The 57,671-nt window shown below is 44.3% G+C and carries 49 protein-coding genes and 1 riboswitch (1 of these 50 cut by a window edge); of the genes, 44 read left to right on the forward strand and 5 right to left on the reverse strand.

Going from position 1 to position 57,671, the window contains the following annotated elements; translation table 11 throughout:
- Positions 1–361: 361 nt before the first annotated feature.
- The gene (locus ACFQWC_RS19265) at positions 362–547 is read right to left on the reverse strand and encodes a 2-hydroxymuconate tautomerase (protein ID WP_034765056.1); all 186 of its coding nucleotides are present in this window, start codon (positions 545–547) and stop codon (positions 362–364) included.
- A gap of 277 nt (positions 548–824) precedes the next feature.
- On the opposite strand from ACFQWC_RS19265, the gene ACFQWC_RS19270 reads away from it, so the two are divergent.
- Both ACFQWC_RS19270 and ACFQWC_RS19275 read left to right on the forward strand, forming a co-directional pair.
- Positions 825–1,430, forward strand: a complete 606-nt coding sequence (locus tag ACFQWC_RS19270) for a site-2 protease family protein (RefSeq protein ID WP_149154984.1) — start codon at positions 825–827, stop codon at positions 1,428–1,430.
- Between the two features lie 29 nt (positions 1,431–1,459).
- Positions 1,460–1,963 (forward strand): YwhD family protein, encoded by a 504-nt coding sequence (locus ACFQWC_RS19275; RefSeq protein WP_299746566.1) that lies wholly within the window; start codon positions 1,460–1,462, stop codon positions 1,961–1,963.
- Positions 1,964–2,334: 371 nt separating this feature from the next.
- On the opposite strand, the gene ACFQWC_RS19280 is transcribed toward ACFQWC_RS19275, so the two are convergent.
- Positions 2,335–4,401, reverse strand: a complete 2,067-nt coding sequence (locus tag ACFQWC_RS19280; RefSeq protein WP_377108850.1) for a transglycosylase domain-containing protein — start codon at positions 4,399–4,401, stop codon at positions 2,335–2,337.
- A gap of 423 nt (positions 4,402–4,824) precedes the next feature.
- On the opposite strand from ACFQWC_RS19280, the gene speE reads away from it, so the two are divergent.
- From speE to ACFQWC_RS19305, 5 genes are all read left to right on the forward strand, one after another.
- Entirely contained in the window at positions 4,825–5,655 is an 831-nt protein-coding gene (gene speE, locus ACFQWC_RS19285) for a spermidine synthase (protein ID WP_148996313.1), read from the forward strand.
- 123 nt (positions 5,656–5,778) lie between these two features.
- On the forward strand, positions 5,779–6,651 hold the full coding sequence (speB, locus tag ACFQWC_RS19290) for an agmatinase (protein ID WP_299746557.1): 873 nt from the start codon (positions 5,779–5,781) through the stop codon (positions 6,649–6,651).
- A gap of 208 nt (positions 6,652–6,859) precedes the next feature.
- Positions 6,860–7,297 (forward strand): YwiB family protein, encoded by a 438-nt coding sequence (locus tag ACFQWC_RS19295; protein ID WP_282138385.1) that lies wholly within the window; start codon positions 6,860–6,862, stop codon positions 7,295–7,297.
- 4 nt (positions 7,298–7,301) lie between these two features.
- A complete protein-coding gene (gene argS / locus ACFQWC_RS19300; RefSeq protein ID WP_299746552.1) occupies positions 7,302–8,972 on the forward strand; it encodes an arginine--tRNA ligase in 1,671 nt (556 codons plus the stop codon).
- 103 nt (positions 8,973–9,075) lie between these two features.
- Positions 9,076–9,255: a XapX domain-containing protein gene (locus ACFQWC_RS19305; protein WP_148970668.1), complete on the forward strand. Its 180-nt coding sequence runs from the start codon at positions 9,076–9,078 to the stop codon at positions 9,253–9,255.
- 112 nt (positions 9,256–9,367) lie between these two features.
- Here the strand turns inward: ACFQWC_RS19305 and uvsE are convergent, their stop codons facing one another.
- Complete coding sequence (gene uvsE, locus ACFQWC_RS19310) at positions 9,368–10,321, reverse strand: UV DNA damage repair endonuclease UvsE (protein WP_299746548.1); 954 nt, start codon at positions 10,319–10,321, stop codon at positions 9,368–9,370.
- Between the two features lie 12 nt (positions 10,322–10,333).
- Positions 10,334–11,539, reverse strand: a complete 1,206-nt coding sequence (gene cls, locus ACFQWC_RS19315; protein WP_341357184.1) for a cardiolipin synthase — start codon at positions 11,537–11,539, stop codon at positions 10,334–10,336.
- A gap of 305 nt (positions 11,540–11,844) precedes the next feature.
- Here cls and ACFQWC_RS19320 point away from each other — a divergent pair, with 305 nt between their 5' ends.
- From ACFQWC_RS19320 to ACFQWC_RS19380, 13 genes are all read left to right on the forward strand, one after another.
- Entirely contained in the window at positions 11,845–13,962 is a 2,118-nt protein-coding gene (locus ACFQWC_RS19320; protein WP_299746542.1) for a 4Fe-4S dicluster domain-containing protein, read from the forward strand.
- Between the two features lie 341 nt (positions 13,963–14,303).
- A complete protein-coding gene (locus ACFQWC_RS19325) occupies positions 14,304–15,491 on the forward strand; it encodes an acetyl-CoA C-acetyltransferase (RefSeq protein WP_341357183.1) in 1,188 nt (395 codons plus the stop codon).
- 118 nt (positions 15,492–15,609) lie between these two features.
- Complete coding sequence (locus ACFQWC_RS19330) at positions 15,610–16,461, forward strand: 3-hydroxybutyryl-CoA dehydrogenase (protein WP_299746536.1); 852 nt, start codon at positions 15,610–15,612, stop codon at positions 16,459–16,461.
- A 29-nt stretch (positions 16,462–16,490) separates the two neighbouring features.
- Positions 16,491–17,627 carry an acyl-CoA dehydrogenase gene (locus ACFQWC_RS19335; protein WP_299746533.1) on the forward strand — a complete coding sequence of 379 codons (1,137 nt, stop codon included), beginning with the start codon at positions 16,491–16,493 and terminating at the stop codon, positions 17,625–17,627.
- A gap of 170 nt (positions 17,628–17,797) precedes the next feature.
- The gene (locus tag ACFQWC_RS19340; protein ID WP_377108851.1) at positions 17,798–18,937 is read left to right on the forward strand and encodes an acyl-CoA dehydrogenase; all 1,140 of its coding nucleotides are present in this window, start codon (positions 17,798–17,800) and stop codon (positions 18,935–18,937) included.
- 252 nt (positions 18,938–19,189) lie between these two features.
- On the forward strand, positions 19,190–19,843 hold the full coding sequence (locus tag ACFQWC_RS19345; protein ID WP_299746528.1) for a TetR/AcrR family transcriptional regulator: 654 nt from the start codon (positions 19,190–19,192) through the stop codon (positions 19,841–19,843).
- Positions 19,840–23,106 carry a fused isobutyryl-CoA mutase/GTPase IcmF gene (gene icmF, locus ACFQWC_RS19350; RefSeq protein WP_299746525.1) on the forward strand — a complete coding sequence of 1,089 codons (3,267 nt, stop codon included), beginning with the start codon at positions 19,840–19,842 and terminating at the stop codon, positions 23,104–23,106. The genes ACFQWC_RS19345 and icmF overlap by 4 nt, the downstream gene beginning before the upstream one ends.
- A 265-nt stretch (positions 23,107–23,371) precedes the next feature.
- Entirely contained in the window at positions 23,372–23,554 is a 183-nt protein-coding gene (locus tag ACFQWC_RS19355) for a hypothetical protein (RefSeq protein WP_299746522.1), read from the forward strand.
- Positions 23,555–23,706: 152 nt separating this feature from the next.
- Positions 23,707–24,285 (forward strand): DNA-directed RNA polymerase subunit delta, encoded by a 579-nt coding sequence (gene rpoE / locus ACFQWC_RS19360; protein ID WP_483880590.1) that lies wholly within the window; start codon positions 23,707–23,709, stop codon positions 24,283–24,285.
- A 461-nt stretch (positions 24,286–24,746) separates the two neighbouring features.
- Positions 24,747–26,351 carry a CTP synthase gene (locus tag ACFQWC_RS19365; protein WP_044340571.1) on the forward strand — a complete coding sequence of 535 codons (1,605 nt, stop codon included), beginning with the start codon at positions 24,747–24,749 and terminating at the stop codon, positions 26,349–26,351.
- Positions 26,352–26,586: 235 nt separating this feature from the next.
- A riboswitch (SAM riboswitch) is annotated at positions 26,587–26,693 on the forward strand.
- A 445-nt stretch (positions 26,694–27,138) separates the two neighbouring features.
- Positions 27,139–28,224, forward strand: coding sequence for a sugar ABC transporter substrate-binding protein (locus ACFQWC_RS19370; protein WP_377108853.1), 1,086 nt, complete (start codon positions 27,139–27,141; stop codon positions 28,222–28,224).
- A 16-nt stretch (positions 28,225–28,240) separates the two neighbouring features.
- The gene (locus ACFQWC_RS19375) at positions 28,241–29,776 is read left to right on the forward strand and encodes a sugar ABC transporter ATP-binding protein (RefSeq protein ID WP_377108854.1); all 1,536 of its coding nucleotides are present in this window, start codon (positions 28,241–28,243) and stop codon (positions 29,774–29,776) included.
- Positions 29,745–30,734, forward strand: coding sequence for an ABC transporter permease (locus ACFQWC_RS19380; protein ID WP_299746505.1), 990 nt, complete (start codon positions 29,745–29,747; stop codon positions 30,732–30,734). Before ACFQWC_RS19375 ends, ACFQWC_RS19380 begins: the two co-directional genes overlap by 32 nt.
- A 53-nt stretch (positions 30,735–30,787) precedes the next feature.
- Here the strand turns inward: ACFQWC_RS19380 and ACFQWC_RS19385 are convergent, their stop codons facing one another.
- Positions 30,788–31,312 carry a DUF2529 domain-containing protein gene (locus ACFQWC_RS19385; RefSeq protein ID WP_299746503.1) on the reverse strand — a complete coding sequence of 175 codons (525 nt, stop codon included), beginning with the start codon at positions 31,310–31,312 and terminating at the stop codon, positions 30,788–30,790.
- Positions 31,313–31,517: 205 nt separating this feature from the next.
- Here ACFQWC_RS19385 and ACFQWC_RS19390 point away from each other — a divergent pair, with 205 nt between their 5' ends.
- The 24 genes from ACFQWC_RS19390 to ACFQWC_RS19505 all read left to right on the forward strand — a co-directional run.
- Complete coding sequence (locus tag ACFQWC_RS19390; RefSeq protein ID WP_148971206.1) at positions 31,518–31,880, forward strand: response regulator; 363 nt, start codon at positions 31,518–31,520, stop codon at positions 31,878–31,880.
- Positions 31,881–32,060: 180 nt separating this feature from the next.
- Positions 32,061–32,918, forward strand: a complete 858-nt coding sequence (fdaB, locus tag ACFQWC_RS19395; RefSeq protein WP_299746498.1) for a class IIb fructose-bisphosphate aldolase FdaB — start codon at positions 32,061–32,063, stop codon at positions 32,916–32,918.
- A 179-nt stretch (positions 32,919–33,097) separates the two neighbouring features.
- Positions 33,098–33,739, forward strand: coding sequence for a fructose-6-phosphate aldolase (gene fsa, locus ACFQWC_RS19400; protein ID WP_299746496.1), 642 nt, complete (start codon positions 33,098–33,100; stop codon positions 33,737–33,739).
- Positions 33,740–33,929: 190 nt separating this feature from the next.
- Positions 33,930–35,213 (forward strand): UDP-N-acetylglucosamine 1-carboxyvinyltransferase, encoded by a 1,284-nt coding sequence (locus tag ACFQWC_RS19405; protein ID WP_098351489.1) that lies wholly within the window; start codon positions 33,930–33,932, stop codon positions 35,211–35,213.
- Positions 35,214–35,590: 377 nt separating this feature from the next.
- Positions 35,591–36,553: a class II fructose-bisphosphatase gene (gene glpX / locus ACFQWC_RS19410; protein WP_299746491.1), complete on the forward strand. Its 963-nt coding sequence runs from the start codon at positions 35,591–35,593 to the stop codon at positions 36,551–36,553.
- A gap of 331 nt (positions 36,554–36,884) precedes the next feature.
- Complete coding sequence (gene rho / locus ACFQWC_RS19415) at positions 36,885–38,147, forward strand: transcription termination factor Rho (protein ID WP_044340561.1); 1,263 nt, start codon at positions 36,885–36,887, stop codon at positions 38,145–38,147.
- A gap of 213 nt (positions 38,148–38,360) precedes the next feature.
- The gene (gene rpmE, locus ACFQWC_RS19420; RefSeq protein WP_034765123.1) at positions 38,361–38,573 is read left to right on the forward strand and encodes a 50S ribosomal protein L31; all 213 of its coding nucleotides are present in this window, start codon (positions 38,361–38,363) and stop codon (positions 38,571–38,573) included.
- A gap of 309 nt (positions 38,574–38,882) precedes the next feature.
- The gene (locus tag ACFQWC_RS19425; RefSeq protein WP_341357176.1) at positions 38,883–39,494 is read left to right on the forward strand and encodes a thymidine kinase; all 612 of its coding nucleotides are present in this window, start codon (positions 38,883–38,885) and stop codon (positions 39,492–39,494) included.
- A 147-nt stretch (positions 39,495–39,641) separates the two neighbouring features.
- A complete protein-coding gene (locus ACFQWC_RS19430) occupies positions 39,642–40,094 on the forward strand; it encodes a hypothetical protein (protein WP_377108855.1) in 453 nt (150 codons plus the stop codon).
- 151 nt (positions 40,095–40,245) lie between these two features.
- Entirely contained in the window at positions 40,246–41,316 is a 1,071-nt protein-coding gene (gene prfA, locus ACFQWC_RS19435; RefSeq protein WP_377108856.1) for a peptide chain release factor 1, read from the forward strand.
- Between the two features lie 2 nt (positions 41,317–41,318).
- Positions 41,319–42,185: a peptide chain release factor N(5)-glutamine methyltransferase gene (prmC, locus tag ACFQWC_RS19440; protein ID WP_341357175.1), complete on the forward strand. Its 867-nt coding sequence runs from the start codon at positions 41,319–41,321 to the stop codon at positions 42,183–42,185.
- Positions 42,186–42,463: 278 nt separating this feature from the next.
- Positions 42,464–43,330 (forward strand): stage II sporulation protein R, encoded by an 867-nt coding sequence (gene spoIIR, locus ACFQWC_RS19445; protein WP_299746474.1) that lies wholly within the window; start codon positions 42,464–42,466, stop codon positions 43,328–43,330.
- A 135-nt stretch (positions 43,331–43,465) separates the two neighbouring features.
- The gene (locus ACFQWC_RS19450; RefSeq protein ID WP_377108857.1) at positions 43,466–43,906 is read left to right on the forward strand and encodes a GNAT family N-acetyltransferase; all 441 of its coding nucleotides are present in this window, start codon (positions 43,466–43,468) and stop codon (positions 43,904–43,906) included.
- A gap of 353 nt (positions 43,907–44,259) precedes the next feature.
- Entirely contained in the window at positions 44,260–45,300 is a 1,041-nt protein-coding gene (locus ACFQWC_RS19455) for an L-threonylcarbamoyladenylate synthase (protein ID WP_377108858.1), read from the forward strand.
- Positions 45,301–45,476: 176 nt separating this feature from the next.
- Positions 45,477–46,031, forward strand: a complete 555-nt coding sequence (locus ACFQWC_RS19460; RefSeq protein ID WP_299746469.1) for a manganese efflux pump MntP — start codon at positions 45,477–45,479, stop codon at positions 46,029–46,031.
- 186 nt (positions 46,032–46,217) lie between these two features.
- Positions 46,218–46,655, forward strand: a complete 438-nt coding sequence (locus ACFQWC_RS19465; protein ID WP_377108859.1) for a low molecular weight protein arginine phosphatase — start codon at positions 46,218–46,220, stop codon at positions 46,653–46,655.
- A 24-nt stretch (positions 46,656–46,679) separates the two neighbouring features.
- Positions 46,680–47,969: a methyl-accepting chemotaxis protein gene (locus ACFQWC_RS19470; RefSeq protein WP_299746464.1), complete on the forward strand. Its 1,290-nt coding sequence runs from the start codon at positions 46,680–46,682 to the stop codon at positions 47,967–47,969.
- A gap of 338 nt (positions 47,970–48,307) precedes the next feature.
- Positions 48,308–52,393 (forward strand): S8 family serine peptidase, encoded by a 4,086-nt coding sequence (locus ACFQWC_RS19475; RefSeq protein ID WP_377108860.1) that lies wholly within the window; start codon positions 48,308–48,310, stop codon positions 52,391–52,393.
- A 161-nt stretch (positions 52,394–52,554) separates the two neighbouring features.
- Positions 52,555–52,998, forward strand: coding sequence for a ribose 5-phosphate isomerase B (rpiB, locus tag ACFQWC_RS19480; RefSeq protein WP_044340552.1), 444 nt, complete (start codon positions 52,555–52,557; stop codon positions 52,996–52,998).
- A 12-nt stretch (positions 52,999–53,010) separates the two neighbouring features.
- Positions 53,011–53,553: a TIGR01440 family protein gene (locus ACFQWC_RS19485; RefSeq protein ID WP_377108861.1), complete on the forward strand. Its 543-nt coding sequence runs from the start codon at positions 53,011–53,013 to the stop codon at positions 53,551–53,553.
- Positions 53,554–53,966: 413 nt separating this feature from the next.
- Entirely contained in the window at positions 53,967–55,208 is a 1,242-nt protein-coding gene (locus ACFQWC_RS19490) for a serine hydroxymethyltransferase (RefSeq protein ID WP_377108862.1), read from the forward strand.
- Positions 55,209–55,643: 435 nt separating this feature from the next.
- Positions 55,644–56,273, forward strand: a complete 630-nt coding sequence (gene upp, locus ACFQWC_RS19495; protein ID WP_044339995.1) for a uracil phosphoribosyltransferase — start codon at positions 55,644–55,646, stop codon at positions 56,271–56,273.
- 881 nt (positions 56,274–57,154) lie between these two features.
- Positions 57,155–57,376, forward strand: a complete 222-nt coding sequence (locus tag ACFQWC_RS19500) for an AtpZ/AtpI family protein (protein ID WP_044339993.1) — start codon at positions 57,155–57,157, stop codon at positions 57,374–57,376.
- Positions 57,377–57,381: 5 nt separating this feature from the next.
- Positions 57,382–57,671 carry the 5' portion of an ATP synthase subunit I gene (locus ACFQWC_RS19505; RefSeq protein ID WP_299744059.1) on the forward strand. It continues 85 nt past the right edge of the window, so the window shows 290 of its 375 coding nt (coding positions 1–290); it begins with the start codon at positions 57,382–57,384; the stop codon falls past the right edge of the window.

Here is a 57,671-nt window from a genome sequence, read left to right on the forward strand (position 1 = left end):
GGGGCTTGGGGCTCGAGGTCATAAGCCAAGTAACCCAAAAAGGCAAAGAACGCCTTTCCGGGTTACTCGTCTTATGCTTGTCGCCCCAGAGCAAGCCCCTTCTGCTTTTCTACATGTCCAGCTCCAGGGGCTTGGGGCTCGAGGTCATAAGCCAAGTAACCCAAAAAGGCAAAGAACGCCTTTCCGGGTTACTCGTCTTATGCTTGTCGCCCCAGAGCAAGCCCCTTCTGCTTTTCTACATGTCCAGCTCCAGGGCTTAGAGGCTCGAGGTCATAAGCCAAATCCACAAAAAAGGCAAAGAGCGCCTTTTGTGCGGATTCGTCTTATGCTTGTCGCCTCTGGGCAAAGCCCTTCCGCTTTTCTATTGATCACTTAAACGTTTTCCACCTACCGCATAGTGACCTTTCGTCATTTCTTCAATGAAGACAACGATTTTTTCTTCAGGTGCCCCTGTTGTTTCACTTACGGCTTCGGTTACTTTTTCGACGAGGGCGCGTTTTTGTTCTTCTGAACGGCCTTCAAGCATTTTTACTGTGATATAAGGCATTATGATTCGCTCCTTGCTTTTTGTTTTGGTACAATCGGTGGTAGGCATGTTCATTCTGCCTCCCTATTAAATGTAATGGGTAGGGGATGTGAGAGCAAGTTTGTTATGATGAGAAATAGGAATTGTCATGAATGCAGGAATTTTTCTGTATACTATTGAATAAGAAAGTAAACCATTTTTTAAAGGAGTACATACTTTGGATACATTTAGCTCTATTTTTGAGTCATTTTCCGTTTTTCGGTTGGAAGAGCTTCCGTTTGTGGTGATCGCCCTGGTCATGGCCTTTACAGTTCATGAGTTTGCCCATGCGTTTGTGGCATACAAATTTGGTGATACGACAGCGAAAGATCAAGGACGACTCACATTAAATCCGATTCAACATCTGGATCCACTTGGAACCATTTTAATATTAATTGCGGGGTTTGGCTGGGCGCGTCCTGTGCCGGTCATGAGATCCCGGTTTAAAAATCCCCGTTTGGCAGGGGTATTAGTTTCAGTGGCAGGTCCCCTGAGTAATTTCTTACTTGCATTCATTGCATTTGGATTTTTTTATTTTTTTGTAGGAGTAACTGGTGGAGTAGGGGTTCCTCCTTTTGTCATCGATCTTTTGCAGATGATTGTGTATCTGAATGTGTTGTTATTTGTGTTTAACTTACTGCCGTTCCCTCCGCTGGATGGATACCGGATCATAGAGGACCTGTCACCGAATCATATCAGGGCAAAATTGACTCAGTATGAACAGTATGGAGTCGTTTTATTCCTGATCATCGTGATTACACCTCTTGACGAGTATACAATCTGGCCGTTGCTACAAGGTGGGATGACAGCAACAAACCAGGCTTTCAGTGCGATTTTTACGACTGTTTTTTCAGTCTTTAGCTAGGTATGTCGACTTTGAAGGAGTGAAGATACATGGAAAAGAAAAAGAACATTGGATTTAATATCATCAAAAGTGACCCAACGGACGGTCACGGTGGCTATGGTGTAGGCTCATTAAGTCTAGATAATGTTTCCCCTGTAATGATTGATGTCGAAGAAGGGGAAGCCACGATTGAAATCGGAGCGATGCATGCGAGGAGCCCGATCGAAAAAGGGATAAAATTCACGAATAACCGTGAGGACTCAGCAGGCGGTAAGCCGTATTGGTTGATCTGGGTGACCATTGACCGTATGGAAAACGGTCCTTATTATGCGGGGGTTACGGCTTGTGAAATGGTTGTGAACCGTGAGAAGCGTAGAGGCTACAAGTCCATGCCGGAGCATGTGAATAATATGGATAAATCGATTAAAAGGAAAATTGTCCTCGATCAATTGGACGACAAGTCGAAAGGGATTCTTTCCGAATTCTTGAAGAAGCATGATGAGGGTATGTGGGAACGCTCAAAAGATGAATTAAAGGAAGCGTTAAAAGTTTAAAAAGATAGAAAAAATTTCTTTTGTGAACAAACTATGACATTTTTTTGAATATGTCGTTCACATCTTGCCCTTACGCTTGAAAAAAAGTACACTTAAATCACAGTTTGCACATAAACTAGGACATGAAAAACCACGGGTTCGCACAAACCCGTGGTTTTTCGTTTTTTTATAGAGATTTGGCGTGATTTGTAGGCGTGAATTGGATTTGTTGCGGCGCATTCGGACGAACTTGCGGCACTTTTAGGGTTTGCTGGGGCACATTCGAATGAACTTGTGCCACTTTCCGGTTTTGTTGTGCCACATTCGAACTTTGTTGCGCCAAATTGTGAACACCGACTTTTCTGCCTGCCCAAGCCGCCTCCGCTTTTCGGTTAAAAAATCCAATCCTTCACCTTTTCATACCATGGCTTTTCTTCTTTTTTCGCTGGCGCTTTCTCTTTCGGTGTTTCATTATCACCCAGATGTTCGTGGCAGTATTCGGTTGGTTCTGTTCCTTTTACAAAGTACGTGAAGCGCTGCACGGGACAGTCTTCTGTAGCAAGTAATCCGTTATGGGGATTCACAGCTACACCGACCACACCCTTTGTTGGTTTGAAGTTTTTGACGGGTTCATCTTTCAGGGCTTCCTCCATGAAATTCACCCATAGTTTCTTGGCTAAATATTTATCGTCCACCAGGGAGATTTCTTTTTCTTTATCATATCCTGTCCATACTCCTGCCGTAAGCTGAGGTGAGTAGCCGATCATCCAGTTGTCTGTGTTGGTTGTACCAGATTTTCCTGCATAGGGACGGGTGGCGTCTTTCCGGATCTGGATCCCCGTCACCGTTGAGTAATCATTGAGCTTTGGATCAAATATTCCACTCAGCATATGTGTCATGACATACGCTTGATCAGGGTCCAAAACTTGTTCTTTCTCGGATGTATTTTCGTAAATGACGTTACCGGACCAGTCTTCCACACGCGTGATGAATACCGGTTTCACCTTATAGCCGCCGTTTGCAAAGATATTGTAGGCGTTGACCATATCGATGACTCTTGCCCCTGATGTACCGAGTGCCGAGGAAGGGTACCTTTTTACCTTTGTCGTTAATCCGAATTTCTCTTGGGCTGTTTTCGTTAAGGTATCCTGACCAATGAAAAGGTGGGTCTTCACTGCATAAACATTATCTGAAAGAGCAATGGCCTGAGCGAGGGTAATGTCATCACCTGCATATTTGTTATTGTAGTTATGAGGTGTATATTTCTCTTTTCCGTCATCAAATGTAAATGAAGTTAACTCACTCTTCATGGTCGTTGAAGGAGTGAAGCCTTGCTCCAGGGCAGAATAGTAAAGGAGAGGCTTAATCGTTGATCCAGGCTGCCGGATGGCCTGCACCGCACGATTAAACGGGCTTTCCTCGTAGCTTCTTCCACCAACAAGCGCTGTAACAAATCCATTCTTAGGATCCATGGATACAAAGCCCAGTTGAATATCAGACTCATCAGGGATTTGTTCCTTCACTACTTTTTCGGCTACTTGTTGATGGTCGGATTTGAGGGTTGTGTAAACTTTTAATCCGCCCATTTCGATGGTTCGCTCTTCGATGCCTAAGTCAGAGCGTAGAATACTTTTTACAACGTCCTGAAAATATGGCGCCGTTTCTGCCTTTTGATGGGCGTGCTCGCCAGTAATGGTAATCGGAGCCGCTTTGGAAACTGTCTGCTGCTCTTCTGTAATGAAGCCGTCCTCGGTCATGGACTTAAGGATAAGCTCCTGACGCTTCTTGGCATTCTCCATATTGGCGACGGGTGAATAGTAAGTTGGCGCTTTGGGGATTCCTGCCAGCATTGCAGCTTCGCCAACGGTCAATTGATTGGCATCCTTACCAAAATAGTAAAGACTTGCTGCCTCAACTCCGTAAGCGCCATGTCCATAATAGATGGTATTTAAATAGCCTTCTAGAATTTCTTTCTTCGAATAGTTCATTTCGATTCGAATCGTGTAGAGGGCTTCTGAGATCTTTCTTTTCCATGTTTTGTCATGAGATAAAAATAGATTACGAGCATACTGCTGGGAAATGGTACTGGCTCCTTGCACCTTTGCCATGGCTTTCAGGTCGGCAAGTGCTGCTCCCGCCATACGTTTGATGTCGAAACCATAGTGCTGATAGAAGCTTTTGTCCTCGATCGAAATGGTAGCTTCGATGAGTGCCGGCGAAATTTCCTTCAGACCCACCCAATAGCGTTTCTCTCCTGTATTGGTTTCCCCTATAACCTTTCCATCCTCGCTGTAGAGCAAAGTGGACTGGGGCACGGCAAGAGGCGGGGGTCCCTGGATTTTAGCGTACGTTAAAACTCCGATCAGCCCTGCCAGAAAGAGGATCATAACCAATAAAGCCCCGACGACTGCCGCTCTGGCATATTTTTTTGTTTTCTCCATTCCAGCAATAAGTTCCATACCTCTCCCTGCTTTCTCTACCTGAGGTCCGTCCCTCACTAGGGACGGGCCACGGATTTTATATAGTGGACTTGGATAGAAATCCTCATTATGTTTAGCGTGTAGTATTAGTATGAAAAGTTTTACGAGTTTTTAAACGTCAAAGTTTTAGAAAAAATTTCACTTGAAATTTTGCTAGATTCCACTATACTTTTTCTCATGTTTGTATTTATCATGATAGGGAAGGATAAAACTGACGTCTGCTTTGGACGTTTTTACAATATAGAAGGAAAAGCCCGTTATTTCAGGCTTTGGCTTGATTGAGTGATCTATTTTGTCCTTAAGATGAACGTGTGAAAACTCAAACTAGTGGTATATGATTTTTACAGCGAAGAACGGAAATTGCGGAAAGATCGATAAAAAACAAGAAGGGAAGTTGAAACAATGAGTGGACTTTGGTACACAGAAAAACAAACAGAAAACTTCGGAATCACGATGAAAATCAAGAAGACTTTACATACAGAGCAAACGGATTTTCAATATCTTGAAATGGCAGAGACAGAAGAGTGGGGTAACATGCTATTCTTGGATGGAATGGTGATGACAAGCCAAAAAGACGAGTTCGTCTATCATGAAATGGTAGCTCACGTTCCGTTATTCACACACCCTAATCCTGAGAAGGTATTAGTTGTCGGTGGCGGAGACGGTGGCGTAATCCGTGAAGTATTAAAGCACCCAAGCGTGAAGAAAGCGGTACTTGTTGAAATCGACGGAAAAGTGATCGAGTACTCTAAGAAGTATCTGCCGGAGATTGCCGGAGAATTGGAAAACGAGCGCGTTGACGTACAAGTGGACGATGGCTTCATGCACATCGCGAAAAGTGAAAACGAATATGACGTCATCATGGTAGACTCAACTGAGCCGGTTGGGCCAGCTGTAAACCTATTCACAAAAGGTTTCTATGCAGGGATTTCGAAAGCATTGAAAGAAGACGGAATCTTTGTCGCTCAATGTGATAATCCTTGGTTCAAAGCGGATCTGATCCGCCAAGTACAAAGTGATGTAAAAGAGATCTTCCCGATTACACGTTTGTACACTGCAAATATCCCGACATACCCAAGCGGACTATGGGCATTCACGATCGGTTCGAAAAAGCACGATCCAATTGAAGTGCCGGAAGATCGTTTCCATGATATCGAAACAAAATACTACACACCAGAACTGCACAAAGCAGCATTCGCCCTTCCTAAATTCGTTAAAGACCTGACGAAATAAAGAAAATTTGAGGGACGGACCTCAAATTTCAATGAAAATAGTACAAATTCAATAGGGACGGGCCTCAGGAGGTGCTATGCACCTCCTAGAGGTCCGTCCCTCTAAAAAGAGAGGTTGAAGAATATGCGTTTTGATGAGGCTTATTCAGGTAATGTGTTTATTAAAAGTCATCCTTCTTATAAAGACAGCCAGGTCGTTCTTTACGGTATGCCGATGGATTGGACGGTTAGCTACCGTCCCGGTTCCCGTTTTGGTCCGGCCCGTATTCGTGAAGTGTCGATCGGTTTGGAGGAGTACAGTGCGTATCTCGACCGCGAGCTTGAAGAAGTGAAATTCTTTGATGCCGGGGATATTCCATTGCCATTCGGTAACCCGCAGCGAAGCATCGATATGATTGAAGACTATATCGACGGTCTTCTTGGAGACGGAAAAATCCCGTTCGGAATGGGTGGGGAGCACTTGGTATCATGGCCGGTCATGAAAGCAGTCGCTAAGAAATATCCGGACCTTGCGATCATTCATATGGACGCTCATACCGATCTTCGTGAAGAGTATGAAGGAGAGCCATTATCCCACTCCACTCCGATCCGCAAGATCGCCGAGCATATCGGGCCGAAAAATGTCTATTCATTCGGAATCCGTTCCGGGATGAAAGAGGAATTCCAATGGGCGAAAGAAAACGGTATGCATATCTCGAAATTTGAAGTACTTGAGCCGTTGAAGGAAATTCTTCCGCAGCTTGCAGGGCGTCCTGTGTACGTGACGATCGATATCGATGTACTAGACCCTGCCCATGCTCCTGGAACAGGAACCGTGGATTGCGGTGGGATTACGTCTAAAGAATTACTGGCATCGATCCATGCCATCGCTCACTCTGACGTAAATGTGGTAGGAGCAGACCTTGTGGAAGTTGCCCCGATCTATGATCCATCAGAGCAAACAGCCAATACAGCAAGTAAGCTGATTCGTGAAATGCTCCTTGGTTGGGTAAAATAAACAGCACAGCCTCTTCTGATTGTCGGAAGGGGCTCTTCTTTTACCATAAATCCGCTTACATCCACTCCGCAATATGAAAACTCCCAGTGTTCCATTGCAATTTCCCACAATACTTCTTATACTTAATTAGTTAGAAGGAAGGGACGTCTAAAAGAGGGACGGACCTATCACTTGATCGGACCCTAATATAGAAAAGGATGTGAGTGGTTTGACGGCAAAAACGGATTACACCCCTGTCAAAGTTCACTTGAAAACCAAAATCACAATAGGAGAGGAAAGTGACTCTTTTGAACTGGTATCATTTGGTCGATACTATGAAAAAGGAGATGCCGTTTTCCTGAAGTACGATGAGGTGCAAGAGGAAGGAACCACCCATACGATCGTTAAAGTCTCGGATCAACAAGCTCTCATTCTCAGAAGCGGTGCAGTGAAAATGAGAATGGCCTTTAACGAACGGGAGGAACAAAATGGTTCTTATGAAAGCCAGATGGGTACTCTCTTACTTACAACCAAAACAAAAAAACTTTCACATACACAAAGTGACTCTAAACTGGAAGGGGATTTCAACCTTTCTTACGAGTTAAAAATGCAAGACAGTCCAGTAGGGGATTATGTTATGTCCATTCACTATAAGGAGGAAGCATAGACGCATGAATATTGTCGAAAAAGTACAAGAAAACCTGAAATCCGAAATCAAAGCAGCAGTTCTGAAAGCGGGACTCGCAACAGAGGATCAGATTCCTGATGTTATCCTAGAAATCCCGAAAGAAAAATCCCATGGTGATTACTCTACCAATATGGCGATGCAGCTTGCACGCGTAGCAAAAAAGGCACCGCGCATGATTGCAGAGGACATTATGGCGAACTTCGACCAGTCCAAAGCATCCATTGAAAAAATGGAGATCGCAGGACCTGGGTTCATTAACTTCTACATGAACAATGAATACCTGACCGATTTGATTCCATTGATTCTTGATCAAGACCAGGAATATGGTCAATCAAATGCGGGGAATGGCGAGAGAGTGAACGTGGAGTTTGTATCTGCCAACCCGACAGGTGACCTTCACCTTGGACATGCCCGTGGAGCGGCTGTAGGTGATTCCCTATGTAACGTTCTTGAAAAAGCAGGCTATAAAGTAACGCGTGAATACTACATCAATGATGCAGGAAACCAAATCCATAACCTGGCTGTTTCCGTCGAGGCCCGTTATTTCCAAGCTCTTGGAGAAGACAAAGCGATGCCTGAAGATGGATATCACGGGGCGGACATCATCGGAATCGGGAAGAAACTAGCGGAAGAATTCGGTTCGAAATATGCGGAAGTAAGCGACGAAGAGCGCTACAAGTTCTTCCGTGAGTACGGACTGAAGATCGAAATGGCGAAGCTTCAAAAGGACCTGGAAATGTTCCGTGTGCCATTCAACGTGTGGTACTCTGAAACGTCACTCTACGAAAACGGTAAAATTGACGCTGCGCTAAAAACACTAAAAGACAATGGTCACGTTTATGAAGAAGACGGCGCGACCTGGTTCCGTTCGACTGAACTTGGGGATGACAAAGACCGTGTTCTGATCAAGAATGATGGGACGTACACGTACTTGACCCCGGATATTTCCTATCACCAGGACAAATTCGAACGCGGACACGATGTGCTGATCAATATCTGGGGTGCTGACCACCACGGATACATCCCTCGTATGAAAGCGGCGATTGAGGCACTTGGTTTTGACCGTGAGAAATTAGAAGTAGAAGTGATTCAACTTGTTCACCTTTATAAAAATGGTGAGAAGATGAAGATGAGTAAACGTACAGGTAAAGCAGTCACTTTACGTGAGCTTGTTGAAGAGGTCGGCCTTGATGCAGTCCGTTATTTCTTTGCCATGAGAAGTGCCGATACGCATATGGACTTTGATTTGGACTTAGCGGTTTCACAGTCTAATGAAAATCCAGTGTACTATGCTCAATATGCCCACGCGCGTATTTGCAGCATTCTTCGTCAAGCAGAGGAGCAAGGACTCTCTTCAGAAGACAAGATCGACTTAAAGCTGATCGGTACGGAAAAAGAAGTGGATTTACTGAAAAAATTAGGTGAATTCCCACAAATGGTTGCCGATGCTGCTGAGAAACGTACACCTCACCGAGTGGCGAACTACATTAACGACCTGGCATCAGCTTTCCATAGCTTCTACAATGCCAATAAGGTTCTGGATGAAGAAAACCGTGAACTTACAACGGCTCGTCTGGCTCTTGTAAAAGTGGTTCGAGTCACATTACAAAACGCTCTTGCATTAATCGGAGTTGCTGCTCCGGAAAAAATGTAATGACGATAGATGAAAAAGGTCCGTCCCTCGGGGTGGACCTTTTTCTTATATTTCTTCAGCTTTAACGTATAATAAAAGTAGACATATTGTTCAGGAGGATGTTATGAAAACAGTTATTTTAGCGATTGTGACCGGTTTCCTGGTTGGTTTTATTTTTGCCCTATTCAAGCTCCCCATTCCGGCACCACCAGCCTTGGCCGGGATTGCAGGAATCGTAGGCATTTATCTTGGGTTTAAAGCCTTCACAGCCATTCAGCCTTGGATCGAATCGGTCTTTAAATGAAATTTACATAGGAATCGATTCCATGTCCGGTAGCTTCCAACGACCATAAAAGTTACCGGATCTTAAAATAGACAAAACAAAAAAGACGAACAACAACGTGTTCATCTTTTCTCTACCATTCCAAAGCCCCGCCACTAATCCTTTTCACTCCCCGAATCGTCGATAGATCCTCTATCAGCTTCAACATGGCCAGATCTTTATGCTTTGCCTCAATCATAAAGTCAACGTCCTGATCGAACGTCTTGAGTGTTTTGAAAAATCCTTCTACAAAGCCTGCATCCACCAAATCAGCGTGAGAGCGGAATGCTTTGTCCGATTTCGGCGAGGAAATATGTATTTTTGGAACGAGATCTCTCTTTTCCCAGGTGGCAAAAATCGCTTCAAGATAATCTCCTAATGGCTTTTCACTAAGGTTGGCCTCGTGATGGTGGATATCAAGGACCATGGGGATGTTTTCTCTTTGACAAACACCTAATGTTTCTTCTACCGTATAGGTTTTGTCGTCGTTCTCCAGGGTCATGATTTCTTTCACATCAGTCGGGAGGCTTTTCAAATTCTCATAAAAGCGTACAAGCGTTTCTTCCTTATCACCATAGCTTCCACCGATATGAATGTTAATGACAGAGCTATCCTCAATCCCCATATATTCAAGCATGCGATAATGATAAACCATATCCTTTACGGCGTTGTCAGTGACATGCTGCTTGGGACTGGTGAATAAAGTGAATTGATTGGGGTGAAAGCTTGCCCTGATCCCAAACTTCTTGATTAGATCCCCAAGCTCTTTCCATTCGTCTTTAAAGGGGGTATAGAAGTCCCATTCTACTTCCGGATGAGTAGCTAACGGAACAAGTGAGCTTGATAGTCGGTACAGTTCAATTTCGTGAGCTGCACACAGATACAGAATACGTTTCGTATGTTCCAGGTTTAATTTTGTTACTTCCTTCAAACGATCCATTCGTTCCTCTTTCGGAAGCTCAGTATATCGTTTGAAGGTCATGGTTTTGGCAGGGCTCGCGTCCCACAAGGAGAGGGAGTTAGCAACAAATCCCAATCGGATTTTCATGTGATTTCCCCCCTAAAGTAAAATGGAAATGGATGAAGCGACACGTTCCTTTATACGAGTAAATATGGAAACAGAATCGAGGTCACTGACGCTTAGTATATCCGAAGCGTCCATATCCTTCGTCATCTCATTTTTCAATGTGTGAATGAACTCTTTGTCGAATATAAGGTTATTAATTTCAAGATTGATAAAAAAGCTTCTTTTATCAAAATTGGCCGTTCCTAAATCACAGAAATGATCGTCTACGATCATTACCTTCGCATGGTAAAACCCGTTCATAAATTGATACACCTTTGCCCCTCTAGCCAGTAAGGTTCTAAAATAAGGGAATGCGGCTTCCTTCACCAACATATGATCGGCATTATTTGGAATGATGATCCTTACAATGACGCCACGCTCCAATGCATCACATAATGCCCCCATTAAAATCGGGGTGGGGATGAAATAAGGACTCCCAATGATGACTTCCTCCTTGGCTTCATCGATGAACTTCTTGAAGAAATCCTCGATATTCACCCCTTCTGTCGGAAAAATCTGATGTGGGATGCTTCCTTTTTCGGCTGGAGGAAAGTATTTCGTTTCGTCTTTCAGATCCTTTTTCGTCGCTCTGAACCAATCGATGCAAAATTCTGTTTGTAAGTCGTGAACGCCTTCACCATCCAAACGGAGATGATAATCCCTCCAAGGAGACAGCTCGGGTTTGTCATTCTCATCAATATATTCTTTCCCGACGTTATAACCGCCCAAATATCCAAACTTGCCGTCAATCACCGTGATTTTCCGGTGATTCCGCTGTTGGGAGGAGAAAAATAAGAAAGGCAAACTGACTTTTTGGCAGAAGGCCACTTCCACACCAGCGTCACGTAGCATTCTCACTTTTGATTTAGGGACGTTATGACTCCCGATCTGATCCATTAACAAGCGGACCTCTACGCCTTCTTTTGCTTTATCCTTCAATAAATCCATAAACCGTAAAGCAAAATGGTCATCTTGGACGATATAGAATAAAACATGAATGGAAGATTTGGCTTCTTTCATTTCTTTAAACATTCGATCAAACAGCTCCGGACCTCTGGAAAATAATTCGATATCGCTGTTTCGTTTTTCATAATCTCTTCTTGTCCGTGTCCGGATGAAATGACTTCTACCCAGCTTAAAGTCGATCATTAACCAGCCTATGACAACAACTATTATTAACAGTAGGATGAACCACCACATATAATCACTCTCTCATCTGCATTAGCATTAGTATGTCCTTAAATCTTACCTACTTTGCACTCTTTCTTCTTTTACCTTAAATGATTCATATTGAAACCTATGGGGGGTACAAAAAGTCCTGGTTACTCCCGACGAATGAATGACCATTCATGTAAAGGTTTTCATTTTTCTTGGTAAAAACCATTGACTGAATGCTCATTCATAATATAATGGATATATGAACTATTCAGAATATTAATTTGGTTTGTAAAAGTTTGAACAAAGGGGAAGTTCGGGTCAAACCGAAGAAGGGGGAGTGTTTTTCAATGAATGGGTTACTCATTCTCAATTGGGTTGCATTTATTCTTGTGACCGTTTACGCACTTAGTCTGTTTGTGTATGTAGTAAAGACGAGAATTGAATATATTAAGCTCGGAAAGAAAGTGGAGTTCGACCAACGATTCAAGGAACGATTCCAGAAGATCGTGGTCAACGTCTTCGGCCAGAAGAAGCTCTTGAAGGATAAGAAGAGTGGAGTAATCCACGTCATGTTCTTCTACGGCTTCATTTTAGTCCAATTCGGAGCCATCGATTTCATCTGGAAAGGACTGGCGCCAGGAAGTCACTTGCCACTGGGACCTTTATATCCCGGATTCACGTTCTTCCAGGAGATTGTCACACTCATGATCCTGGTAGCGGTTGTTTGGGCCTTCCACCGCCGCTATGTGGAGAAGCTGGTTCGTTTGAAAAGAGGATTTAAATCAGGATTGGTTCTCTTATTCATCGGGGGACTAATGCTATCGGTTCTTGTAGGGAACGGGATGGGCCTTATCTGGCACGGTGAAGAGCTTGCCTGGACAGAGCCTGTAGCGTCACTCATTGCAGGAGCACTTGGAGCCATTGGAGAAACAGCTTCCATCGTCATTTTCTATGTGGCATGGTGGATCCATTTATTATTCTTACTGGCATTCCTTGTATATGTTCCACAATCCAAGCACGCTCATTTAATCGCTGGTCCTGCGAATGTCTACTTTAATCGATTAGACAACCCTGGAAAGCTTAAGCCCATCGACTTTGAAGACGAGTCAGCCGAAAGCTTCGGGGTAGGGAAAATTGAAGAGTTCACGCAACATCAAATGATCGATTTCTACGCTTGCGTGGAATGCGGTCGTTGTACGAATATGTGTCCTGCTACAGGAACAGGGAAAATGCTTTCCCCAATGGATTTAATCGTCAAACTGCGTGATAATCTGACGAATCACGGTGCCGTCGTTACGCAGAAAAAACCTTGGGTGCCTACATTTGCATTCAATGGCACCAAAGGAAATCAACTTGCGATGGCGAGTGCCACTCAAGCAGCAGAAGAAGCGGCTGCCGGTGCTGCGTACAGTCCAAGCCTGATCGGAGACGTCATCACAGAAGAAGAAATCTGGGCATGTACGACGTGCCGTAACTGTGAAGACCAATGTCCGGTCATGAACGAGCACGTAGATAAAATCATCGACCTTCGCCGTTACCTGGTCCTGACTGAAGGAAAGATGGACGCAGATGCACAGCGTGCGATGCAAAATATCGAACGTCAAGGGAATCCTTGGGGTCTGAACCGTAAAGAACGTGAAAACTGGCGTGAAGCGAGAGAAGACGTTCATATTCCTACAGTGAAAGAAATGAAAAAAGCGGGAGAAGACTTCGAATACTTATTCTGGGTTGGATCCATGGGTTCATTCGATAACCGCAGCCAAAAAATCGCGTTATCCTTTGCCAAGCTGCTGAATGAAGCAGGCGTTAAATTCGCGATCTTAGGAAACAAAGAGAAGAATTCCGGTGATACACCACGTCGACTCGGTAATGAGTTCCTATTCCAGGAGCTTGCAGGTCAAAACATCGCCGAATTCGAAAAGAATGAAATCAAGAAAATTATTACGATCGATCCGCATGCGTATAACATTTTCAAAAATGAGTATCCTGACTTCGGATTGGAAGCGGAAGTGTATCACCATACAGAGCTTCTATATGACTTGGTAAAAGAAGGGCGTCTGAAGCCGAAATACGAAGTGAATGAAACGATCACCTTCCACGACTCCTGTTACCTGGGACGTTACAACGAAGTATACGATCCACCACGCGAAATCCTGAAATCGATCTCTGGAGTGAAATTGGTTGAAATGGAACGTAACCGTGAAAAAGGTATGTGCTGTGGAGCAGGTGGAGGACTCATGTGGATGGAAGAAGACGCAGGTCACCGCGTGAACGTTTCGCGTACAGAGCAGGCACTTGAGGTCAGCCCATCGGTCATCAGCTCGGGTTGTCCATACTGCCTGACGATGCTATCTGATGGAACGAAAGCGAAGGAAGTAGAAGAAACCGTCTCTACTCAGGATGTGGCAGAAATCCTTGAAAAAGCGGTATGTGGCGATCAAAAAGATCAGCCGGCTGCTTCGTAAAAAGAATATTATCTGTTTAATAATGAAAAGTCCGTTTCTCAGTAGTTGAACATCTAGGAGTGAAACAAAAGCCTCTACCTGCGTTTCACTCCTATTATTTTTCTACAATAATGAATTTAATAGAAAAATAAAAACTTTCTAAAAAATCATTACGTTCTAAACGAATATGAAGTACAATAAAGGTATATAAGGGACAAAAACTGTCCCTTCTCTTTTGGGGACTGGTTGAGCGAGCGTTCAGTCGAATATCAGTAAGTTCTATTTTTTTGAGTGCTGTTGAAAGCGTATACAATTTGTTTTTGTCGAATCAAATCATTCAGATATAAAGGAGAGCGATTGAGATGGGAAAAACGGTTATTTTAGATGGAGCAAGAACGCCATTCGGTAAATTTGGTGGGAGCTTAAGCAGTTTTACAGCTTCAGAGCTTGGCGGTTTTGCCGTGAAGGAAGCCCTGAAACGATCAGGCATTAATGGAGAAGAGGTAGAGGAAGTGATCCTCGGTTCTGTTTTACAAGGGGGGCAGGGACAGATTCCTTCCCGACAAGCATCCCGTCATGCCGGATTACCGTGGAACGTCAAAACGGAAACCATCAACAAAGTATGTGCTTCAGGAATGCGCAGTGTGACAATGGGTGACCAAATCATCCGTGCAGGCGACGGTGAAGTCATCGTGGCAGGCGGAATGGAATCCATGTCAAATGCACCGTACATCCTTCCGAAAGCTCGCTGGGGCTTCAAAATGGGTGATTCCCAAGTGAAGGACTTAATGGTTCACGACGGATTGACGTGCAGCTTCAACAATGTCCACATGGGAACGTACGGAAATGAGACAGCGAAAGAGTTTGAACTATCAAGAGAAGAGCAGGATCAGTGGGCACTTAGAAGCCATGAACGTGCAGTGAAAGCGACAGAAGCAGGCGTTCTGGGAGAGGAAATTGTAGCGGTTGAAGTTCCACAACGCAAAGGCGACCCAGTTGTCGTCAATAAAGATGAAGCGCCACGAAAAGAAACGTCCATCGAGGCTTTGGCCAAATTAGGTCCGGTCTTCGGATCAGAAGGAACCATCACAGCAGGTAACGCACCGGGGGTCAACGATGGTGCGGCAGCCATGGTACTCATGAGTGAAGAAAGAGCCATAAAAGAAGGGAAGCAACCATTGGCCACCATCCTTGGCCACACGGCCATTGCCGTCGAAGCAAAGGACTTCCCGCAAACACCGGGACTCGTCATCAATGAGCTGCTGAAGAAAACAGGCAAATCACTTGAGGAAATCGACCTGTTTGAAATTAACGAAGCATTCGCAGCGGTGGCCCTGACAAGCGGGAAAATCGCTGGATTAGATCCTGAAAAAGTCAATGTAAACGGTGGAGCAGTCGCCCTCGGTCATCCGATCGGAGCAAGCGGAGCACGGATCATCCTGACGCTCGCATACGAGCTGAAGCGTCGCGGAGGCGGTGTAGGAATTGCATCGATCTGCAGCGGTGGCGGTCAAGGGGATGCGATTATGATCGAGGTGGCGAAGCAGTAGGGCGTAGGAGAGTGTTGTACCAGGTACGCAACAATGGTACGCATAATTATGATCAGCTACAACTTCAATTACAAACGAAACCAACCAGATAACTAGCTTTAACAAAGGGGAGAAAATAATGAACATCAAAAAAGTAATGGTCATCGGGGCAGGACAAATGGGATCAGGAATTGCTCAAGTGTGTGCACAAGCGGGATTCGACGTCTACCTGAACGATCTGAAAGCAGAATTTGTTCAAAAGGGAATCGGCGTGATCACAAAGAACCTGACGCGCTCGGTTGAAAAAGGAAGAATGTCTGAAGAAGATAAAACAGCTACCGTGAACCGTTTAACGGCATCAACCGATATTCACGACGCGAAGCAAGTAGACCTTGTCATCGAGGCAGCGGTTGAAAACATGAATATCAAAACAAAAATCTTTGCTCAACTGGATGAAATAACTCCGGAGCACACGATCCTTGCTTCTAACACTTCTTCACTGCCGATTACAGAAATCGCTGCAGCGACGAAGCGTCCCCAGCAAGTGATCGGAATGCATTTTATGAACCCGGTACCGGTCATGAAGTTGGTGGAAATCATTCGCGGACTTGCGACGACGGATGAAGTGTATCAAGTGATCGAAGACATGACGAAATCCCTCCACAAAGTTCCGGTTGAAGTCGAGGACTTTCCTGGATTCGTCTCCAATCGAATCCTGATGCCGATGATCAACGAAGCGATCTACACCCTGTATGAAGGGGTAGCGAGTAAAGAGGCGATTGATGAAGTGATGAAGCTCGGTATGAATCACCCAATGGGTCCTCTTACTCTGGCAGACTTCATCGGGCTTGATACATGCCTATACATCATGGAAACACTGCACGAAGGCTTCGGTGATGACAAATATCGCCCATGCCCGCTACTTAGAAAATATGTGAAAGCCGGCTGGTTGGGTAGAAAAACAGGCCGTGGTTTCTATTCATACGAGTAACAACGACGAACATCAGGGAGGAACCATTCATGGAGTTACGATTTACAGAAGAGCAACAGATGATGAGAAAGATGGTACGGGATTTTGCTGAAACAGAGATTCAGCCGTTTGTAGAGAAGATGGAAGAAGGACAATTCCCGAGAGAAATTTTAAATAAAATGGCTGAACTTGGCCTGATGGGAATCACGATCCCTGAGAAATATGGCGGCTCCGAGATGGATTTCACGTCGTATATAATTGCGATTCATGAGTTGTCAAAAGTAAGCGCAACCATCGGGGTCATTCTGTCTGTGCATACTTCGGTGGGCACGAACCCGATACTTTATTTCGGTAATGAAGAGCAAAAGCAAAAATACCTTCCAAAGCTAGCGACAGGTGAATACTTAGGGGCTTTCTGCTTAACGGAACCGAGTGCTGGGTCGGATGCGAAGAGCTTGAAAACGAAAGCCGAAAAACGTGACGATCACTATGTATTAAATGGCTCAAAAGTATTTATTACAAATGGTGGTGAAGCAGATACGTATATTGTCTTTGCCGCAACGGACCCGTCAAAAGGGAGTCGGGGAGTATCAGCCTTCATCGTAGAGAAAGATACACCGGGCCTTGTGATTGGAAAAGACGAACATAAAATGGGTCTCCACGGTTCGAGAACGGTTCAGTTGACGTTTGAAGATATGAAAGTCCCGGCTGAAAACCTTCTGGGTCAAGAAGGGGAAGGCTTCAAGATCGCCATGGCGAATCTGGATGTAGGCAGGATCGGGATTGCAGCCCAGGCATTGGGAATCGCTGAAGCGGCTTTCGACTATTCCACCGCTTATGCCAAAGAGCGTGTGCAATTCGGGAAGCCGATCGCAGCCCAACAGGGCATCGGATTCAAGCTTGCAGATATGGCGACGGCTGTTGAAGGTTCGAAGCTTCTGGTGTACCGTGCGGCGAATCTTCGCTCAAACAACATTTCCTGTGGAAAAGAAGCAAGCATGGCAAAGTTATTTGCTTCTAAAACAGCAGTGGAAGTCTCGACAGAAGCCATTCAGGTTTACGGAGGATATGGTTATACGAAGGAATATCCAGTTGAGCGTCTGTTCCGTGATGCGAAGGTGACGGAGATTTATGAGGGTACGAGTGAGATTCAGAGAATGGTGATTGGGAAGAATTTGTTGGTTTAGTGGGATGGGGTAGCTTGAAGTCTTGGTGGAGTATCTTTGGGCATGCATTCTAAAGCGCCTCAGGCACCCGATCTTGATAGTGATGTTTCGTGGTGTAAAGGGGTTTGTGGCATCGCCTGACTTGTAAGGGTGCCAGACCCGGTATATAGATGATAAGAGGAGGAATTGAGATGAATTTTAAATTATCGGAAGAGCATGAAATGATACGTAAAATGGTGCGTGATTTTGCGCGGAATGAGGTAGCGCCGACTGCTGCAGAGCGTGATGAGGAAGAGCGCTTTGATATGGACTTGTTTAAGAAGATGGCCGAGCTTGGATTGACGGGGATTCCTTGGCCGGAAGAGTACGGTGGAATCGGGAGTGACTACCTCGCATACTGCATCGCCGTTGAAGAGCTTTCAAGAGTGTGTGCTTCTACGGGGGTAACCCTTTCAGCTCATACGTCTTTAGCGGGATGGCCTGTATATAAATTCGGTACAGAAGAGCAAAAGCAGAAATATCTTCGCCCGATGGCCCAAGGTGAGAAGATCGGTGCTTACGGTCTGACTGAGCCGGGTTCAGGTTCAGACGCTGGTGGCATGAAAACGACGGCTCGTTTAGAAGGAGATTACTACGTATTGAACGGCTCGAAAATTTTCATCACTAACGGTGGGATCGCCGATACGTATATTGTATTTGCTTTGACAGATCCTTCTCAGCGCCAGCGTGGAACGAGTGCGTTCATCGTTGAGGCAGACTTCGAAGGGTTCTCTGTCGGAAAGAAAGAAAAGAAGCTCGGGATTCGTTCATCGCCAACGACTGAGATCGTATTCGAAGACTGCAAGGTACCTAAAGAAAACATGCTAGGAAACGAAGGCGACGGATTCAAAATTGCCATGATGACTCTTGATGGCGGCCGTAATGGAATCGCCGCTCAGGCAGTTGGGATTGCCCAAGGTGCCCTGGATGCGTCTGTCGAGTATGCAAAAGAGCGTGAGCAATTCGGGAAGCCGATTGCTGCAAACCAAGGGATTTCATTTAAGATTGCCGATATGGCAACGTCCATCGAAGCTTCCCGTCTATTAACCTATCAAGCTGCGTGGCTAGAGTCAGAAGGCCTTCCATACGGAAAAGAATCGGCGATGTCGAAGCTGATGGCCGGGGATACAGCGATGAAGGTGACAACGGAAGCGGTTCAAATCTTTGGTGGGTATGGTTATACGAAGGATTATCCGGTGGAGCGTTATATGCGTGATGCGAAGATTACGCAGATTTATGAGGGGACGCAGGAGATTCAGAGATTGGTTATTTCGCGGATGGTGACGAAGTAGGGATCTGGGTGTAATGGGATTTTTGTAGAGAATTTCTTAATCGTCCTGAAGCGTGTCAGGCACTTGATAGGTTCTACTATGCTTCGTGGTGTAAAGGGGTTCGTATCATTGCATGCGACTTTAGGGTGCCAGACCCGGTATGAGTGGATATAGTTAGAGAGATAGATGACCTTCTGCTTTGTTGGGGGATGAGGCAGGTGGTCTTGAAATGGGGTCAATGGGAGAATCGGATAGAAAAGGCGGTCGGTTGTTTTGAATAAGAAGAGGGAAGTTCATGCTTCGGTTAAGGATGAGCGTTTAGTAGAAAAGCGGCGTGATCAGATGATCCGTGGGGCCGTCTCTCTATTTAAACAAAAGGGGTTTCATCGCACCACGACAAGAGAGATCGCAAAGGCCGCCGGATTCAGTATCGGAACGCTATATGAATATATTCGGACAAAGGAAGATGTCTTGTATTTAGTGTGTGACAGCATTTATGAGCAGGTCCGGCTGGAGCTTGAGGAGCTGGATGTCGGAAAAGGAACTCTGGAGAGCTTAAGGCTTGGGATTACTCACTATTTTCAAGTGATGGACCGGATGCAGGATGAAGTCCTGGTCATGTATCAGGAGGCGAAATCTTTATCTAAGGACGCCCTTCCATATGTACTGCGTAAAGAACTTGAAATGGTGGGGATGGTGGAAGATCTCATCATAGGCTGTGTCAAGAGTGGAAAGCTTGAGCTTGATGAAGATCAAATCCATATGCTGGCTCAAAATGTATTCGTCCAGGGACAGATGTGGGGATTCCGTCGCTGGGCACTTCAGAAGCGTTTTACACTAGACGAATACATCAATCTTCAAATCGAACTCACTTTTGCAGGCGTCATAGGGTTTGAAAAACAAGGGAGAACAGGGGGAATAATATGAGTACGGTTGAGATTTATAAACCAAAGCACCATGTTCGTTTTGTCACGGCATCGAGTCTGTTTGACGGACATGATGCATCGATCAATATAATGCGTCGGATTATCCAGGCAAGTGGAGCGGAGGTTATCCATTTAGGGCATAATCGCTCCGTTGAGGAAGTCGTCAATGCTGCCATTCAGGAAGATGTACAGGGAATCGCGATTTCCTCTTATCAGGGTGGACACGTTGAATATTTCAAATACATGTACGATCTTTTGAAAGAAAGGGGAGCGTCTCATATCCGCATTTATGGCGGAGGCGGGGGCGTGATCATTCCACGTGAAATCAAGGAACTCCATGAATACGGCATTGCCCGCATCTTCTCACCTGAAGACGGTCGAAAGCATGGTCTTCAAGGAATGATCAACAACATGATCGAGGAATGTGATTTTCCAACGATTAAAGGAAGCGTGAATCAAGAGGTTGAAAAGCTTTCTTCTGGTAATGTAAACACGATCTCCAAGCTGATTTCACTCGCTGAATATCAAGTCGGAGCGAATGAAGAAGTGGCGGCGACGGCCCAAACCGTTTTTTCTGAAATAAAGAACTTAGCGAAAAAAGTTCCTGTTCTGGGAATCACAGGAACAGGTGGAGCAGGGAAGAGCTCCCTGACGGATGAACTGATCCGTCGTTTCATAAACGAGCTTCCTGAAAAGAAGATCGCGATACTATCCATCGATCCTACGAAACAAAAAACGGGCGGAGCCCTTCTAGGGGACCGTATCCGTATGAACGCGATCTTCAATCCTCGTGTCTATATGCGAAGCCTTGCAACCCGTGGATCCAAAACGGAGCTTTCACTGGCCATCAAAGATGCGATCAATGTGGTCAAAGCAGCAGGCTATGACTTGATCGTGGTCGAAACGAGCGGAATCGGGCAGGGGGATGCGGAAATCGCTGAAATCTGTGACATGTCCATGTACGTCATGACAAGTGAGTTCGGTGCTCCCTCACAGCTTGAGAAAATCGATATGATCGATTTTGCCGACCTCATCGTCATCAATAAATTTGAGCGCAAAGGCTCCGAGGATGCAAGACGTCAGGTGCAGAAACAGTATCAGCGCAGCCACTTACTTTTTGATAAAGACTTAGATGACATGCCGGTATACGGGACGATTGCCAGCCAGTTCAACGACCCAGGAACGAATGCACTATTTGCTGCGATCGTGGAAACCGTGAATAAGAAAATGGAGCTGGACTGGAAAACAAGCTTCTCCAAGGACGTCGATGTGGAAAAACAAAACGTCATCATCCCAAATAACCGTCGTTATTATCTGCGTGAAATCGCGGAAACCGTCCGTAACTATCACAAAAAAGCAGAAGAGCAAGTGAACCTTGCCCGCCGACTGTTCCAGCTTGAAGGGGCAATCGAAGCGGTCAACGAAAAAGAAACGAATGATGGAGTCGTCACTTCCCTTCAAACATTAAAAGAAGAAGTCGAAAATAAATTAACAGCTGAATCGAAACAGATTTTACAAAAATGGGATGGGTTAAAAGAAACCTACAGCAAAGATCAGTTCATCACGAAAGTCCGTGATAAAGAAATTGTCACTGAATTGAAGACAAAGAGCTTGTCGGGTCTCGATATTCCGAAAGTATCCCTTCCGAAATACAAGGACTATGGTCAAATTTTGGATTGGGTATACAAAGAAAATGTTCCAGGCTCATTCCCTTATACAGCAGGAGTATTTCCTTTTAAACGAAAAGGGGAAGATCCGAAGCGTCAGTTTGCCGGTGAAGGGACTCCTGAACGGACGAACCGCCGTTTCCACTATCTATCTAAAGATGATGACGCGAAACGCCTGAGTACAGCGTTTGATTCTGTAACGTTATATGGTGAAGATCCGGATCACCGTCCGGACATCTACGGAAAAGTAGGGGAGAGCGGCGTAAGCATTTGTACACTTGAGGATATGAAAAAGCTATATGCCGGCTTTGATTTATGTGCTCCTTCTACGTCCGTTTCCATGACGATCAATGGACCTGCCCCGATCATTCTGGCTATGTATATGAACACGGCGATCGATCAGCAGATCCGTATGAAAGAAGAAGAGCTTGGCCGTGTGCTGACGGTGGAAGAGTATATGGAAGTAAAGGAACAAACGCTGCAAGTCGTTCGTGGAACCGTGCAAGCCGATATATTAAAAGAGGATCAGGGACAAAACACGTGTATCTTCTCGACTGAATTTGCCCTTCGCATGATGGGTGACATTCAGCAGTACTTCATCGATCACAAAGTAAGAAACTATTACTCTGTATCGATTTCCGGCTATCATATCGCGGAAGCGGGAGCCAATCCGATTTCACAACTTGCCTTCACATTGGCGAACGGGTTCACGTACGTTGAATACTATTTAAGTCGCGGAATGGACATCAATGCGTTTGCACCAAATTTATCGTTCTTCTTCTCGAACGGACTCGATCCCGAGTATACAGTGATCGGACGTGTGGCCCGCCGCATTTGGTCAACGGTGATGCGGGATAAATATGGTGCCAATGAAAGAAGTCAAAAGTTGAAGTATCATATTCAAACATCAGGTCGCTCCCTTCATGCCCAGGAGATTGACTTCAACGATATCCGTACGACGCTTCAAGCCTTGATGGCCCTGCAGGATAACTGTAACTCCCTGCATACCAATGCTTATGATGAAGCCATCACGACACCTACAGAGGAATCGGTCCGTCGTGCCATGGCGATTCAGATGATCATCACGAAAGAACACGGACTTTCGAAAAATGAAAATCCGCTTCAAGGATCATTCATCGCAGAAGAGCTGACCGATCTAGTGGAGGAAATGGTTCTGACAGAATTTGATCGCCTGAATGATCGAGGCGGCGTACTTGGATCGATGGAAACCCAGTATCAACGGGGGAAAATCCAAGAGGAATCCATGTACTACGAAATGAAAAAGCATTCCGGGGAACTTCCGATCGTGGGAGTGAACACGTACCTGAATCCAACCCCGCCTTCAGAGGAACAAATGGACAGTATGGAACTTGCACGTGCAACGAAGGAAGAGAAAGAAACACAAATTCATAACCTGCGAGACTTCCAATCACAACACAAAGACAAATCCGAAGAAGCACTGACCCGCTTAAAACAAGCAGCAGTGAACGGAGGAAACATCTTTGAAGAACTCATGGAAACCGTGAAAGTAGCCAGTCTTGGCCAAATCACACGAGCCCTCTACGAAGTAGGCGGGCAATACCGTCGTAATATGTAACAACATAGAAGAAAAAGAGACTACTGTGGTGATGCAGTGGTCTCTTTTTCTAGGTGCCTCTATAGCAGGGGTATCAATAAACGTATTAACAACCTTGCACACATAACGAAATATGTTTAAAAAGTCCATAAACAGTCTATCCTTTAAACAAAATCAACCAATTTTTAACACGATCTTAATAGTAGTCGGGTATCATTTCCTTTATAATGAGAATTATCAGACAGGTGAATGGATAAGAACGATATATACGTTTGGATGTGAGACTGTGAAGACCATTTTTCGTTATATACTATTGACCATCATCATATTCGCAGCTGTATTTCTATATCAATTGCAATTAGGGGCGATTCCTTTTTTTCTACTCTCTTTCTATCTTTTCTATGAAGCGTTCCGTGTGATCCGAAACGGTGAAAAAGAAGAGGAGTGGGAAAGTGGGAGGCCATCCTGACCCCAGGTTGTGAAAAAAATGCGAGAAAAACTAGATAGCTATAGCATAAAGTCTTTTATATTGTTTATAATGATTAATATGGTTAGAATTGATAATGGAGAATTTTTGCCCTTTTTTACTCTACTTAGTAGAGTGTGAAATAGAGAAAGGAAGTGCGTAAATTGAGTCTTAAGCAGTTATCCAAAGAAGAATTACGTCAAACATCATTTATTGAGTTGGCACATGAAATTTTAGTAGAGAAAAAGCAAGCAATGGCATTCGAAGAAGTAGTCAAAGAAATTAAAGGTTTGCTTGAAATCTCTGATAAAGAGGTTCGCAGCCGTTTACTTCAATTCTATACGGACCTGAATATCGATGGACGCTTTATTGCCATGGGTGATAATCGTTGGGGATTAAGAGAATGGTATCCGGTTGATCAAATTGAGGAAGAAACCGTTCCAACAATGAAATCCAGCAAAAAGAAAAAAGCGAAGAAAAAAGAAGATGAAGATCTGGATCTGGATGATTTCGATGATCTGGACGATGAAGATCTTGATTACGATGACCTTGATGACACGGACGATGACGACGATCTGACGGATGACGACGACGATGTGGATGCCGTTGACGATGAAGACGAAGATCTGGACATCGATGAAGACGATGATGAACTCGAAATCGATGAATTTGATGAAGTAGATGATGATGAAGACGAAGAAGAAGAGTTAGAAGAAGATGAGGAAGAGAAGTAATCTCTTCGACTGGAATGGCTGCTCCCCAAAAGGTATTTTGCCTTCGGGGAGCTTTTTAATATGCTCAAAATGATTGAAAATTCTATTCTTATTCAGTGCTTGACTTCTTCCTCACAGGAAGGTAGTATTTTATTTGGGCTCCCTAAAAAGGGACGAATAACGTATATCACGCTCCCCTTACATGTTTGTAAGCGGGGCGTTTTTTATTTTTGTAAGAAGAAAGCTTTGACATAATAGGGTTTTACCTAAACCTTATGTGTGGAGGATCTATCTTTTCAAAACCCCTTACATTTTTATGTATATTGATAATAAGAGGCTGTCTTTTAGCGGTTTATGCAGATGAATTTATTTTATGAGAATGGACTTGTCCTTCTTTGAACAAGATAAATTCATGACATGAATACATAGGAGACACCCTCTACTTTTTTTGAACCAAACTTACTTTGAAGGGGGACATATACATGACTAAGTATATTTTCGTAACAGGCGGCGTAGTGTCGTCACTAGGGAAAGGGATCACAGCAGCGTCCCTTGGTAGACTATTGAAAAACCGTGGAGTGAGCGTCACGATCCAGAAGTTTGATCCATACATCAACGTGGATCCAGGAACGATGAGTCCATATCAGCACGGTGAAGTATTCGTAACCGATGATGGTGCAGAAACGGATCTTGACTTAGGTCACTACGAGCGTTTCGTTGATATAAACTTAACGAAATACAGCTCTGTGACAACGGGTAAAATCTATTCAACTGTACTGAAGAAAGAGCGTCGCGGTGATTATCTTGGTGGAACGGTACAAGTTATCCCACACATCACGAATGAAATCAAAGAGCGCGTATACCGTGCCGGACGCGAAACCAATTCAGATGTCGTGATCACGGAAATCGGCGGAACAGTAGGGGATATCGAATCTCTGCCATTCCTTGAAGCCATTCGCCAGATCAAGAGCGATGTAGGCCGTGACAATGTGATGTATATCCACTGTACACTTGTACCTTACATCAAAGCAGCTGGTGAAATGAAAACAAAACCGACTCAGCATAGCGTAAAAGAGCTTCGCAGTCTTGGTATACAGCCAAATGTCATCGTCGTGCGTACAGAAATGCCAATGACTCAAGACATGAAAGACAAAATCGCGTTATTCTGTGATATTGATAAAAATGCTGTAATCGAAGCAATGGACGCAGATACACTATACTCTGTACCACTTGCACTACAGGATCAAAAGCTTGATGAAATCACATGTCAGCACTTGAAGCTTAATTGCCACGAAGCAGACATGACCGAGTGGAATGAACTCGTTGATAGAGTGAAAAACCTGTCCCGTAAAACAAGAATCGCCCTGGTAGGGAAGTATGTTGAACTGCAGGATGCGTATATCTCAGTAGTGGAAGCCCTTCGTCACGCAGGCTACCATTTCGATAGCGACATCGAAGTAAGATGGTTGAACTCTGAGCTGATCGACAACGCAAATGTAGCAGAAAAACTGGCAGATGTAGATGGAATCCTTGTACCAGGTGGCTTCGGTGACCGTGGAGTAGAAGGGAAAATCGCTGCGACTCAATATGCCCGTGAAAACAAGGTACCTTTCCTCGGAATCTGCCTTGGTATGCAGCTGGCATCTGTAGAATACGCACGTAATGTTCTTGGATTGGAAGGAGCTCACTCTGCTGAGTTAAATCCTGAAACGCCATACCCTGTCATCGACCTTTTACCAGAACAAAAGGACATCGAAGATCTTGGTGGGACACTGCGTCTTGGACTATACCCATGTAAGCTGACAAAAGGTTCAAAAGCCTATGCGGCCTACGACGGAGAAGTGGTTTATGAGCGTCACCGCCACCGCTTCGAATTCAACAATCACTACCGTGAGCAAATGGAAAAAGCCGGCTTCATCTTCTCAGGCACAAGCCCTGATGGCCGTCTTGTGGAAATCATCGAGCTAAGCGATCACCCATGGTTCGTCGCATCTCAATTCCATCCTGAATTCACTTCACGCCCGACACGCCCGCAGCCTCTATTCAGAGACTTCGTGGAAGCGTCACTTGCGTATGGTGAGAAATAAGATTTGATTATGTAACTGCTCTCCCTGGTTTGGGAGGGCGGTTTTTTTTAGGGTGGGGGTGGCCGATTTTTAAGGGGAATCGGAATTTATCGACCATTCTACAAATAACGACAATTTTCACGAACTCCTCTTTAATCTCATCTATAAAATTTTCCAAAAAAGAATATTGACAATATTCCCGCATATCGTTAACATATCGTTTATAGCGCATGCGAACTATACCAAATTTCATAATCTCTTATAAAGAGTTGGCAGAGGGACTGGCCCGATGACGCCCGGCAACCTACCGTTTAGACGGAAAGGTGCTAAGACCTGCAGGAAGAATTTCCTGAGTGATAAGAGTACGTTTATTTATACATAAACCTCTTTTCTCTTGGGAAAAGGGGTTTTTTTATTTGCAAAGAATGTTTTGTGAACTTTGTTGCTTTTAAAGGGAAAGTGCTGATTGATTTCCGCTCCAGGTGTACGGAGGTCGATAATAGCTTTAAAGTAGGGATACTTTCCTTTAGATTGCTCTGTCAATACTGAGCTCTGTCACGGAAATCTCTTATAGATGGTGAGGGGAACTGCGTAGACTCCTGCGGAAAAACGGGCGTGCCGAGACCCCGGAAGCGAAGCTGAGGAGGCTCGGCCGTACGCTAGCTGCAAGCGGAGCGGTTCCCCTCACCATCCAGCCATACTGGTTGACAGAGCCTTTGCAGATCCCGGTTTTAAAACAACAAATATCTTTTATGAAAAGAATATTTTAAAAAATTGAGGCATATCACCTCGGGAGGAGAAAAGAAAGATGAAAAAAACGGCATCATTATTCGTATTACTCGCACTTATTTTCAGTTTAGTCGCTTGTCAGCCAAAGGTATCCCAGGAGGCGGACGCAGACAGTGGAGAGAAGAAGGAAGCAACATCTGATCATCCATTGGCCAATAAAAAGATCGCCCTTATTATGCAAATCAATTTAGGGACATTTTCCGCTCAATACATAGAAGGTGTCAAAGAGCAGGTAGAGAAGTTTGGGGGCAAGGTTCAAGTATTTACGTCTGAAGGGGACCTGGCAAAAATGTCTTCTAACCTGGATGCGGCCATCAATCAAAAGTTTGATGGGATCCTCATCGATCATGGAACGAAAGAAGCACTGCAATCAGGGGTGGAAAAAGCGAAGGAACAAAACATTCCGGTTGTCGTATTCGATGCGGATGTTGCTTCAGAAGAGGTGACGGTCCTCGAACAGGGTGATCAGCAAATGGCTGAACAAACCTTGACGAAGCTTTCAGATGAGATTGGCGGTAAGGGTGAGATCGTGAAAATTTGGGTTGCAGGCTTTGCCCCGATGGAAAGACGCCAAGTAGCCTATCAGGAGTTTTTAGAAAAAAATCCTGATATTAAAGAGGTGGCGGCATTTGGAGCGGCTACTCAGAATACAGCACTGGATACACAGGCTCAAATGGAGGCCATATTGAAACAGTATCCGAACAAAGGTGACATCGATGCTGTTTGGGCTGCTTGGGATGAATTTGCAAAAGGCGCCGTTCGGGCAATCGAAGCGGCAGGGAGAGATGAAATCAAAGTATATGGAATCGACATGAGTGATGAAGACCTGCAAATCATTCAAAAAGATGGAAGCCCGTGGGTGGCATCGGCAGCCGTTGATCCGAAAGATATCGGACGCGTGCAGGTCCGGTTTTTATATCAAAAGCTAAATGGCGAGGAAACGCCTGAGAAAGTAAAGCTTGAGCCGGTATTTATTGAAAAAGAAGCATTGCCTGGAGAAACGATTACCACAGATCAATTACACGAGCATGTAGATGGCTGGGGAGCAAGTGAGCAAGGCTATACAGATGAATTAAAAACGCTTGAAGAATCGTTCAAAGAGTAGAAAGGAGTTAAAAGAGATGACGTCTCCACTGTTAGAAATGATCGATATCAATAAAACCTTCTCAGGAGTGAAAGCCCTAAAGAATGCAAGCTTCGATGTGAAAGAGGGGGAGGTCCATGCCCTCTTGGGGGCGAATGGTGCAGGGAAAAGTACGCTGATGAAGATTTTATCAGGAGCCTATGTGCAGGACAGCGGAGACATCATCCTTCACTCTGAAAAAAGAGACTATCAATCTCCGAAAAAAGCGAAGGAGCATGGCATCCATTGCGTGTACCAGGAAGTGGACACGGCCATTGTCCCTGGACTTTCTGTAGCGGAAAATATCGTCCTTGATCAGTTCTCACAAAAAGGTTCCTTCTTTATTACTAAAAAGTCATTAAAGAAAGAAGCGTCGGAGGCGCTTAGACGCATCGGGGCAGAAACCATTCCCCTCGGTCAGCCTGCGTCACACTTAAGTCTCGCTGAAAAGCAGCTGGTGCTCATTGCCAGAAGCCTGCTTCAACAAGCGAAAGTATTGATTTTGGATGAACCAACGGCACCTTTAAGTTCTTCTGAGACGGAAAAGTTATTCCGAGTCATAGAAGATTTAAAGAAAGAGAGAGTAGGGGTCATTTTCATCTCTCACAGGCTCCCGGAAGTATTTCAGCTTTCCGATCGCATCACGGTCATGAGAGACGGAGAGACCATTGGAACGTTTGGAACACAACAAACAACCTCTCACAAGATCATTGAAGCCATGCTTGGAGGAACATATAGAGAAGAGTTTCAGAAAAGAACGCTGCCGATCGGTGAAACGCTTTACGAAGTGAGGGGGCTCGAAGACGGACAAAAGGTGAAGGATATCCATTTATCCGTTAAGGCAGGAGAAGTAGTCGGAGTGGTCGGGCTTGTGGGAGCGGGAAAAACCGAGCTTGCCAAAGCCTTATTCGGAGCCTCTCAGGTAGAATCGGGTGACTATTTTCTGGGAGGAAAGAAGCTGAGGATTCACTCTCCCCGGGATGCGGTTCAAAATGGTCTGGCACTTGTTCCGGAAGAAAGACGAAAAGAAGGGTTGTTCATTCATGAAACCGTTCAGCACAACCTTAGCTTTCCTTCTTTAAGAAAAGTCTCCAACTGGTTATGGATCAACGGTCGCAAAGAACGTGAGCTGGCCCGTGAAAAAATCCGATCCCTTGGAATTAAAACCGCTCATGAAAGAATCCAGGCCAACTTTTTAAGCGGAGGAAACCAGCAGAAGGTTTCAATAGGGAAATGGCTGTCCGATGAAGCTTCGGTGTTTTTATTTGATGAACCGACGAAGGGCGTGGACGTGGGAGCGAAGAAAGAGATATTTTCCCTGATTCAATCCCTTGCAGAAAAAGAGAAGGGTATTCTCTACTTTTCCTGTGAAATACAAGAAATCCTGGCGATTTCGGACCGGATACTCGTCATGTATGATGGCCGGATCGTCAAAGAACTGACAAAAGAAGAAGCAACTCAAGAACTCATATTGTATTATGCTTCAGGAGGGATCCAAGCGCATGAAAGGCAAGATACTCGACTTACTATTTAAATACGGGGCCATCGTGTTGATGGCCGCGATTCTACTATTTTTCAGCTTATATAATCCATTTTTCTTCACCTATGGAAATCTATCAGACATTCTCCGCTCGATTTCCATCGTCACATTAGTGGCATTAGGGGTAACCTTTACTCTCGTCGTCGATGGCTTTGACCTTTCAGTGGGATCGACGGTTTCCCTGTCTACCGTTGTGACGGCTTCATTGATGGTCTGGTATGAAGCGCCGTTGTGGATCGTGCTCCTTGTTCCATTGTTGGTGGGAGCGGGAGTCGGGTTATTCAATTCGCTGTTGATCGTTAAATTTGGAATTCCGGATTTGCTTGCTACATTAGGGGCCATGTATATCATTTCAGGTGTTCATCGGACGTATACGGAAGGGTACTCGATCTACAATCATATGCCGATGACAACTGGCGGGACAGCCCCGGGGGAATTTTCAGAAGCGTTCCTCTGGATCGGCCAGGGAAAGTGGCTCGGATTGCCGGTACCGGTATGGATCATGCTCGTGTTGGTCGGAATCGTCTATGTGATCATGCATTTCACGAGATGGGGGCGCATTTTGTATATGACAGGGGGTAACGCAGAAGCGTCACGCTTATCAGGTGTCAGGGTGACCCGGGTGAAGTTGATTGCCTACGTTCTCTCAGGTGTATTCGCATCGATTGGAGGAATCCTGTTCACAGCCCGGGTCGGATCAGGACAGATGGATGCCGGTGGCCCGCTCCTCATGGAAGCAGTCGCCGCTGTGTTTGTCGGCTTCTCCGTCTTGGGCGCAGGAAAACCGAATATCCTCGGCACCTTCTTTGGGGCAGCGTTGATAGGGGTCCTGCTGAATGGATTGACGATGATGAATCTACCATACTATGCATTTGAAATTATTAAAGGAAGCGTACTGGTATTGGCATTGGCAGTGACGTATGTGCATGCCAAGAAGGTGCGGGGGGCTTGAAGTTTGTAAGAGAGGCGCCCTATTTGGATGCCTCTCTTTTTTTTGGTTGAGGATTACTCCTCATACTCCTCCAACATCTCACGGATCACAAACCCCAGCGCAAAATAAAGATAAAGGGCAGCCATGCTGGAAGGGAAGCTTACACGCTCACCGATTTCATCGCCTGGAAGCATGCCTTTGATCACTTTCGTATCTAAGTGAACATCGGCTAAGTCCAACAGATTCTCTGCACCCTCTACCAATCCAGAGACAGCCACGAATGGCACACCTTCATCAGCCAGTTTTTTCCCTAACTCCACAGCATCCTCATCAGTTGAAAAGCGGCTGACGACTAATACACGATCAGCTTCCGTCAGTTGGGTAGAACCATTATATCTTTTAGCAGAAGGAAGAGGTTCAGCACCAAACAAAGCCTCGGCTGTGACGGCTTCCATCTCCCCGTGACCTGCAATGTAAATATTCCCCTGCCCGATGGCAGCTTGGGCAAGCAGGCGGGCACCGTCTTCAATTTCGAATTCCTGCTTATCATAAATGCGTTTGAACAGTCCAGTTAACTGTGTTGTAAACATTTTTATCATAGAATGAACTCTCCTTATATATTTAGCTTCGACATTTGTCATCGTAACGCTTATTATAAAGGGGGAAAAGGTCTTAAGTAAAATCTTGATAAGAAGCAGGATTTTTTACAGGAAAAAGAGAATTAGTAATAAATATACAATTATTAGCCGGTTATTTTGCTTAGTAATACATAACTTACTTTAATAATGAAGGGGATTGGGATGGATGAATGAGAAAATTCTTATTGTAGACGATCAATTTGGTATTAGGATTCTATTAAATGAAGTGTTACAAAAGGAAGGCTACCAAACATTTCAGGCAGCGAACGGAATCCAGGCGCTTGAAATTGTAGATCAGCATTCCCCTGATTTGGTTTTGCTGGATATGAAGATTCCGGGTATGGATGGGATCGAAATCCTGAAGAGAATGAAGCAGAAGGATGCAGATATCCGCGTCATTATTATGACAGCGTACGGAGAATTGGATATGATTCAGGAAGCAAAGGATTTGGGAGCGCTTACTCATTTTGCGAAGCCGTTTGATATCGACGACATCAGACAGGCGGTAAAACAATATATTCCAGCTTAATGGTATTATTTGAATAGTGAAAATAGTAGTATTTTTAACAATTCGCCTCTTCAGTTGGTAAAATCAATTCTGTTTTGGTATGATACAAGTGAAATTGTAAACAATGTCACATGGTGCTATAAATAACACCGCCATTTCTACTAGAATGGCTCACTGACTGAATAAAAGGAGGAAATTACTATGCCTTTAGTTTCAATGAAAGACATGCTAATTCAAGCAAAAGAAAACAGCTATGCGGTAGGTCAATTCAACCTGAATAACCTTGAGTTCACTCAAGCGATCTTACAAGCGGCTGAAGAAGAAAAATCACCTGTCATCCTTGGTGTTTCTGAAGGGGCAGCGCGTTACATGAGCGGCTTCAAAACAGTTGTGAAAATGGTTGAAGGTCTTATGGAAGACTTAAACATCACAGTACCTGTTGCGATCCACTTGGACCACGGTTCAAGCTATGACAAATGTAAAGAAGCAATAGATGCAGGATTTACTTCTGTTATGATCGACGCTTCTCACGGTCCTTTTGAGGAGAACATTGAAATCACTTCTAAAGTGGTTGAATATGCCCACTCTAAAGGTGTTTCTGTTGAAGCTGAGCTTGGAACTGTTGGTGGACAAGAGGATGACGTAGTAGCAGATGGCGTTATCTATGCAGATCCAAAAGAGTGTCAAGAATTAGTGGAACGCACTGGTATTGATACACTTGCACCTGCACTTGGTTCTGTTCACGGTCCTTACAAAGGTGAACCAAATCTTGGATTCAAAGAAATGGAAGAAATCGGTGCGGCGACTGGAGTACCTCTAGTACTTCACGGTGGTACTGGAATTCCTACAAAAGATATCCAAAAAGCGATTTCTTACGGAACTGCTAAAATCAACGTAAACACTGAAAACCAAATTGCTTCAGCTAAAGCAGTACGTGAAGTGCTTGCAGCTGACACTGAAGTATATGATCCACGTAAATACATGGGGCCGGCTCGTGAAGCGATCAAAGCGACAGTTGCTGGAAAAATGCGCGAATTTGGTTCTTCTAACCAAGCGTAATAGATAGGTAATGTTTGGAAAGTCCTTCGTGATAGATTACGGACATTCCTTATGTGGTAGAAAAAGAATGAAGCGGTAGGATGGGACTGGCACCAGGAGAGGGTTGATACCTTTTTGGGTCAGTCCCTTCCGTTCATTAAAAGATGATTGAAAATTTTGTCGAAAATGGGGTATAGTGAATGAAATTTTTCATAGACACAGCAAACATGAGTGAAATTCAAGAAGCATTTGAATGGGGTATTCTTTCAGGAGTGACAACGAATCCGTCGCTTGTCGCGAAAGAAAAAAACGTAACATTTGAAGATCGATTAAAAGAAATCACAGATTTAGTTCCTGGTTCTGTAAGCGCTGAAGTCATCGCGACAGATGCTGAAGGAATGATCAAAGAGGGCAGGGAGCTTGCTAAGATCGCACCTAACATTACGGTTAAGCTTCCAATGACGCCGGATGGCCTGAAAGCGACATCTACTTTTGCTAAAGAAGGAATTAAGACAAATGTCACGCTGATTTTTAGTGCGAACCAAGCGCTTTTAGCGGCTCGTGCTGGAGCGACGTATGTTTCGCCTTTTTTAGGAAGATTAGATGATATCGGTCATGATGGTCTTGAGCTTGTATCCAAGATCGCTGAAATCTTTGCGATTCATGGTTTGGAAACAGAAATCATTGCAGCTTCAACCCGTCACCCTCAGCATATTACTGAAGCTGCCTTAAGAGGAGCGCATATTGCGACAGTGCCTCTGAAAGTGTTGAAGCAATTGTTCCATCATCCGCTGACGGATAAAGGAATTGAAGCGTTTCTGAATGATTGGAACAACCGCTAATCTTAGGTCAATCGGTCTAACCTAAAAAAATTCGATTATCCTATACATGTTTTGACGAATTATGTATACACTAGTAGACAATACTTCTTAGAACGTCTTCTATTGGAAAAATAATCCTTTTTGTTCTTGGTGTGCGGAGTCTTACAGCCATGGGGCTTCTTCGTCAACGAACAGTGGAAGGGAGTTTAATATGGAAAAGCTAAAAATTGCAGGAGGTTATCCCCTTGAAGGAACCATTAAAGTCAGTGGGGCCAAAAATAGTGCGGTAGCCTTGATCCCGGCAACCATTCTTGCTGATTCACCAGTCACAATCGAAGGGTTACCAGACATCTCTGATGTACGGACACTGAAAGATCTATTAGAAGAGATCGGTGGTTCAGTCACGTTGGAAGATGGGGATATGAGTGTAGATCCAAGCCAAATGGTGTCCATGCCTTTACCGAGCGGAAAGGTGAAGAAGCTTCGTGCTTCCTATTATTTAATGGGAGCGATGCTTGGACGATTCAAAAAAGCGGTCATCGGATTACCGGGTGGATGTCATCTTGGCCCGCGTCCGATTGATCAACACATCAAGGGCTTCGAGGCTCTTGGAGCAGAAGTGACGAATGAACAAGGTGCGATATATTTACGCGCCGATGAATTAAAGGGTGCCCGTATCTACCTTGACGTTGTCAGTGTAGGGGCAACCATTAATATTATGCTTGCCGCTGTACGGGCAAAAGGCAGAACGATTATTGAAAATGCGGCAAAAGAACCTGAGATCATCGACGTAGCTACATTACTAAGTAATATGGGTGCGAAGATCAAAGGGGCAGGAACCGATGTGATCCGCATTGATGGTGTAGACGAGCTTCACGGCTGCCGTCATACAATCATCCCTGACCGGATAGAAGCTGGAACGTTCATGATTCTTGCAGCAGCAGTCGGGAAAGGTGTGCTTGTTGACAACGTTATCCCATTACATATGGAATCTGTCATTGCCAAGCTCCGTGAGATGGGCGTTCCTGTTGAAACAAACGACGATCAAATCTATATCGGCAGAGCGGACAAGCTCAAATCCGTTGACGTGAAAACACTGGTGTACCCAGGGTTCCCGACAGATCTGCAGCAGCCGTTTACCACATTATTGAACCGGGCAGAAGGTTCCGCTGTCGTAACAGACACCATCTATTCAGCCCGCTTCAAGCATATCGATGAACTGAGAAGAATGAATGCGACGATCAAGGTGGAAGGTCGCTCGGCCATCGTCAATGGACCTGTACAATTACAAGGCGCCAAAGTGAAAGCAAGTGATCTGCGCGCAGGAGCGGCCCTTGTCATCGCCGGCCTAATGGCAGAAGGAATCACAGAAGTGACCGGTCTCGAACATATCGACCGCGGCTACAGCGACCTCGTTGCCAAGCTCGAAGGCCTAGGAGCGACAATCTGGCGTGAAAAAATGTCAGCGGAAGAATTGGAGCAGATGAAGTCATAGATTCTTAAAGCTGTACTATTGTATAGAAGGTTGTTTCCACTAGGAGTAATGGTAAAACATTTAAAACTAAGTTGATTGGAACGGAAGGGTGCTCGACTCCTGCGGGAGAAGCGGGAAAGTAAGAAAAGCGGAGGCTCACCGCCCGCCCCGCGGAAAGCAAGCACCCTGGAGTGGAAATCAACAACTACTCGCTTTTTGTTAATTTCCTTAAATATTTCCAATATGACCAGTTCTTTTTCGACTATATGAACCATTGTGTCCTACTTTTTTCGAAAAAAAATCTCTCCACCCTCTTTAATGTGTTACAATAAATCTGTTAATATGTTATACAATTAAAGAATATTGTAAAACAAAAGGGAATACGGGAGGCTATATACATGGAAAGAAGTTTATCAATGGAGCTTGTTCGAGTAACAGAGGGGGCTGCCCTTGCATCGGCTCGCTGGATGGGTCGCGGTAAGAAGGATGAAGCAGATGATGCTGCAACCTCTGCTATGCGCGATGTATTCGATACAGTACCGATGAAGGGAACAGTTGTCATCGGTGAAGGTGAAATGGATGAAGCTCCAATGCTTTATATCGGTGAGAAACTAGGGACAGGCTATGGTCCGCGTGTAGATGTGGCCGTTGATCCGTTGGAAGGAACGAATATCGTTGCTTCCGGAGGCTGGAATGCACTGGCGGTACTCGCGGTGGCAGACCACGGAAACCTACTGAACGCACCGGATATGTATATGGATAAAATCGCAGTAGGACCAGAAGCAGTTGGGGAAATTGATATTAACGCTTCTGTTATCGATAATCTAAAGGCCGTTGCAAAAGCAAAGAACAAAGACATCGAAGACGTAGTTGCAACCGTCTTGAATCGTCCTCGTCATGAGCATATCATTCAGCAGCTGAGAGAGGCGGGAGCCCGTATCAAGCTGATCAATGATGGTGATGTAGCAGGAGCTATGAATACAGCATTCGATCATACGGGTGTCGATATTTTATTCGGTTCCGGCGGTGCTCCAGAGGGGGTACTTGCTGCCGTTGCGTTGAAATGCTTAGGTGGAGAAATCCAAGGAAAGCTTTTACCACAGAACGATGCCGAACTGCAGCGCTGTATCAGCATGGGGCTGGATGTGGACAAGATCCTTCGAATGGAAGACCTCGTATGCGGTGATGATGCGATCTTTGCAGCAACAGGTGTAACGGACGGGGAACTGTTAAGAGGTGTTCAGCTTAAAGGAACATACGGTTTGACTCATTCCGTCGTTATGCGTGCGAAGTCTGGAACCGTCCGCTTCATAGACGGCCGTCACAGTCTTCAGAAAAAGCCAAACCTGGTTATGAAATAATAAATAGACATTGAAACATAGAGAGAGAAACAAACTCTTCTTATAAGAGATGAGGGATGGGCAGAGTGTCTTACCATTCTGCCCATGACTACTCTTATCACTCACTTTTTTTCTTCATAGGTGAAGAAATGCTGCCTATCTACAAAATTACCTTCCTTTTTTTACCCAGTCATTGATTCTTGATTAAAAGTATGGTTACAATAGATAAGGTTTTTATCTTCAGCATTTTTTCTATTAGTTTATGCTTCAACATATTTCTTCATTTTTAGAAAAATCTACCCTTCTTTTTATTTATTTTAGGTAGGACAAATTAATAAAGCGTGGTGTCATGATGGAAGAGTTAACAATCTCTAGCTTAGAAAATATGAAGCTTAAAGAGCTTTACGAGCTAGCCAAACAATACAAAGTTTCTTATTATAGTAAATTAACAAAAAAAGAATTGATTTTCGCTATCCTTAAAGTTCGTGCAGAACAAGAAGGCTTCTTCTTTATGGAAGGTGTTCTTGAAATCATCCAGTCAGAGGGCTTCGGTTTCTTAAGACCGATCAATTATTCACCAAGCTCTGAGGATATTTATATTTCTGCATCACAAATCCGCCGTTTCGACCTTCGTAACGGGGATAAAGTATCAGGGAAAGTGCGTCCTCCGAAGGAAAACGAACGTTATTTCGGACTGCTTCATGTTGAAATGGTCAATGGAGAAGAACCGGAATCCGCGAAAGAACGTGTCCATTTCCCAGGTCTCACGCCTTTATATCCTGACCGTCAAATGAAACTTGAAACAACACCGAACAAAATCTCAACGCGCATCATGGACCTTATCGCGCCTGTCGGTTTTGGACAACGTGGTTTAGTCGTTGCGCCACCTAAAGCCGGTAAGACGATGCTGATCAAAGAGATCGCAAACTCGATCACAACGAATCATCCTGAAGCGGAATTAATCATTCTTCTGATCGATGAGCGTCCAGAGGAAGTAACGGATATCGAACGTTCTGTAGAAGCAGAAGTCGTAAGCTCTACATTTGATGAAGTACCGGAAAATCACATCAAAGTGGCAGAACTTGTTCTTGAGCGCGCGATGCGTTTAGTGGAGCACAAACGTGATGTGATCATTCTGATGGATAGTATCACTCGTTTAGCCCGTGCTTATAACCTGGTCATCCCTCCAAGTGGACGAACGCTATCCGGAGGTATTGATCCTGCGGCGTTCCACCGTCCGAAACGATTCTTCGGTGCTGCACGTAATATTGAAGAAGGCGGAAGCTTGACAGTTCTCGCTACTGCGCTAGTGGATACAGGATCCCGCATGGACGATGTCATTTATGAAGAGTTCAAAGGAACAGGGAACTTAGAGCTTCATCTTGATCGTTCTCTTGCTGAAAGACGTATTTTCCCGGCCATCGACATCCGTCGTTCCGGAACTCGTAGAGAAGAACTTCTGATCAAACCGGATCATCTTGAAAAGCTATGGGCAATCCGTAAAGCGATGTCCGATCAGCCTGATTTCGCTGAGAAGCTTATGCGCAAGCTGAAGCAATCGAAGACGAATGAAGAGTTTTTCAATGTGTTGACAGAAGAGTCGAAGAAGCGTTAATCTAGTAATCGAATGATTGGAACGATGTCTGTAACTTCCAATTTTTCAGGTTGCAAATATTACTTGTCCTTGTTATAATAGTGTCAATGTGTTTTTAAAAACTGGATGTGGTAAGGGGCTGGCTATAACTCTCATGCTTATGCTCATATCACATATATCTTCGTAATAAATTACTCTGTTTCAGATGATTCAGGGCGGAAGGAGATGAAAGAAATGAAATCAGGAATTCATCCAAAGTACAACACGATCAAAGTTAGCTGTGCTTGCGGTAACGAATTTGAAACTGGTTCTGTAGCGGAAGAAATGCGCGTTGAGGTATGTTCTGAATGCCATCCATTCTACACAGGACGTCAGAAATTCGCTGACGCTGGTGGACGTGTTGACCGTTTCAACAAAAAATACGGTCTTAAAAATCAACAACAATAATGAAGAGCTGGAAGGTCATATCAAATTTCTTTGTGCGTAAGGCATAAAGATATGATTGTCACTTCTCTTCTATTAGAAAAACAGGCAAGGATCTTCATGCTTGCCTGTTTTTTATTCTCTTTAAAGCAAATGGTTGAAGAAATAGAGGCAGTTCCAATTGAGCTGTGCCTCTTTTTTTCTGCCAAATTACTGAAAATCAAGCATTATTCCCGTACATAAAGGAATGCTTTATACTAAAGAGTAGTCCGTTTTTACTAACAGTCAGGCTGTTTTCTATAGAATATTGTATAAGGAAGGAGAGGCGCTTTCGTGTATGTCATGAAACAAACGGGTTGGGTAGAAGTCATTTGCGGCAGCATGTTCTCAGGGAAATCCGAAGAACTGATCCGCAGGGTACGACGCACTCAATTTGCTAAACAAGAAATTGCTGTGTACAAGCCAAAACTAGATAATCGCTATAGCGATGAATCGGTTGTATCTCATAACGGTACCTCTGTAATCGCCAAAGCAGTCGAGGGTTCAAATGTGATTCTCGATGACCTGAATCCTGAGGTAGATGTAGTTGCTATTGATGAGGTTCAATTTTTTGACGAAGGCATTGTAGAGGTCGTCCAAAAATTAGCAAACAGTGGGTATCGTGTCATCCTCGCAGGACTTGATCAGGATTTCCGCGGAGAACCATTCGGTCCGATGCCTGATTTAATGTCCATTGCCGAGCAAGTGACAAAACTTCAAGCCGTTTGTGCAGTCTGCGGCTCTCCTGCAAGTCGAACGCAACGATTAATCAACGGCGAACCAGCTTGCTATGATGACCCCATCATCCTTGTGGGTGCATCTGAAGCTTATGAGCCAAGATGCCGTCATCACCATGAAGTTCCAACTGGAATGAGCGTGACACCTGATATGGTGAAGGAAGTTTAAATAGTGAATGAAGCCCTTTATTTAGGGCTTTTTTTATTTGGCTCATTTCAACTTATTGAAAATGCGATACTTACCCCGAAGCACTCCAAACTTTAAGTGCATAAGCACTTTCCTGTAGGAAATCCTAAAAACAGGAGGTGTGAAAGCATGAAAAAACTACTGTTAGCTTTATCCTTTACCGTATTCTTCATTTTAATCACCGCGTGTGGAGTGAATCAGGAATCAGAATTCGGTATGCACGAGGATCAAAATGGTACACGATTCATTGATAATCGAAAAGATGAAATGAATGATCGTCAAGATAGAAGCGTCAGAAATACGACAAATGAAAACCCGAACTTTCCAAACCTGACGAACTCACCAGGCACAACTTCGACGACAACTGGCGTGTATGAAGACAAAGCACGGGAGGTTGTGAGGGAATATTCCAACTTTGAACCAGATGAAGTCTGGATCAATGGCGAACAAATGTGGGTGACGGCACATACACAGAATGAAATGAGCATGGCTGAGACGGATAAAGAAGAAGCGATGTTAAAAGAGAGATTAGAAAAAGCCATCCCAAGGTTCAATGTTAATGTGAAAATCACCGAAAGATAAAAAAGTGCAAGCAGGTCTGTATGCTGATCTGCTTGCCTTCTACATAATATCCACCACTTTATGCCTTCTGCCTGATCCCGATCCTCCTTGTGTTTACATACACCATATAATATAATTAGACTGTTATGGACTAAAATTGAGGTGAATAGCTGTGTTCGATCGTTTACAAGCAGTGGAAGATCGCTATGATAAGTTAAATGAACTATTGAGTGATCCAGAAATTGTGAATGACCCAAAGAAGCTAAGAGATTATTCGAAAGAGCAATCAGACATCCAAGCAACGGTAGAAGCATATCGAGAATATAAAGAACTTACTGGACAGTATAAAGACGCTAAGGCGATGTTGGATGATAAGCTTGATGCTGATATGCGTGAAATGGTGAAAGAAGAAGTTTCCGAGCTTGAAGAACAAATTGAAGCATTGGAAGCCCGTCTGAAAATATTATTGATCCCGAAAGACCCGAACGATGATAAGAACGTAATCATGGAGGTACGTGGTGCTGCAGGTGGAGATGAAGCAGCCCTGTTTGCTGGTGACTTATACCGTATGTACAGTCGCTATGCAGAATCGCAAGGCTGGAAGACCGAAGTGATGGAAGCGAACTCCACTGGTGTTGGTGGATATAAAGAGATCATCTTTATGATCAACGGAAATGGCGCATTCTCCAAAATGAAATACGAAAACGGAGCACACCGGGTGCAACGTGTACCTGAAACAGAATCCGGCGGACGTATTCATACGTCGACGGCAACGGTGGCCTGCCTGCCAGAAGCGGAAGAGGTCGAAGTGGATATTTACGACAAAGATATCCGTGTCGATACCTTCGCATCCAGTGGCCCGGGAGGACAGAGTGTTAATACAACCATGTCTGCTGTGCGTCTGACTCACTTGCCGACAGGTGTAGTCGTTTCATGTCAGGATGAAAAGTCGCAAATCAAGAACAAAGAGAAGGCAATGAAAGTATTACGTGCACGCGTTTACGATAAATTCCAACGTGAAGTTCAAGCTGAATACGATGCAAACCGTAAATCAGCCGTTGGTACAGGTGATCGTTCCGAACGTATCCGTACGTACAATTTCCCACAAAACCGCGTCACGGATCACCGCATCGGATTGACGATCCAAAAGCTCGACCAAATCCTTGAAGGAAAGATGGATGAAGTCATCGATGCATTGATTATCGAAGACCAATCCAAACTTCTTGAAAGACTGGAAGAGTAGTCATGGTGACGGTATTTGAAGCCCTGAAATGGGCTTCTTCTTTTTTAGTCGAAAATGGCCGTGATGAAAATGTGGGAGAAATCTACTTACGGCATCTAATGGGAATGTCACGGTCACAACTGCTGGCAGAACAGCGGAGGTCCGTCCCTCAAGAGAGTTGGGAAGAGTTTCAGAATGGGATCCGGGAGCATGTAGGCGGGGTGCCGATTCAGCATATTATCGGGGTTGAGGAGTTTTATGGTCGGGAGTTTGTGGTGAATGAGCATGTGCTGATTCCGAGGCCGGAGACGGAAGAGCTTATTTACTATGGTCTGGAGAAGATGAAGGATTTATTTGGTGAAACGGTCCCTCCTCTTAAGGCTGCCGATGTCGGAACGGGCAGCGGAGCGATTGCCGTTACGTTGAAGCTTGAGTCGAAGCGCTTGCCTCTTGAGATGATGGCCGTCGATATTTCGAATGAAGCACTGGCGGTTGCGGGTGAGAATAGCTCGAAGCTCGGGGCGGATGTCCGTTTTTTCGCAGGGGATCTGTTACAGCCTTTGATCGCAGATGGTGTGAAGCTGGATATTCTGTTATCGAACCCTCCGTACATTCCCTTGACGGATCGGGAAACTCTATCAGATATCGTGATCGATCATGAGCCGGAACTTGCTTTGTTCGGTGGGGAAGATGGCTATGATTTATATAAACGTTTCATGGATGAGTTGCCTCGTGTGATGAAGGAAAAATGTCTGATCGGTTTCGAAGTCGGCGTCGGGCAGGGAGAGACTGTGGCGGATCTGCTGCGCAAGACCTTCCCGGACGCGGAAACGGAAGTCGTTCATGATATCAATGGGAAAGATCGCATGGTGTTTTGTGTAAGAAAATAAGGAAGTGTGCCTTCGATTGTGATGATCGGGGGTGTTTTTTTTGAAAAATTGGAATGGATCTGGATAAATATAGATTCTCGCTTCTGCTCTGACCTGCTCGTCGTCATGTTTATTTTCAAAACTGAAGTTATATTTTCAAAAACAGCCCACATATTTTCAAAAACAAGATTTTATTTTCAAAAAGTCCCCCCGGCCAAATTTCCACACCCAAAATGTTATTTTACTAGTTTAAGATTTCCCCTTTTTGACTAGACTGTTTTACTGAGGGGGAGATAAAAATGAAAACAAAACATACGGTGTTATTGTATATCTTGATTCTATCATTAGGAACGATTCTAAGTTTATATATACCAAAGCAGGAAATGGCGGCCCAGGAGACGATGGTGATCCCGGAAGAAGCGATTCGACTTCGGATTCTGGCAAACAGTGATCTGGAACAGGATCAAAACGTCAAAAGACTCGTTCGTGATGAAGTAAATAAAGAGATTACGAATTGGGTAGAGACTCTTACATCACAAGAAGAGGCGAAATCAGTGATTAAAGCAGGTTTACCAGAGCTGCAGAAAATTGCGGAAGAGGTTGTCGCTGAGCAAGGTTTAGATCAATCGGTGAAAATTGATTTTGGAAAAGTTGAGTTTCCTACCAAATTATATGGTCAGTATCTATACCCGGCAGGTGAATACGAAGCCGTGTTGATTACACTGGGTGCAGGAGAAGGAGCGAACTGGTGGTGTGTCCTTTATCCGCCTCTATGCTTCCTTGATTTCTCGACTGGAAATGCGGTAAGAAGTCCTGGATTTGAAACGAAAGTAGAAGCCAGTGGAAATGAGATCACCGAAGTGGATCCTGAAGATGAGGAAGATGTCAATGGGATTTCGGAAATGGATTCGGATGTAGAAGAAATGAAATCTCCTGAAACTGAAATGGAAGATGTGATTGCTTATAAAGGAGTCGAGCTGGAAGCAGTGGAAGCAGAAATGACGGAAGAAGCAGTAGCTGCAGATGAAACAAAAGAAGAGCTTCTAGTAAAAGAAAGCAGCGTGAAAACAGAGACGGAAGCAGTCTTCGTTGAAGAAGGAGAAGAGGAAGAGGTTAAGGTCCGCTTCTTCGTGGTAGATCTTTTCAAAGGATTATTCAATAAGTAAAATGTAGAGCTTCATCCATGAGATGAAGCTATTTTTATGCCTATCTTTCTAGTATTTTTTCACAACAACCTGTTCTATTCTCTCCTTTCCCTCATACATTAACACTAGGGGATGATAGAAAGGGAGGAAGAAATGATGTTAAAAGTGATTCGCCAGGCAACACAGGAAGATATTCATGAAGTAGTAGCCTTCTTAACGAAAGCGGGTTTAAGTACAGAAGGCATTAAAAATAGTGTTGATTGTTTTTTAGTAGTGGAAGACTCAGAGAAGCAGTTGATTGGAACACTTGGGATCGAAGTTCAGGATAAAATCGGTCTTCTGCGCTCACTCGTTGTGACTTCTTCTTTTGAAAGTGAGGAATTGTTTGCTCTATTTCAAGAGATTTTAAAATTGGCGAAAGAGAAAGAACTTACGCGCCTTTACTTAATATCCAATCGGAAAGCGTCGCTAAATTTCTTTGACCTATTAGGTTTTCAACAGGAAAAAGAACCTTTTGTGGATGAACTGAAGAATTTCGTTCACGCTAAAAAGTTATCCACAGTGGATAACTGCATTGCGATGAGGCTTGATCTTTAGGGTGAAATGAGAGGTTTCGACAAATTTCCACTGCAATAAACTATTTTGCGATAGTAGTCTGCTAGTAGACTGAATCATTTTTATTAAGAAATGATTCAGTTTTTTTATGTGTAAAATTCGACAAAAAACGTAAGGTGCCATTCACTAACGTAAATATCTCTTTTTTCAGAATTATTCACACCATCCACAGGTTTATCCACAGTCTGTAGTATTTTATTAACGTTTTGTGGACAATACTTGAGAATTTTTGGGGTTTCTTTTATACTTTCAAAAGAGTACGATAGTTGAACGCTTGTTAATTCAGTATTTATACACACTGTTTGAGTGTTGAAATAAAAAGGTGGATGACGGAAATGATGAAACACTGGATTGTGGAAAGTGATGTGGATAACAATAAAAGTTATCCACAAATTGTGGATGCAGCGAAGGTTCTTCAACAGAATGAGGTGGTGGCCTTCCCGACAGAGACGGTTTATGGTCTGGGTGCGAATGCGAAATCAGATTGTGCTGTGGAGAAAATCTTCGAAGCAAAGGGAAGACCATCGGATAACCCACTGATTGTCCACATATCAAATAGAGATCAGCTGGAAGGATTGGTGGCGGAAGTTCCTGAGGATGCAGCGAGCCTCATCGATGCTTTTTGGCCGGGTCCGTTAACCATTATTTTTAAAAATAAGAAAAACGTATTTTCTGAAAAGGTAACAGCGGGTTTACCGACCGTGGGGATCCGGATGCCTGATCACCCTGTTGCCCTGGCAATCATTGAAGCATCAGGACTCCCGATTGCGGCTCCAAGTGCGAACCGCTCAGGGAAACCAAGTCCGACAACGGCTCAGCATGTCATCGATGATTTGGAAGACCGAATTGCAGGAGTGGTCGACGGAGGAGAAACGGGTGTAGGCGTTGAGTCGACGGTTGTAGATTGCACCGGACCAAGCCCGATTATTTTACGTCCCGGAGGAGTCACGAAAGAACAGCTGGAAGAAGTAGTCGGTAAGGTGGAAGTAGATCCCTCATTAAAAGAAGGGAAAGGGGCTCCGAAATCCCCAGGTATGAAGTATACGCACTATGCTCCCGACGCTCCCGTTTATTTAGTGGACGGTACGAGGGCGGACCTTCAGAAATTAGTAGACATTAAGAAGGAAGAGGGGCTCAGAGTAGGTGTGTTAACAACAGAAGAATTTGTGAATGACTTTCAAGCAGACGTCATTCTATCCGTTGGTCGAAGAGAAGACCTGAGTACAGTCGCACAAAATCTTTATGATACACTGCGCACTTTTAATAGAAGTAACGTGGATATTATTTTTTCCGAAATGTTTCCGGAAGAAGGAGTTGGTTTAGCGATTATGAACCGACTTCATAAAGCGGCCGGGTATCGGGTGATGAAAGGATAATGTTTTGCCCCTATGGTTTGAGAGAACCGTAGGGTTTCTTTGTGAGAGGACCAATATTCACTATAGCAACAAGGTTTTTACAATAATGCCCAATCTCCACTCCATTTCTCATTCTATTTTCCCTGGGACGTGCATACATTTGTTCTGTAGGCATGTCCGGAGGGGGAAAAACAAAGATGACAACAATTATTGGAGAACTGATTACCTTGATGTTAATGGCATTTGCTCTTGGGATGGATGCCTTTTCGATCGGAATCGGAATGGGTATGTTTCAGCTGAGATTAAAGCAAATTTTATATATAGGATTAGTCGTTGGAATCTTTCATGTGTGGATGCCGCTCCTCGGGATGATGACGGGAAAATTTTTATCCGAACAATTCGGGTCTTTTGCAGCCTATGCCGGTGGAATTCTTTTGATCATTCTAGGGATTCAGATGTTTATGTCAAGCTTCAAGGAAGAGGAAACGACACTCATTTCTCCAGTAGGGTTTGGATTGGTACTCTTTGCCTTGAGTGTCAGCTTGGACAGCTTTTCAGTCGGACTGACCCTGGGTATTTTCGGTGCCAGAACAGCAATCGCCCTTTTCTGTTTTGGAATAGCGGCCACGGTGTTGACTTGGGCCGGTTTATTGATAGGACGGAAATTTCAGGGGGTACTTGGGACGTATAGTGAGGCCCTTGGCGGAAGTATTTTGTTTGCATTTGGGATTAAACTGTTGCTGCCGTTGTAAAAAAGATCGCTAAATGCAGATTGCGAGTTTTATAGACGAAGGTCCGTCCCTCATGGTGATGGACTTTTTTGTTTTACCATTTATGCTTGTTGCTTCAGGGGAGCCCCCTGCGCTTTTCTTTTTTTGTGAATGGGCTATGGGCAGATTGGAAAATATTTTATAATAGGCTGTAAGGAGGATGACGTGATGAATATTTTATTTGTTTGTACAGGAAATACGTGCCGAAGTCCTATGGCGGAGGCGGTCTTGAAACATAAGGGCGCGGAGAAGTTTGATGTGAAGTCTGGAGGGGTTTTTGCCATGGATGGAAGTGATGCTTCATTTCAGACTAAAGAAGTGCTAAAAGAGAACGATATAATACATAGACACCAATCGAGTTCACTTTCGAGAGAGAATCTGGACTGGGCTTCCTATATTTTTACGATGACATCGAATCATAAGCGGGCGATTGTGGATCAGTATCCACATGTGGCGGACAAAATCTTCACACTAAAGGAGTTTGTCCTTGAAGATCCTGCTGACTTGGATGTGTCGGATCCTTACGGGGGAAGCGTGGACATCTATAGAAATACATACAGAGAGTTGGATTCATTGATTGAGGATTTAATGAAAAAGCTGGAATAAGGACGAGACAGGGAGAGAAAAAGGATGGGGAAAGAGAGAAGCTACAAATCGGGTCTTAGAAAGAAGTTGGTTCTCTTTATCACGCTTCTTGCGGTGGTGACGTATTCAACAAGTGCACTTTTTATTTATTTTATCAAGCCTACTTTTGCACCTGATATGAAAGAGCTTTTATTTACGAGCATGACACTGGTTATGGGTGTGTTCTGGTCGGGTGTGCTGGCTTTCTTTGCGGCAGGATTTATCGTCAAACCACTTCAGCGCTTGGAACAGGCGGCGTTGAAAGCAGCACGAGGGGACATTGCGGTGGAAGTAGAGGTGCCAAAGTCGGATGATGAAATCCGATCGCTCGCATTGGCCTTCAATCGCATGCTTCATAACCTCCGCGACATGGTATCGAGTATCGACGAGAATTTCACCAAAACAAATTCGAATGTGATAGAGCTGTCGAGAGCATCGGAAGCAGCTTCCACTCAAGCGGATTCCATTTCCAAAACGATCAGCGAAATTTCAGCAGGTGCCGAAAGCTCGGCCACGGCCATTCAAACGACGGCTGAATCTGTTGAAGATGTGATTCGAATCGCGCAGGAAGTACAGAATCACTCCAAATCATCTGAGCAAATGTCCAAGAATATGGTGACGGAGCTTCAAGGGAGCAAGGAAGTCATTCATTCCCTGGTGGAAGGTATCAGTCGGCTTGCGAAAGGTAATGAAGATTCATTGGACGCCGTGCACAGATTGGAAGACAATGCGAAAAAGGTTGAGCAGATCATTCAACTGGTCGGGGATATTGCAAACCAGACCAATCTTCTCGCCTTGAATGCCTCCATTGAAGCGGCGCGGGCAGGAGAACACGGTAAGGGATTTGCTGTTGTCGCCGAGGAAGTCCGAAAGCTGGCAGACGAAAGCGGCAAAGCGGTACAAGGCATTTCAAAACTCATCAAGAACATTCAAACTGAGGTTGGCAGTGTGGTTGGACATATCAAGACTCAAGTCGATTCAGCTAATTCCGAAGCAAAAAAAGGGACCCAGACCAATGAAATGATCGAAACCATGACGAAAACGATCCATGAAGTGGCGGACGCGGTTCAAAACATTTCAGTCCTTGTAGATCAGCAGATGGAAAGCATCCGATTGACTTCAGAGCAATCCCAGGAGGTTGCTGCGATTGCAGAAGAAACCTCTGCCGGAGCGGAAGAAGTGTCTGAATCTACAAGAGAACAAGCGGTTGTGATGAGCGACGTACAGAAATTGGCATTGAACCTTAAAGAGCAAGCGGAATTACTGAAGAGTACGATTACTCGGTTTCATTTGTAAATGAAAAAAGGATGGCCCCAAAAGTTATTTTGGGACCATCCTTTTTTCGGGTGCACATCTATCTAGAATAGGTCACTCCAGAAAATATACATAGTGGGAGTTGACCCATCTCATTATTAGTACTTTCCTATAAACAAATTCCCCCAACTAAATATCAATTTATCAGCTCAATCCTACTAAAAAAAATTCATAATACGCTCAAAATGAAAGAAATTTTAACGATGAGTGAGATGAAAGTACTAAACAAAAACCCCATAGCCTCTCTACTTAAATATTATTACGATAAAGCTAGTGAAAAAAATTAGACTTTTTAGAGAGAAAAGGTAGAGGGGGACACTATGAACGTTCATTCGGTAGTTAAAAAAGGGGCCGCGGTTGTCTTTACAACAAGCTTGCTTGTTTCAACGCTTAATCCGTATTTTTCTTCAGGAACAGCTGATGCAGAAGAACAAAAGGCAAAAGATATACTATCTTCTTTGACAGAAGAGCAGAGAAAAGCTCTACATACATTAGAGACATCTCAACAAACTGGCCTATTGGTGGATCCTTCCATTAGGTTGGATGCTGATGATATGACCGATATCATTGTACAATTTCATCAGTATACAGCTAAAACAGAAGTCGCTGCTGGTGTGAAGATGGGAAAAACGATTTTGTTGTCAGAAGCCAATGAGAGAGTAGAAAGATCGCACCAAAAATTTAAGAAAGACGTTGAAGCTTTAATCGGAAAGAAGAAAACCGGCAAAACGGCTTATGAAATAACACATTCTTATAAACAGGCATTTAACGGGGTGGCGATGTCCCTGCCGGCAAACGAGATTGAGAAATTACTGGATTCGGATGTTGTCAAAGCCATCTGGAGTGACAAGGAAGTAGAGGGGATTCAACCTGTAAAGGAGAAAGCCGAACGGCCGATCATGACATCCCCGTCTCATAACATGGAAACGAGTCATACAGAAGGCTTTACCGGTGAGGGAATCAAAGTCGGAGTCATTGATACAGGCATCGACTATAATCATCCCGATTTGAAGGATGCATACAAAGGCGGATATGATTTCATAGACGATGATGCTGATCCGATGGAAACTACTTACGAAGACTGGAAAAAGTCAGGAAGACCGGAAGTTGCGTCTGGCAGTGTCTATTACACCCTCCACGGTACTCATGTAGCCGGCATCATAGCAGGACAAGGGACAAGCGGCAGTGAATTTAGTGTGAAGGGTGTCGCCCCTGGAGCCGATTTATATGGATACAGGGTGCTGGGTCCTTACGGGAGAGGAACGAGCAGTGACATCATTGCGGCAATCGATCGTGCTGTTTCAGATGGGATGGATGTGATCAACTTATCATTGGGGGCGGAAGTCAATGACCCGCTTTATCCAACTTCAGTCGCTGTTAACAATGCGGTGCTGGCAGGAGTCACATCGGTGGTTGCTGCAGGGAACAGCGGAAGTGGCATGAAAACCCTTGGCTCTCCGGCAACAGCAACCTTGGCACTGAGTGTCGGGGCGAACGATGTGGATATAGTAGTGAATACATTTACCGGGACAGTTCCGCTGAGTAACGGAAGTGCCGATGTAGAATTACGCTTGATGGCACAGGATTTTAGTGATGCTATGTCCGGGTGGGATGGACAAAGCCTTGAGGTTGTAGATGTTGGACTAGGACAGAACGCAGATTATCAAGGGAAAGATATGAAAGGGAAAGCCGTGCTTGTATCGAGGGGAGCGATTTCCTTTTCGGAAAAAATCAAGCTGGCCAAAAATGCGGGGGCTTCTGCCATCCTATTATTCAATGATAATAAAAAGGAAGGGCATATCCCTTACTATTTAGGGGAATCTGTTCATTATCTTCCAACATTCTCACTAACGAACCAAGATGGGTTGAAAATCAAAGATGGTCTGACAGATCAATCAGAAATGGTGTTTTCAGAAGCAGGATCTATTTTACAAGAAGGGGGAACCCTGGCAGACTTCAGCTCCCGGGGACCTTCACGCAGTCAATATGAAATCAAACCGGAAGTAACGGCTCCAGGAGTCCAAGTGCTTTCTACCGTACCGGCTTATGCGAATGGTGCCGATTATCTGGATAACTATGATTCTGCCTATCAGAGACTGTCTGGTACATCCATGGCATCTCCTTATGTAGCGGGGGTGGCGGCGCTATTATTAGAGCAGAACCCTGAATACACTCCGGAAGAAATCAAAACACTCCTAATGAATACGGCAGACCCACTAAAGAAAGATTATAGTGTATTTGAAGCAGGGAGCGGGCAGGTCGATCCTATTGAAGCTTTGAGCGCAACATCGAGTGTGATGGTCGATAATCCTTCGGTCACGATCATGGATGGTGCTGAAAAAGAGATCAACTCTCCATCGGGTGCGCTTAACTTTGGTCTTTCCATTAAAGATGGAGCATCTTTTATTGAAAGCCGTTCGATCCAGGTGAAGAATACAGAGAAACACACGAAAATTTTTGACGTTGACATTGAATTCCAAACCGAATTTAGGGGTTCAAAAGACGCATCAGAAAATGGCGTAGTATTAAATATCGATAAAAGAGTGAAAGTGAAAGGAAATAGTACAAAAAACATAAATGCTTTTATCACAGCTCCAAAGACAGCAGAGCCCGGTACGTATGAGGGAATGGTCACATTTAGAAACAAAGCGGATAAAAATGAATCCTACAGGGTTCCTTTTGCTTTCGTTGTGATGGAGGAAGGAATCAATTATGCGAAAACCACTCCTAAAGCACTGACAGGGGATTATGATTTGTATTATCCCTTTGTACCATTGCCTGGATTATTCTTTAACTTAAAGTCTCCAATGAAGACAATCGATGTCCTTCTAGTGGACGGAAAGACAGATGCAGAATTAGGTTATCTGGGAAGTATGAATACCTCTAGTCTAATTGAAGATACCGAATATTATATCGGTTCTGTATTCAATGGAACGTATTTCCCGTTCACAGGAAATGAAGATCAGCCGATTTCTGCTACAAGAGTAAAAGTCCCTTATGGAGCCGGACATTACAAGGTGAAGATGATTGCAACCACGAAGGAAGGGAAGTCATTCGAAATGGCTGATCATACAATCATCGACCTAACAGGTGCTCAATTTGAAACGGATGTAAATGAAGGGGTGATTGAGTACGAACCAGGGATGGAGTCCTACACCGTTACAGGAAGTGTGGTGGATCGTACGTATGAGAAATACCAGGAAGAAGGCGTAGACATCGATCAGACCGGGAATTTCGTCATGGTAAAAAGCGGAGGTCCATACTTCACGGATGGTTTCTATACAGATGAAAACGGAGAGTTTGAATACAGTATTCCGCTTAACCCATCCATAAATAGCTTGGATGTAGCTCTTCAAGGCTACAATTCCTCCGGGCTAGGAGAAGATTACAAGTACTATACGTTTGTAAAAGAAGGAACGCCTTACATGGAAGGGACACTCGGGCAAAAACATGTGAGAATGGGTGAAACCACCAAGATCACGTTAACGGCGAACAACCTTTCAAATGCAAAGGAATTGACGTCTAGCTTTACGTTCAAACAAGGAATAGTGGACATTACAGACGTAAACATCCACCCGGAATTTACTGAAATGGGAGCATCCATTTCTTCCGATTATCTCGCAACAGGCTCTTCAACGAAGCTTACGATCCATGCTGAAATCCCGAATGGTGTTTCGGGTGATGTTCCGGTGGCAGAGGTAACAGTGAAAGTGAAGAGTGATTCCTATGAACGTTATTTAACATTTGAAAACACAAAAACGAATTTCATCAATAATGAAGGTGAAACGATTTCAATGGTCTCGACTATTACACCAATGTTTATAATCCCGACTTTCTCGAAAATATCTGGAAGTTTGGCCGCACCTGAATCCTTACAAAAAGAAGATGGTCGTCCTGGATGGAGGTTCGGATTGGACCCATCACAATTGGGGGCAAGTCTGACCGTCAAAGATCAAGAGGGCAATGAATATCCAGGATCAATCAACCGATATGCACAGACAGAAGTTCAAAAACTCCCGCTGACAATGGATCAAATGATCTTCTCTGTTGATATTCCGGGTCATTTCACCGTCCACACACCTTTTAATGTAGGGTATAAAGATGATGACGGTAACCCGGCAGCCCAATGGAACTCAGGGGTAAGCACAAAAGCGCCTACCCCTGGAGATGTGAATAAAGACGATGTCATTGATGTATTGGACGCACTTGAAGTCGAAAAACATTGGGGAACAAATGAGCGCTCAGCCGACATTAACTTCGATGGGACGGTTAATGAGAAGGATATGTCATTCATTCAAAAGCACTATCTGAAACAGAATCCAACCGTTGAATCTGTTCATGAGCCGAAAGAAAGTGTTGAAGGAAGATCTTTGGAAGATATACTGATATCGCTTGGAATCCAATAAAAGTTCAGGCTGGGGAGAATTATTCTTCCCAGCCTATTTTCTTATTAAGCTGAGAATGAGTAGCAACATATAAAAGGAGCTAAAAAGAATCCGAAAAACTTTATATAATGAAGAGTATGTGGCAAAATAAAACGTAACAAAGGCTATGGGAGTGGATCACTATGAAAATTGCAATTGCATCCGATCACGGCGGGGTAAATATCCGCGAAGAAATCAAATCATTATTAGAAGAGCTGGGCCTCGAATATGAGGACTTCGGTTGTGAGTGTGGAACGTCCGTTGACTATCCGGACTATGCCGTACCTGTTGCAGAAAAAGTGGCGAGCGGAGAGTTCGATCGCGGCATTCTGATTTGTGGTACAGGCATTGGCATGAGCATTTCAGCTAATAAAGTCAAGGGAATTCGCTGTGCTCTTGTACATGATGTATTCAGTGCAAAAGCGACACGTGAGCACAATGACAGCAATATGTTAGCCATGGGTGAACGCGTCATTGGTCCAGGACTTGCACGTGAAATCGCCAAAACATGGCTCGGTGCGGAATTCGAAGGTGGCCGTCATGCCAATCGTATTGGGAAAATCACGGCATACGAAGACAAACAATAGGAAGTGGATTCGATGGAAATCACTCAATTAAAGGAAGAGTTACAAACGATCCTGGGAGATTTCAGCGAACAGGTTCACATGAAAAAAGGACAAGTGTTTGTTGTCGGCTGTTCCACATCAGAAGTGATGGGGGAGCGGATCGGGACATCAGGAACGATTGAAGTAGCAGAAATGATTTATGCTGAACTAAAAGGATGGGCCGATTCCATTGGCGTTTCACTGGCTTTTCAATGCTGTGAGCATCTAAACCGGGCGCTCGTTTTGGAGAGAGACGCTGCAGAAAGAAAAGGTCTGGAGGAGGTTACGGTCATTCCTGTGCGAAAAGCAGGTGGAGCGATGGCGACCCAAGCATATCACTCCTTTGAAGATCCTGTCATGGTAGAGCATATACAAGGCGACGCCGGCATCGACATCGGAGATACCTTTATCGGCATGCACCTGAAACACGTAGCCGTCCCCATCCGGGTATCACAGAAAAGCCTCGGCGAAGCCCACGTCACACTCGCCAAAACCAGACCCAAACTCATAGGCGGAATCAGAGCCGTATACGAATAATGCACATTGGAAGGTCCGTTTCTCTTAGTTGAGGGACGGACCTTTATTTTAGTGTTTCTGTCTATTTGAAACCTGTTTTGAATCCCGAACTATATAGAGGGTTAAGGAGATTATGATTATGATAAAAGGGTGGAAGTGGAGATTTTGAATCAAGGCAGTGATATCACTAACAATCATGAAAATTTTATAATCATTCGACAATTATAGTCACAATGCTACTCGTGGGGGCCAGTCAGGTAGTAGATCGAGAATATTGTGAATAACATTACACGAGGTCCGTCCCTCTAAACACGAACATTACGATTTGACTAGAGGTTTTTATTTCGCGTTTTGCTGAATCGTGTTAGAATGAGATTGAATGAATCAATGAGGCACCTAGAGCAGTTGGGCCTATGAATTAAAGGGGGATATGTATGAGTAAGATTGCCAAGCAAGATCCGGAAATTTATGCAGCGATTCAAGATGAATTAGAGCGTCAACGAACAAAAATCGAGTTAATTGCATCTGAAAACTTTGTCAGTGAAGCGGTTATGGAAGCACAAGGCTCCGTTCTGACAAATAAGTATGCAGAGGGGTACCCAGGTCGTCGCTATTATGGTGGCTGTGAGCATGTCGATGTAGCTGAGAATCTGGCTCGCGATCGTGCGAAGGAACTATTTGGAGCAGAACATGTAAACGTTCAGCCTCACTCAGGAGCACAAGCCAATATGGCAGTCTACTTCACAATCCTTGAACAAGGTGACACAGTTCTTGGAATGAACTTATCTCATGGTGGACATCTGACTCACGGAAGTGCCGTCAACTTCAGTGGAATTCAATATAATTTCGTAGAGTATGGTGTGGATGAAGAAAAGCACCTGATCAATTACGAAGATGTTAGAGAAAAAGCGTTAGAGCACAAGCCGAAGCTGATCGTAGCTGGAGCAAGTGCATACCCAAGAGCGATCGATTTCGCGAAATTCCGTGAAATCGCTGACGAAGTGGGAGCATACTTAATGGTGGATATGGCTCACATCGCCGGTCTTGTAGCGGCTGGCCTTCACCAGAACCCGGTTCCTTATGCAGACTTCGTGACAACAACGACTCACAAAACATTGCGCGGACCTCGTGGCGGAATGATCCTATGCAGAGAAGAATTTGCAAAGAAAATAGACAAGTCTATCTTCCCTGGCATTCAAGGTGGACCACTTATGCACGTGATCTCAGCTAAAGCTGTTGCATTCGGTGAAGCTCTGAAGGATTCGTTTAAAGAATACGCACAGAACATCATCGACAATGCCAACCGTTTAGGTGAAGGACTTGTTAAAGAAGGAATCAACCTTGTATCCGGTGGATCAGACAACCATCTACTACTGATCGACCTGCGTTCACTTGGACTGACTGGTAAAATCGCAGAGAAAGTCCTGGATGAAATCGGCATCACCGTCAACAAAAACACGATCCCATTCGATCCGGAAAGCCCATTCGTTACAAGCGGTGTCCGTATCGGAACAGCTGCTGTTACGTCAAGAGGATTCGGGCTTGAGGACATGGACGAAATTGCTTCCATCATGGCACTGACTCTTAAGAACCATGAAGACGAGGCAAAATTGGAAGAAGCACGCAAACGCGTCATCGACCTGACAAGCAAATTCGAATTATATCCAGAAAGATAATTGATGATGACCTCTTCATTAGGGACTGACCTCCCTGGTGGAGAGGTTTTTTAATAGAAAAGTAGATGATTCATCGGTTTTAAGTTCTAAATACCGGGTGTGAGGAGCAACTTAAATGGGAATCCGGTCGTTATTTACGATAATCCAGCCGTTTTCCGTTAAAATCCGGCCGATTTTGATAATAATCCAGCGGCTTTTTTAAAAAATCCGGCCGTTTCTGGCATTAATCCAGCCGATTTACATAATTAACCAAAAAATCAATCGATTCCACTACCTTACACGTCTTTTCCCTCGCCACTCATATCATTTCTAACGATTCCATTACACTTCCCATCTCTTGTTGCTCTTAAATTGTCTTTTATGTACAATAGTCTGAGGTGTAAATGAAGTGGACAAACTATTTTTACATAAATCGAACTTAAAGGAGAGAGTCGAGTGGGCAAAGTATATGTATTTGATCATCCGTTAATCCAACACAAATTAACGTTTATTCGTGATAAACAAACAGGTACGAAGGAATTTCGTGAGCTTGTTGATGAAGTGGCGACACTAATGGCGTTTGAAATCACACGCGATTTACCGTTAGAGGATATTGATGTAGAAACACCGGTAAGCAACGCAAAGGCCAAAACACTTGCAGGTAAAAAATTAGGGATCGTTCCTATTCTGCGAGCAGGATTAGGAATGGTTGACGGAATTCTTAAACTGATCCCGGCTGCAAAAGTAGGACACGTTGGTTTATATCGTGACCCTGAGACTCTTAAACCGATTGAATATTACGTAAAGCTTCCAAGTGATGTGGAAGAGCGTGACTTCATCCTGGTCGATCCGATGCTTGCAACAGGTGGATCTGCTGTTGAAGCCATCAACTCATTAAAGAAACGCGGCGCGGTAAGCATCAAGTTCATGTGCCTTGTTGCCTGTCCTGAAGGGGTGGACGCAATCAAGGAAGCGCATCCTGACGTTGATATCTTCATCGCTGCTCTTGATGAGAAGCTGAATGAAAAAGGATACATCGTTCCTGGTTTAGGGGACGCGGGAGATCGTTTATACGGTACAAAATAATTTGAAGTAAATAAGAAAGCCGGATTATCAACACGTGATAATCCGGCTTTCTTATTTATAAAACCGGCAAACCCCATTGTTATTTAATTGGAAGTATTTACATTAAATTCAAGGGTTACTCATAAAAAGAATTTTCTATATAATGGAGGGGCATGTGGAGATAGAACCTATGGATTTGTTAATATAATGAGCAATCGATGCGAAAAGTGTTAAGTTTGTTGGGCTTTTTCATTCGGGGGAATCCTTGAATATGCTTGATGGGCCTGACCAGTCGGCTCCGCTTTTCGGCATGTCCAGCTCCGGCGGGTAGTCCCTCGAGGTCACAACTGAAAAATCCCAAAAGGCAAAGAGCGCCTTTAGGGAACTCCCAGTTGTGCTTGTCGGGCCTGACCAACCCGCCTCCGCTTTTCGAGATGTCCAGCTGCGGGGGCTTGGGGCTCGAGGTCATAAGTCAAGCCGACCAAAAAGGCAAAGAACGCCTTTCCGGTCGACTCGCCTTATGCTTGTCGCCCCAGGGCAAGCCCCCTCCGCTTTTCGACGTGTCCAGCTCCAGCGGGAAGAGGCTCGAGGTCATAAGCCAAACTTACCAAAAAGGCAAAAAGCGCCTTTCCGGTAAGTTCGCCTTATGCTTGTCGCCTCTAACCAACCCGCCTCCGCTTTTCTGTAAATGTGTTGAAAATGTGAACAATTTGGGAACGCGTGGATAGGTTGTGAACTTTTTAACTTGAACGCATTGACATAGATAAAGCCCTATTGTATGCTTACAAAGGGTATAAAATGATAAGGTTTTCACAAGGGTTGAACCCGTATGAAAACGGTTTTTCATCATTTGTACAGTGTTAATGATTTTCCACTAAATCACATGTGTGGAGATGAAAAAAATGCGTCAAAATGATCGACGCCCGTATCAATCGATGGTCTTGTATTCTGCTATTCTTTCCCAGCTTGTTGGTTCTATTTTAATAGGGATCTTCGGCGGGAGATGGTTAGATGGAATATGGAACACCACACCACTTTTCTTAATTATTGGACTACTCCTTGGGCTCGCAACAGGAATCTACACCATGCTCCGTACAGTCCAACATTTCAATTCGGGAGATTAATGTAAATGCCAGAACTTCAGCAAGTGTTTAACAGGCATCGTAAGTACATATTTTTCCTCCTTTCCCTTTACGTCCTCGGTTGGGGTTTCACTTCCTATCAGTCTATTTTCCTTGGGCTTATTTTGGGGACAGGCATCAGTCTGTTTAGTCACTGGCTGATCATGAGGAGAACCGTGCGATTCGGTGATGCAGTAGAAGCTGGTCAAAAGGTTCGATCTTTAGGGACCTTCTCAAGGATGGCAGGTGCGGCCTTTGCAGTGATCATTGCAACGGAATACCCTGAGCACTTTCATCT

The organism is Rossellomorea sp. GCM10028870 (assembly GCF_042666755.1).
Classification (GTDB): Bacteria; Bacillota; Bacilli; order Bacillales; family Bacillaceae_B; genus Rossellomorea.

What these genes read in the sequence shown, in the direction of transcription:
- ACFQWC_RS19265 (WP_034765056.1), bottom strand. Translation starts at nt 547, where the DNA reads ATGCCTTATATCACAGTAAAAATGCTTGAAGGCCGTTCAGAAGAACAA.
- ACFQWC_RS19270 (WP_149154984.1), top strand. Translation starts at nt 825, where the DNA reads ATGGCCTTTACAGTTCATGAGTTTGCCCATGCGTTTGTGGCATACAAA.
- ACFQWC_RS19275 (WP_299746566.1), top strand. Translation starts at nt 1,460, where the DNA reads ATGGAAAAGAAAAAGAACATTGGATTTAATATCATCAAAAGTGACCCA.
- ACFQWC_RS19280 (WP_377108850.1), bottom strand. Translation starts at nt 4,401, where the DNA reads ATGGAACTTATTGCTGGAATGGAGAAAACAAAAAAATATGCCAGAGCG.
- speE (WP_148996313.1), top strand. Translation starts at nt 4,825, where the DNA reads ATGAGTGGACTTTGGTACACAGAAAAACAAACAGAAAACTTCGGAATC.
- speB (WP_299746557.1), top strand. Translation starts at nt 5,779, where the DNA reads ATGCGTTTTGATGAGGCTTATTCAGGTAATGTGTTTATTAAAAGTCAT.
- argS (WP_299746552.1), top strand. Translation starts at nt 7,302, where the DNA reads ATGAATATTGTCGAAAAAGTACAAGAAAACCTGAAATCCGAAATCAAA.
- ACFQWC_RS19305 (WP_148970668.1), top strand. Translation starts at nt 9,076, where the DNA reads ATGAAAACAGTTATTTTAGCGATTGTGACCGGTTTCCTGGTTGGTTTT.
- uvsE (WP_299746548.1), bottom strand. Translation starts at nt 10,321, where the DNA reads ATGAAAATCCGATTGGGATTTGTTGCTAACTCCCTCTCCTTGTGGGAC.
- cls (WP_341357184.1), bottom strand. Translation starts at nt 11,539, where the DNA reads ATGTGGTGGTTCATCCTACTGTTAATAATAGTTGTTGTCATAGGCTGG.
- ACFQWC_RS19320 (WP_299746542.1), top strand. Translation starts at nt 11,845, where the DNA reads ATGAATGGGTTACTCATTCTCAATTGGGTTGCATTTATTCTTGTGACC.
- ACFQWC_RS19325 (WP_341357183.1), top strand. Translation starts at nt 14,304, where the DNA reads ATGGGAAAAACGGTTATTTTAGATGGAGCAAGAACGCCATTCGGTAAA.
- ACFQWC_RS19330 (WP_299746536.1), top strand. Translation starts at nt 15,610, where the DNA reads ATGAACATCAAAAAAGTAATGGTCATCGGGGCAGGACAAATGGGATCA.
- ACFQWC_RS19335 (WP_299746533.1), top strand. Translation starts at nt 16,491, where the DNA reads ATGGAGTTACGATTTACAGAAGAGCAACAGATGATGAGAAAGATGGTA.
- ACFQWC_RS19340 (WP_377108851.1), top strand. Translation starts at nt 17,798, where the DNA reads ATGAATTTTAAATTATCGGAAGAGCATGAAATGATACGTAAAATGGTG.
- icmF (WP_299746525.1), top strand. Translation starts at nt 19,840, where the DNA reads ATGAGTACGGTTGAGATTTATAAACCAAAGCACCATGTTCGTTTTGTC.
- ACFQWC_RS19365 (WP_044340571.1), top strand. Translation starts at nt 24,747, where the DNA reads ATGACTAAGTATATTTTCGTAACAGGCGGCGTAGTGTCGTCACTAGGG.
- ACFQWC_RS19370 (WP_377108853.1), top strand. Translation starts at nt 27,139, where the DNA reads ATGAAAAAAACGGCATCATTATTCGTATTACTCGCACTTATTTTCAGT.
- ACFQWC_RS19375 (WP_377108854.1), top strand. Translation starts at nt 28,241, where the DNA reads ATGACGTCTCCACTGTTAGAAATGATCGATATCAATAAAACCTTCTCA.
- ACFQWC_RS19380 (WP_299746505.1), top strand. Translation starts at nt 29,745, where the DNA reads ATGAAAGGCAAGATACTCGACTTACTATTTAAATACGGGGCCATCGTG.
- ACFQWC_RS19385 (WP_299746503.1), bottom strand. Translation starts at nt 31,312, where the DNA reads ATGATAAAAATGTTTACAACACAGTTAACTGGACTGTTCAAACGCATT.
- ACFQWC_RS19390 (WP_148971206.1), top strand. Translation starts at nt 31,518, where the DNA reads ATGAATGAGAAAATTCTTATTGTAGACGATCAATTTGGTATTAGGATT.
- fdaB (WP_299746498.1), top strand. Translation starts at nt 32,061, where the DNA reads ATGCCTTTAGTTTCAATGAAAGACATGCTAATTCAAGCAAAAGAAAAC.
- fsa (WP_299746496.1), top strand. Translation starts at nt 33,098, where the DNA reads ATGAAATTTTTCATAGACACAGCAAACATGAGTGAAATTCAAGAAGCA.
- ACFQWC_RS19405 (WP_098351489.1), top strand. Translation starts at nt 33,930, where the DNA reads ATGGAAAAGCTAAAAATTGCAGGAGGTTATCCCCTTGAAGGAACCATT.
- glpX (WP_299746491.1), top strand. Translation starts at nt 35,591, where the DNA reads ATGGAAAGAAGTTTATCAATGGAGCTTGTTCGAGTAACAGAGGGGGCT.
- rho (WP_044340561.1), top strand. Translation starts at nt 36,885, where the DNA reads ATGGAAGAGTTAACAATCTCTAGCTTAGAAAATATGAAGCTTAAAGAG.
- rpmE (WP_034765123.1), top strand. Translation starts at nt 38,361, where the DNA reads ATGAAATCAGGAATTCATCCAAAGTACAACACGATCAAAGTTAGCTGT.
- ACFQWC_RS19430 (WP_377108855.1), top strand. Translation starts at nt 39,642, where the DNA reads ATGAAAAAACTACTGTTAGCTTTATCCTTTACCGTATTCTTCATTTTA.
- prmC (WP_341357175.1), top strand. Translation starts at nt 41,319, where the DNA reads ATGGTGACGGTATTTGAAGCCCTGAAATGGGCTTCTTCTTTTTTAGTC.
- spoIIR (WP_299746474.1), top strand. Translation starts at nt 42,464, where the DNA reads ATGAAAACAAAACATACGGTGTTATTGTATATCTTGATTCTATCATTA.
- ACFQWC_RS19450 (WP_377108857.1), top strand. Translation starts at nt 43,466, where the DNA reads ATGTTAAAAGTGATTCGCCAGGCAACACAGGAAGATATTCATGAAGTA.
- ACFQWC_RS19455 (WP_377108858.1), top strand. Translation starts at nt 44,260, where the DNA reads ATGATGAAACACTGGATTGTGGAAAGTGATGTGGATAACAATAAAAGT.
- ACFQWC_RS19460 (WP_299746469.1), top strand. Translation starts at nt 45,477, where the DNA reads ATGACAACAATTATTGGAGAACTGATTACCTTGATGTTAATGGCATTT.
- ACFQWC_RS19465 (WP_377108859.1), top strand. Translation starts at nt 46,218, where the DNA reads ATGAATATTTTATTTGTTTGTACAGGAAATACGTGCCGAAGTCCTATG.
- ACFQWC_RS19470 (WP_299746464.1), top strand. Translation starts at nt 46,680, where the DNA reads ATGGGGAAAGAGAGAAGCTACAAATCGGGTCTTAGAAAGAAGTTGGTT.
- ACFQWC_RS19475 (WP_377108860.1), top strand. Translation starts at nt 48,308, where the DNA reads ATGAACGTTCATTCGGTAGTTAAAAAAGGGGCCGCGGTTGTCTTTACA.
- rpiB (WP_044340552.1), top strand. Translation starts at nt 52,555, where the DNA reads ATGAAAATTGCAATTGCATCCGATCACGGCGGGGTAAATATCCGCGAA.
- ACFQWC_RS19485 (WP_377108861.1), top strand. Translation starts at nt 53,011, where the DNA reads ATGGAAATCACTCAATTAAAGGAAGAGTTACAAACGATCCTGGGAGAT.
- ACFQWC_RS19490 (WP_377108862.1), top strand. Translation starts at nt 53,967, where the DNA reads ATGAGTAAGATTGCCAAGCAAGATCCGGAAATTTATGCAGCGATTCAA.
- ACFQWC_RS19500 (WP_044339993.1), top strand. Translation starts at nt 57,155, where the DNA reads ATGCGTCAAAATGATCGACGCCCGTATCAATCGATGGTCTTGTATTCT.